The following is a 57671-nucleotide window of genomic DNA, read 5'->3' as shown; positions in this document are numbered from 1 at the left end:
TAAAAATATTTAAAAGAGGAATATATATAAATATGTTGAATAATATAATAGAGAGATAAAGGGGGGATAAATAATGTTTTTCTTTAATAATATTAGTGGAACAGGAGTAGTAGTTTACCCAGGTTCTAATGTAGAGTTTTATGAAATAGTAGACACTAATGAGTACAAGATATCTATAAATAAAAGAACTTATAAAGTTAGCGAAGAAGTTTATAATGATGTAAAAAATAGATATGAAAAATAATATAAATACTTAAAAAAAGACTTAAGAAAATTCTTAAGTCTTTTTTTATTAAAATAAAAATCATATATTATAAAGAATAAAATAGTACAAACAGAATAATTGAAAACTACTAATACATATGGGATAATTAAATGATAAAAAGCGATCTAAAGGAGTAAAATATAATGATAAATATAAGATGTGAACTAGAAAAAGATTATAATATAGTAGAAAATGTAGTAAAGGGAAGTTTTAAAAATGAAGAGTTTAGTGATAAAGATGAGCATAACTTAGTTAATAGATTAAGAAATAGTAAAGAATCTGTAAAAGAATTAGCTCTATTAGCCGAAGTAAATGAAGAAATAGTAGGTTATTCTTTGCTTACTAAAATAAAAATAAAAAACAAAAACGAATCTAGAGAATCTTTAGCATTAGCTCCAGTTTCAGTACTACCAGAGTATCAAAAGAAAGGTGTAGGAAGCACACTAATAAATAAGGCTATAGAAAAAGCTAAAAATCTAGGATATACATCTATAGTAGTATTAGGACATCCTAACTACTATTTAAAGTTTGGATTTATAAATGCTAGTGAATTTGATATAAAACCACCATTTGAAGTTCCAGATGATGTTTTTAAAGTTTTAGTATTAGATGAAGAGAAATTTAAAGGTACAAGCGGAGTAGTAGAGTATTCAAGTGTTTTCTTTGAATAGTAGTATCAAATTAATTTAAAATAATAACTAAGAAAATTCAAAGATAATTATAAAAGACGGTGTCATATTTCACGACACCGTCTTTTGACTATTTTTTCTTATTAAATTTATTATTTGTAGATTTTTTATGTTCATACTTATCTACTTTTTTATTTTTACTTACTTTTTCTTCTTTTTTAGCTTCATTTTCTTTAGATTTTTTTCTAGCTTCTTTTTTCATCTTATCAAAATCAATTTCTACAAACTTGCCATTTTTTAACTCAACAGCTTTCATATCTATTTTAAAATCTCTTCTATAATCTCTTATAGTAGATAAATTTTGATTAGTTATTATAGATATTGCAGTTCCTTTTCTATTTCCTCTAGCACTTCTACCACATCTATGTATATATTCATTTTTACTAGGTGGGAAGTCTAAGTTAAATACATGACTAACCTCGACTATATCTAATCCTCTAGCAGAAAGATCAGAAGATACTAAAATACGAACTTTACCACTTCTAAAAGCACTAAGTGCATTTTTTCTATCTTCTTTAGTCATTTTACCAGATATACAAACAGCTTTATAGCTATGGTAATTAAGTTTTTCAGTTATAACCTCTATACTATCTTCATCATTGACAAACACGATAGCTCTACTTGGATTAGCAGAAGCTAGGGATTTTCTAAGTAATGTAAATTTTTCTCTTCTATCTCCATATAAATACATATGATTTATATTAGGATTTATTATTAATGTATCTTTAGTTTTAATCATTTTCATATCTTTCATTAAGTAATCACACATACTTATAGTATTTTCATTTAAACTAGCTGAAAATCCTAAAAGTTGTCTATCTCTTAATGTAGTCTTTATTATATTTTCAACAACTTCTTCATTTTTACCACTAAGTAAACTATCAACTTCATCAAGTATTATAGTTTTTATAGTATGTGCTTTAAGTTTTTTTTGCTTAATTAAGTCTAAAACTCTACCACAAGTACCAACTACTATATGAGGTTTTATAGTTTTTATATTTTTTATTTGCTTTTGAATATTTACTTCACCTATTATAGAAAAAGCAGTAACATTCATATTAGAATTCTTTGACAAAATTTTGGCTTGTTCAGTTATTTGCATAACTAATTCGTGAGTAGGTGCAAGTATTAACACTTGTGTTTCTCTTTTCGTAGTGTCTATTTTTTCAAACATAGGAAGTAAGTAAGCTAAAGTTTTTCCACTACCCGTTTGAGCGCTTACTAATAAGTCTTTATTATCTAATATATCTTTTATAGTTAAAGATTGAACTTCTGTTGGAGAAGTTATATTTTGTTCTTTAAGTCCTTTTATTAGGTTTTCATTTAAGTCTAATTTTTCAAATGTGTTCATTTTTAACTCCTTTACATATCTTGTAAATTACATTATACACGTATTATATATATTTTTATACAGTATGAGGTAAATTATTTAAGCTTAGGAATAAATTTAGGTAATATAATATTCAAAATTAGTATAGACTGTGGTCTTACACCATAGTTTATAATTATTTTGAGGTGATAAATATGAAACTTTTAACAGGTCAAGTTAGTAAAATTTTTAATATAAGCAAAGATACTTTAAGATATTATGACAAGATGGGACTCTTAAAGCCAGATATAAATAAGTCAAATGGATATAGATATTACTCACAAGAACATATTGATCAGTTAAATTTAATCCTAGCTACTAAGGACCTAGATATATCTTTAGCTGATATAAAAGAAACTATAGAAAGTGAAGAACTGTATAAATATAAAGAATTAGTAAATAAGCAAGAAAAACTAATAGAAGAAAAGATAGAGTCCTTAAAAAGAAAACAAAAACAATTAAAAAAATGGAACGAAATATTAGATATTGTAATAAATTTTGAAAATGAATATGACTTTAATAATATTAAAGTATACAGAGATACATACAGTTTTTATTTAATAAATTTAGATAAAATATTAGAAAAAGACTTTAATAAAGAGTATATAGGGTGCATAGATGAAGTATTAGAATGTATGAATGAAGAATGTTACTACACTATGTACAATTTGAATAATGGCAAAGGTATAGAAGAAGATGAAAGTAATATTCTTATAAAAGAAGATGAGAAAAATATTAGTATAATAAAAAAGTATATGGATAAGAACTTAAATTTAATACATAGAGAAATTAGTGGAGATTTTATTTGTGTAAAATTTTATGGGAATTCTGATGAACTAAATGATTATTTACTAAGGCTTAGTAAACACTTTAACAAAAAAGAAAATAATGAGGTATTTATAAAGTGTGGCTTTTATATACCTAAAAAGAATAACGATGAAAAATATTTTGTAGAAATTTTATTAAAAGTCTAAATCATAGTTGATTATATAGTAGAACCACACATTAGAATAAATTCATCAATAGATCTTAGGAGGTATATATTTTGAATCTAATTAAAAATAAAGTATTTTTAACAATACTTATAACAGATATAATACAGCAAATGGCTATATGGATAAGAAATATAGCTATAATGTTTTTTATAATGGATATAACAAATAGTGATCCATTAGCAATATCATCACTTAATTTTATAGAGTTTTTACCAATGTTTTTACTTACTTTTATAGGAGGAATAATAGCTGATAAGTATAATCCTAAAAAACTAATGATATGTGGAGATTTATTTAGTTTTATATCATTTATAATACTAGGCTTAGCGATATCTAAAGGATATATAATAGCTATATTTTTAGCAGTATTAGTTTCTGCTAGTGTTACACAATTTTCATATCCTGCATCACAAAAATATTTTAAGGAATATATAGATGAAGAATATATAGAAAATGCAGTTGGAATAAATCAACTTTTAAGCTCTGGATTTTTTGTTATAGGACCATTTATAGGATCTTACTTTTACTTTAATTTTGGAATAGGTAAAACATTAATAATATTATCAGGATTGTTTTTAGTATCCATTTTATTATTATTAACATTACCTAATAAGAGTTTTGAAAAAATAGAGAGTAGCGGTATACGTGAAGATATTAAGTTAACTTTTAAATATTTAAATGAAAAAGAGATACTAAAGTTGTTATCTAAAATATTTTTAATAGTAGCCTTTGCTATGGGAATAGCTAATAACCTAGATATATTCTTAGTAACGGAGAGGTTAGGCCTTAGCAAAGAGTTTTATCAGTTCTTTTCAGGGATAGCAGGAGTGGGAGTAATAGTTGGGGGTGGACTATATTTAGTCATATCTAAATATATGAATATGAAAATATTATATAGTCTTATAGGAGTGTTTGCTATAACAGTATTTTTTGAAGGATATTCAATAAACCCAGTATTTACTATGAGCCTTCAATTTATAGATAATATACTTGGTGGAATACTTAGTGGATATGTAATGGCGCTTATAACTAAAGTCACAGACCAAGAATATTTAGGTAAAATAAATGGATTAACATCAACACTTATGACATTAGGTATAATGGGAGGGACTCTTATATCAGGAATTATTATGAAATATTCATCTATAGTAGTTGCCTTTTTAGTAGCAAGTATATCATTTTTAATAAGTTTTATAATACTTTATAAAGGGGTTAACAAAGGATTATTAAAATAATAGGTTAGTGTTTAAAAGTAAATTAGAGTTATACATATAAAAATGAGCTATTTTAAATAGCTCATTTTTTAGTTAAATTAAAAATATTTTTCAGAATATAATTTTAAATCAAATATAGTTTTAACTATTTTAAGCTATATCCGTTAGTAGTTTTTTCTATAACACCATCTTTAAGCATTTTTCCAATAAGTATTTTAGATATATGAGAAGGATCTTTTATAACTAACTTGTCTTTAGAGTAAAATAAAGATGCTTTTAGATTTAAAATTTCATTTTCAATATCTTTTTTAGATAAAGTATTTTTAGTTTTAAAAGCTTTCATAACAGCTTTGTAAGATTTATTATAAAGTAAGTCTAGTAAATCATTAGGTTTATTTCTTTCTTTTATAATTCCCCAAGTATAAATAATTATTGTTGCAATTGCAAATAATAATATGTATATAATAATATCCATTATCTACCATCCTTTTTTAAAGAAATAAATTTATTATCTTTAAGTATAGTAAAATATGTAATCAATCTTTCATATAATGGCTCACAGTCTTTTCCAAATGAAGCTTTAACATATTTAGATATATCGTATATAGAACTTTCACCATCTATATTTTTCCATACACAGCTTCCTAGTTTGTCTAACTTTATGGAACTACTTTTTGGGACTTTAAATAAATTTTGAGCAATCTTATCAAATAATCCTTTTCTCGTGATTTCTAATGTAACTATCCCAAAGTTATCCTCAGACCAAGTTATTTTTGAGTTTTTGATAGGAATAAAGTCTAAGTAATTTTTATCATTTTTTTTCATAATACCACTCCTACAAATTTAGAATAAGCAACTTATTTATAATTAAAGAAATAAGTAGGAGAAAATTTCTCCTACTTAAGTATATGTTTATAGATTTTTTATATTCTATGATGTTTTACTCCTTTTATCTTTATAGGAGATAGTAAACTTAAATAGTGTAATTATTAGTATGATAAATGCTATAATAGAACCTATTTGACTTAAATTAACAGAAGTAGAAAGGTTTATAGTATCAGCAAGTGTTGATTCTCCAACATTTATTATTGCAAATATAGCAAGTAATACCCCAATTAGACCTTCACCTGCTATTAGACCTGAAGTATATAATATACCTCTATCAATTTGTTCTTTTCTATCATCTTCAGATACTTTCTTTCTCTTTTCAAAGAATAATCTAATAATACCACCAACCATTACGCCAGCACTTAAATGTATTGGAAGATATAGTCCAACTGCAAATGGTAGTACAGGTATTCCTATTATTTCAACAGCAACAGCTATTCCTGCACCAGCAAATATTAAAGTCCAAGGAAGATTTCCCTCCATAACACCTTCAACAACTAGTTTCATAAGAGTAGCTTGTGGTGCTGGTATTTCTTTTGAACCAAATCCCCAAGCTGCATTTAGTAAGTATAATACTGCACCTATAGTTATAGCAGAAATTAATACACCTATAAGCTCTCCATATTGTTGTTTCTTAGGAGTTGCACCAACAATATAACCTGTTTTTAAGTCCTGAGAAGCATCTCCAGCAATTGCAGCTATAATACATATTACAGAACCTATAGCTATAGCACCCATCATACCATCTTGGCCAACAAGTCCTGTTGATTTTAATACTATAGTACTTATTAAAAGTGTAGCAATAGCCATACCAGAAACTGGGTTATTACTACTTCCAACTATACCAACAAGTCTTGAAGATACTGTTGCAAAGAAGAAACCAAATACAGCAACTAAAAGTGCTCCAACTAAATTAACTGGAATAGAAGGAACTAGCCATATGGCTATAACTACTAATAAAGATCCAAATAAAACAACCTTCATAGACATATCTTGATCAGTTCTAAGTGAACTTTCAGATTTATCTAAATTAGAATAATCCTTCATAGCTTTTCTAAATGTATCTATTATAAGAGGCAGTGATTTTATTAAACTAATAATACCTCCACAAGCAACAGCTCCTGCACCAATATATCTTATGTAATTATCCCATATATCCCAAAATCCTAGTTCAGTTATAGGAACTGTAGCAGGATAAAGTGTCATATTGGCACCAAATAATGATATTAGTGGAATTAATGCTATCCAACCAACTATAGCACCAGCAAACATATATCCAGATATCTTAAATCCACATATATATCCAACTCCAAGTAATGCAGGTAATACGTCTATACCAAAGGCTCCATTATGATACCCAGGTATTTCCCATTCAATTTCTGTTGGGAATAGTTTTAAACCATCACCTATAAATTTGTATAAACCAGCTATACCAAGACCAGCAAATACTATAGATGCTTTAGATCCACCTTCTTCTCCAGCAAGTAAAACTTCTGCACAAGCAGTACCTTCTGGATAAGGTAATACACCATGTTCTTTTACAATAAGTGCTTTTCTTAGAGGTATCATAAATAATACTCCAAGTATACCACCACATAAAGCTATGATTGCAATTTTAATTAAGCTTGGACTTCCAAGTCCCCAATCTTTCATCCATATAAACATAGCAGGTAATGTAAATATAGCACCAGCGGCCAAAGATTCTCCAGCTGAACCTATTGTTTGCACTATATTATTTTCTAGTATAGAATCTCTTTTCAATATAACCCTTAAAACTCCCATTGATATAACAGCAGCAGGGATTGATGCACTAACTGTCATACCAACTCTAAGACCTAGATAAGCATTTGCAGCACCAAATATTACAGCTAATAAGCCCCCAAGAACTATTGATGTAACAGTAAACTCAGGAACTATTTTATTAGCAGGAATAAATGGCTTAAAATTGTTTTGATTATCCATAAATATTCCCCCTTTTGAGCCATACATTAATAACTCATTTTAATATTAATTTTTTATAATTCATATAAATTTATAAATATGTTATGCAATACTTTTATCATAAGTAAGGTTGGGATTAGGAAAAGATATCTATAGTAGAGTATATACATTTAGAAAATTTATATGAATAAAATTAAAACTATATAGATTAAATTTAAGTAGTTAAAACCTAAAGAAATATTACAATTTGATGATTCCTAAATTTTTCCACATGCTATTTTATAAGAATTCTAATTAAAATTATTGACAAGGTATTAATGCTAAAATATAATAATGATTATCAATATGAAATGAAAAGGAGAATTAATATGCGATTAGTTTATTCATTAATTTTTATAGTGGCTTTAGCGCTAATTTTTACATCTAGCATAAGAAAACATTCGAGGTTATTTTATTTAATAGCTTCAATAATAGCCACATCAACAGTAATTTATGAAATGTTTAGATTAACCTCAGATATAAAATTACAAGGATTTATAGGTGAATTTGAAAAAGCATCTATGAAGGGGAATTTTTCAATAGCATTTTTTATATTAGTAATGTTTGCAGGAGCACTTAACCCAAGGTGGAAAATAACGAAAAAATTGTTAGGAATAAGAGCAGAGGCTTCGATTTTAGGATCTATACTAATATTTCCTCATTGTATAATGTATTTAGTACGTTTTATAGTGAAATTACTTAATTATAAGCCTATAACTACACTTTATATTATATATTTAATTGTTGGTTTAATAGCATTTATAATAATGATTCCATTGTTTATAACGTCTCTCAAAAAAGTAAGAGTTAAAATGCAGTATTTAGAGTGGAAAAAGTTACAAAGATGGGCTTATCCATTTTATGTATTAGTTTATGTACATATAGTACTTTCAATTTTAAATGATGATAAAGTTGATATATTAAAATTAAGTATATATAGTATATTATTTATTGGATACTTTGTATTGAAATTGATAAAGGCCTTAAAAAATAATAAAATTTTATTAAAAAAATAGATACTTTTCAAATAAAATTAAAGTAATAATAGATGTTAAGTATTTTTTATAAGTTATTATTAGATAGATTATTAAAAAGTTCAAAAAAATATGTATTATAATACTTTCTAGTATGTTTACTAGGAAGTATTTTTAGTTTTAAAAAAGTTAATAGGGGTATATGATTTATACATAGGTAGATTTTATGTTAAATTATAAGGATTAGAAATTTTAGGAGGTACAGATGATAAAATTAATTGCATCTGATATGGATGGAACCTTATTAAATTCAAAGAAAAAGATAAACAACGAATTTTATACGATATTAAAACAATTAAAAGAAGATAATATAATATTTACAGCGATAAGTGGAAGAGATATATTTTCTCTAAAGAAAGTATTTAAAGATATAGATGAAGATATTGTATTTGCAGCAAACAATGGAAACTATATAGAATATAAAGGTAAAGTTATTTTTGAGAACTATATACAAAAAGATAAGTTAAAAAATATAGCAATAGTTGTAAGAAAATTTTTTAAGCACAATACACTTTATTGTGGAAAAGATATTATATACAGCGAAAGTAAAGTTGCTAAGTTCATAGGGATTCTATGGGGGCTTAATATAAAATATACTAAAGATATTATGAAAATAAAGGATAATATTATAAAAGTTACGGTTTTTGGAAAACCAAGTGATATTAATAAAAATCGCGAGAAACTTAAAATTTTAAATAATGAGTTTATGGTAACTATATCTGGGAGATTTTCTATTGATATATGTAGATATGGTGGAAATAAGAAAAATGGAATAGAAATAATTAAAAATAAATTTAATATAAAATATGATGAAACTATGGTATTTGGCGATAATATGAATGATTTAGAAATGATGGCATCTGCATATTATAGTTTTGCAATGGAGAATGCTAAAGATAAAGTAAAGTCTAATGCAAGATTCATAGCTAAATCTAATGATGACAACGGAGTAGTTGAAGCCATAAAAGAAGTGGCTTTAGTTAATGAAAAGGCTAAATTGTAAATAAAAAAGGTGTTATCTCAGCAAATAATAGAGATAACACCTTTTATTATGATATGTAATATTTATTTACTAAGGAGCTTTTGTTTTTAAGCATAAGTTTAAATCTAATATCAAAAAAGCTTATTACAGCTATACTAGATAATATGGATATACAAGAAGATATCAATATAGCTCTTTTTGAAATATCAATTAAAATCATATTATTTATAAATGCAACTTCAGATACAAAGATAGACATTGTAAAACCAACACCTGCAATTAATGATACCAAAAATACAGACAACCAACTTATACTAGAAGGCTTTTCAGAAATTCTAAAAGTACAACCAATAAAACTAAAAAGCACTATTCCTAAAGGTTTCCCTAAACAAAGTCCTAAAATTATACCATAGACTAAAGAATTCGTATCAGAAGTACCTATACTGGAAGTAATAGAAATACCTGTATTAGCAAATGCGAAAAGTGGTATTATAAATAAACTATTAAAAGGAACTAAAATCCTTTGAAGTTGTTCTAAGGTATTGTATCCATTATTATTACGTGAAGGAATTGTGAGAGCTAATAATATCCCACTTATTGTACAGTGAACTCCACTTAAATAAATGAAATACCACAAAAACAAACCAGATACAAGGTAATAATATATGCTGTAAATATTAAATACTTTATTTGCTATAATAAGCAAAAGTACAATTGAAAGTGCTATAGATAAATAGATTAAATTTATATCCAATGAGTAAACTACACCTATAGCTAGTATAGAAATCAAATCATCCACGACTGCTAGGGAAAGTAAAAATACTTTAAGTGATGGATTAAGTTTTTTAGAAAATAGTAAAAATATACCTACTGCAAAGGCTATGTCTGTAGATATAGGTATACAAAATCCACTTAAAAAAGCAGTGTTTTTATTTAAATATATAAATATAGCTGCGGGAACAATAACACCGCCGATAGAAGCTATAACTGGAAAAGATGCCTTTTTAAAAGAGCATAAATTTCCATAAAGTATTTCGTGTTTTATCTCAAGACCTGCTACTAGAAAAAAAATAGCCATTAAAAAATCATTTACAAACATATGAAATGAAAAATTATTTACTATACAAATATCTTTAAATATAAACTCATAAATACTTCTTAAAGGAGTATTGTACATAAAAAGAGCACACATAGTAGCTAAAATTAAAAGTAAACTTGTTAGTACTTCTAATTTTAAAGACTTTTTATAGGTTCTTAATAATCTCAATATATCACCAACTAACTTTAAATTTTTAAACAAGCATATAATAAATCTATGAATAGTGATACATAAATATGAGTCTATAATATTATTAAGTTATCAATATTATCATGAATAATATAAACCTAAAATATAAAAAATTAAATTTTATTTATGTTGAATTATACAACTATTTATTGTAAAATTAAATTTGTCAGTTAGTCATGGATAAGTCAAAAAGACTAGACAAAAGACTAGACAGAAAACTATAATAAACCGTATAAATATTAAAAATACTAGATAGTTTAAAGTTATCTAGGACTTGTTCGAGAACTCCAAGTATAAAAAACTAGGGATTTATATAGTGGCAGTATATAGACGTATCCTAGATACGCTTTTTTAATGCACTAAATAAAAGCGTATAGTTCTCCATTAAATGTTTATGGAGGAGATTAAAATGAAAAAAAGAAAAGTAATAATTGATTGTGATCCAGGAATTGACGATTCATTAGCAATACTTCTAGCATTAAATTCACCAGAATTAGAAGTATTAGGGATTACCGTATGTAGTGGAAATGTACCTGCAAACTTAGGAGCAAAAAATGCTCTAAAAGCACTTCAAATGTGTTCTTCGCTAGATGTACCTGTATATATAGGAGAAGAGCTACCTTTAAAAAAAGAACTTATAACAGCACAAGATACTCATGGAGAAGATGGTATAGGAGAAAATTTTTATGAAGAAGTTGATGCTAAAATTTTACATGGTGGAGTAGACTTTATAATAGATACTTTAAATAGAAATAAAGACGTATCTATTATAGCATTAGGTCCGCTTACCAATATAGCTAAAGCATTAATTAAAGATAAGAAAGCCTTCGATAACTTAGATGAGTTTGTTTCCATGGGAGGAACTTACAAAAGTCATGGGAACTGTTCACCAGTAGCAGAATTTAATTATTGGGTAGATCCACATGCTGCTGAATATGTTTATAAAAACTTACCTAAAAAAATTCATATGATAGGACTTGATGTAACTAGAAAAATAGTATTAACACCAAATATTATTGAATTTATAAACAAACTAGATAAAGATGTATCTAAATATATAACAGAAATAACTAGATTTTATATAGATTTTCATTGGAATCAAGAAGGCATAATAGGTTGTGTAATAAATGATCCATTAGCAGTCGCATATTTTATAGACAGAAATCTATGCAACGGATTTGATTCTTACGTTGAAATAGTAGAAGAAGGAAAAGCCATAGGTCAAACTATAGTAGATGCATATGATTTTTATAAAAAGAAACATAATGCACATATACTGACAGAAGTAGATGCAAAAGCTTTTATGAAGATGTTTATAAAAAATATATTTAAGGATAAAGGTAATATTATAGACTCTATAAAAGGAGTGATATAATATGGAAAAGAAATTAAACGTTAGAAACTTAACTTTAATAAGCTTTGGAATAGCTTTAAATGTAGTAGGAGCATTTATAGCCTATTCTTTAAGACTTCCTATATATATGGACTCTATAGGAACAATATTTATAGCCTGTTTACTTGGACCTAAATATGCCGTAATAACAGGTCTATGTGGAAGCTTAGTAAGTGGAATGACTTTTGATATATATTCAATATACTTTGCTCCTGTTCAAATAAGTACAGGGTATTTAGCTGGTTTGATGTATAAAAAAGGATTCTTAAAAGGTATAAAAACTCCTCTTGGAGTGTTTATATTCACATTACCAACATCTATAATAAGTGCCATGATAAGTGCATTTTTATTTGGAGGTATAACATCATCGGGTTCATCATATATTGTTCAAGTACTAAGTGTAATTGGAGTTCCAGATGTATTAAGTGTATTTATAACACAAATATTTACAGATTATGCTGATAAATTTGTGGCAGTACTATTAATAGGGGGTTGTGTTAATGCACTTCCTAGAAATGTAAAATCACAAATATTATTAAATAGATAAAATTCATAATAACTAATTTTTATAAATTTAAATTAAACATAGATTGGAATATATCAAATTAGGTATTATATTATGTATAATACCTAATTTATTATAAAGGAGAAAAAATGGACAGATATAGTGAAATAACTAATAAAAACCAAAGAGAAATAGTACTACTTAAAAGTTTTCCATGCGTATGGGGAAAATGTAGTTTCTGTGATTATATATTAGATAACTCAAAATCAGAAGAGGAAATAAATAAATTAAATTTTAAAGTACTTGAAAATATAACAGGAAAATACAAAGTTTTAGAAGTTATAAACTCAGGAAGTTGTTTTGAACTTCCGAAAGCTACACTTGATAAAATAAAAGATATAATAAAAGACAAAAATATTGAAAAACTATTTTTAGAAAGTCATTGGTCATATAAAAATAAAATACAAGATATGAGAGAATATTTTGAAATACCTATAACTTTTAAAATAGGTGTAGAAAGTTTTGATTATGACTTTAGAAATAATTTTCTAAATAAAAATGCTAAATTTAAAAGTGTAGAAGAACTTAAAACTTATTTTGATTCTCCATGCATGATGGTAGGTATAAAAGGTCAGACAAAAGAAATGATAGATAAAGATATGGATATAGTTTTAAATAATTTTGATCATGCTACTATAAATGTTTTTGTAAATAATACATCAGATATTAAAAGAGATGATGAGATAGTTAATTGGTTTGTAGATAAATATAAAGACTTACTAGATAAAAATCCTAATATAGAAGTATTATATAATAATACTGATTTTGGAGTAGGAGAATAAAAAGCTAGCTTAAATTTTTAAGCTAGCTTTTTAAATGTAGATTTGTCTTATAATTTTTATGATGAGTAACACTCTGAAGAATTTATACTATTAACTTTTTTATGATAGTCAATAAATAACGGTATAGATGCTGCAAGCCAAGCCATAGGACCTGCTAAACAAATACCAGTATAACCAATAGCTAAAGGTAATGTAAATGCAACAATAGTTCTGGCAAGTAATTCGTAAACACCAGCCATCATAGGCACGAAAGTATATCCCATACCCTGAAGTGCATTTCTGTATATAAATATTAAGCTAAGAGGTATAAAGAAGAAAGAAACTGTAGTTAGATATTTAGTAGCGTATGATATTACATTTGGATCTGAATTTGATACAAATAGCTTAACAAAATATTCACCAAGTGTCATAAGTATAATTCCACCAATAACACCAATAGCTATATTTATTAATGTACACTTTTTAACTCCCTCTTTAATTCGTTCGATATTATTAGCACCAAGATTTTGAGCACAATAAGTTGCCATAGTAACACCAAATGTTACACTTGGCTGCATAACAAGTTGTTCAACCCTAGAAGCAGCAGTATATGCAGCAACAATAGTTGATCCAAATGAATTAACAGCACCCTGAAGTATTACTGCTCCGACAGCAGTTATTGAAAATTGAAGAGCCATTGGGATTCCTATATTTAAGTGTTTCTTATAAAAGTCTAAGTTGAAGCTAAAATGTCTTTTTTCAAGTCTTAATATAGGAAATTTTTTAGCAGTATAAATTAAGCATAGTATACCTGAAACTCCTTGGGAAATAACAGTAGCATAAGCAGCTCCTTTAACTCCCATAGAGAATTTAACTATAAACATCAAATCTAGTATTATATTTAAAATGGATGCAACAATTAAGAAATATAAAGGAGTTTTACTATCTCCAAGTGCACGAAGTATACTTGCAATTATATTATAGAAAAATGTAACAAATATACCTCCGTATATAATTATTATATATGAATAAGCTTCATCTATTATATCATGTGGAGTTTTCATTAAATTTAAAAGTGGTTTAGTAAAAAATATACTTAAAATAGTAATTATAATAGTCATAATTACAGACAGTACAATTGCACTACCTACGGCTTTTTTAACACCTTCTTCATCATTTGCTCCAAACCTTTGTGAAACTAATACGGAAAAACCAGATGCAAGGCCTAATATAAATCCTATTATTAAAAAAATCATAGAACTTGTTGATCCAACAGCTGCTAGAGCTTTAACACCTAAAAATCTTCCAACAATTATTGTATCTACCATACTATAGAATTGTTGAAAAATATTTCCTATAAGTAATGGTATAGAAAAATATAAAATTAATTTTACTGGATTACCAGTAGTCATATCTTTAGTCATAAACATTCCCCCCTTTTATGTAAGACATATCCATCAGCATATACTAACATTATTTAAAACCATATACAATAGATTATAAAAAAGTTATTAAAAATGATACTATATTTTTATTATATTACAATAGTATTTAATTTATTGTTACAGAACAATTCTATAAAACTTACATTTAAATAAAAATCATTAAGTATATATTTTTTTAATTAATTTTGAAAATAGGTTGACATGAAGTGTACATAAAGTGTATATATATAATATATACACTTTATGTACACTAAATATTAAGTAAGGAAGAGAGGTGTAAAATTGAATATAAATATAAGTAATACATCAACAATACCCTTGTATGAACAAATAAAAAGCCAGATACAAAATCAGATATTAGACTCAACATTAAAGCCAGGGGAAGGTCTCCCATCTATAAGAAATTTCGCAAAAGAATTAAAGGTTAGCATAATAACCATAAAAAGAGCCTATGAAGAACTTGAGAAAGAAGGATTTATAGAGACTGTTACAGGGCGAGGAACTTTTGTATCAACAAAAAATACAGATCGATTAAGAGAAATAGCTTTATATGAAATAGAAAATAAATTAGAGGATATTATAAGGCAAGTAAAATCAGTAGGTATAACATTAGAAGAAGGACTAGAAATATTTAAAAGTATATATGAAGAAATATAAGGAGGTATATTATGAATGCAATAGAGATTAGAAATTTGAAGAAAAATTTAGATACATTTAATTTATGTATAGATAATTTAGATATAAAAAAGGGATATATAACAGGGTTTATAGGTCCAAATGGATCAGGAAAAACTACCACAATAAAATTAATTATGAATATGATATTTAAAGATAGTGGTAGTATAAAAATATTTGGAAAAGAATATAAAAAAAATGATATAAATACAAAAGAATTAATAGGTTATATTGGTGATGTTCCTGGTTACTTAAATGAATCTAAACTTAAGGATATAAAAAAGTCAGTATCTTTTTTTTATAAGAATTGGGATGAATCATTGTATAGAAGATATATACAAAAATTTAAATTAGATGAAAATAAAATATATAAGAAACTTTCAAAGGGACAACAGAAAAAGTTTGAATTAACAATGGCGCTGTCTCATCATCCAAAACTTATAATAATGGATGAACCAACAGCAAATTTAGACCCTTTAGTCAGAAATGAATTTTTAGATATACTTCAAGAACATATAGAAAAAGAAGAAGCTACTGTATTTTATTCTACTCATATAACATCTGATTTAGATAAAGTCTCAGACTATTTAGTATTTATATATGATGGGAAAATAATACTAAGCGGAGATAAAGATAGCATATTAGAAAGACATAGTATGATAAGAGGTGGGAAAAATTTATTAGACAATGAAACTAAAAGAGCATTAGTAGCATTTAATGAAAATTCATTTGGATTTGAAGGATTAACATCAAATGTAAAACATGCATACGAAATATTTGGGGAAGAAGTTGTTTATGACAAAGTTAATTTAGAAGATATACTAATGTATTATACTAGGGGGTATTAATATGAATAATATAATGAATCTTACTAAAATGAGTTTAATAAATTTTAAAGCAATACTTAAGCAAGTTGGTATAATAATTATAATGTGGTTATTTGTATCAGCAATCAATCCTTCATTTATAGGTGCTTTATCTTCAATGATTACAATTGTTGGTGTACCACAGCTTATGTCTTATGAAGATGTAAGTGGTATAGATAATTTGATAGGAGTAATTCCTGTAAAAAGAAGTGAGTACGTTATATCGAGATATGTAATTGGTATTATAACAATGATATCATCAATGCTTATAGTAAGTGTTATATACCATATAATAGAAGTTGATATAAATTTAGATTTACTATTAACTACAGTAATATTATCATCTACATTAATTATTAGTATGTTAATTCCAACAATGATTAAATATGGTGCAATAAAGGGAAAATTCATAACTATGGCTATAACTTTAGCTACAATATTTTGTTCAATGCCAATTGTAGATATACTTCAAAATCCTTCAAAACAGCTAAAAAATATAATAGACTATATAAATAATATAAATCCTTTAATAGTATCAATAATTATAAGTATTTTAACTATTTTAATATCTATGATAATATCCATAAAGATATATGATAAAAAAGAGTTCAAATAATTTGAATTAATAAAAAGAGCCTGTATTAAATTTCTAAATAAGGGCTCTTTTTATATTATTATATTTACTACAATTATAGTTTTTTTCATATTTTAGTTGACTGTATATATTAATTCATTATTTGTAGAAACGCTCCATTATTCAAATTCTCTTATATTATTGAAAGATATAGTTGAGATTAATAAGAAAAAAGGAGCATATAAAAAAACATATATTCAAAGTGAATTAATAGTATGATATATTATATAAGTATTAAAAATATACAAACATATTTTAAATTAAATTTGATTTTTAGCATAACAAAGATTTGACGAATTAGTATAGAAAGGACATAAATATGCAAGCTATAAGAATAAAACCAGAAGAGTTTAGATTAGAAAATTTTATAAATTATTATAAGGATAATTGTGATGAATTATTATATGATTATCCAGATTATGTATCAAGAGTATGTTTGATAGATAGAGACTATATGGATGTAATAACTTTTGATGAAGATTATGAAGATATAAATGATGCAAGTGATTATGCTAATTTATTGTTAGGAGAAGAGTATGCACTCCATTTTGCTATAGGTAAGACTAATGAAGATTTAGATAAGGTAGAATTTTTAGATGGAAAGATATATAATTTAAGAAGTTATGGTGATGATGAGTATGAGGATTATAATATAAGAGACATTGGGGACTTTAGACTAGATTTAAATAACCTAGTAGGTTTAACACTTGACTTTGACTATGAAGACAAAGAAATCGTAATATCAAACGTAAACTTTGAACATGGAGGTGAATTAGCTACACCTAGGATAATAGAAGTAGAAGATAGTGGAGACTTAGAAAAAGTAATCGTTAATTTTATAGAAAGATTTATAATAAAAGAATAATTCACTATACCATAAATTTTTATAAAGTTTTAAGGTTTATTTAAGATTTAATTAAGTTGCAGTTTATATACTTTATTATGCATATATATTAATATATATACATAATAGGAGGGAAACATATGGAATCAAGATTTGAAGGTGGATTACTAGGACTTATTGGAGTTAATATATTAGCTTGGTTAATAACTGCTTTTACGTTAGGATTAGCCACACCGTGGGCTATGTGCATAAAATATAGATGGGAAGCCGAAAATACGGTAATAGAAGGAAGAAGGCTCGAATTTAAAGGTACTGGATCTAGCTTATTTTTTAACTATATAAAATGGCTAGTATTAACTATAATAACTCTTGGTATATATGGTTTTTGGTTATATATAAAATTATTACAATGGAAAACTGAAAATACTGTATTTAAAGATTAATAAAAGTTATATAAGACCGTCTTACAGTAAGTTTTGTTATTAGCTAGACTTATTTTAAGATGGTCTTTTTGTATTTTTGGATACTATTTAAATAATTTAAGATTTATTTAATGTTGGGTTTATTATTTTTTAAGATATAGTATATATAATATGTTTATAATATTAAATGAAACGGACATGGAGGAAATTGAGAATGAAGAAAATAATAGTATTTTTAATGTTGGCAACTATATTGACAGGATGTAGTATGGATATAAAAATCCATAAGTTTAATAGCTATAAAGATGCTAAAGATATAATAGAAAGAGGTTGGATTCCTGAAAATATCCCAACTAATGCTACCAATATACAAGAAGTTCATAACTTAGATTCCAATAAAGCAAATGGAAGATTTATAATACCAAAAGATGAAACAGATAAATTTATACAAACATTAGAAAAGGTAGATAAAAAAAGTGTACTAGATGATAAGTTTATAGAAACTAAATGGTTTAATGAAAAAGATATAAAAGAAAAAATCAAAAATAATAAGCTTACTGTAGGGACAAAAGACGATAATATATATGCAGTAAGTAAAAATGGCGATGTTTACTACTGGGCTAAGTAGCTATGTAAAGTATGGCTTTAAATTAATTCTTAGAAAATAAATCAATATGAAACTTTTTATATAATAATATTAATACTAAAAAGATGTGCAAAATATAATTATTTTACACATCTTTTTTATATTCATTTTAATATAGTAGTAATTACTATAAAAACTAAGTTTACAGATAAACAATTATATGCTGTTCATCTGTTGCCATAAATACTAGTAAATCTAATTATTATAGATATTTTCTACAATAACTATTGTTTAAAAATAGACTCATAGTTATAATAAACATATATTTTAAATTAAGGAGCAAAACTATGAAACAATTTTTATCAAAAGACAAATTATCAATACATACATCACCATTATGTGATGTTCTTATAAAAAGTAGTGGCTATGAAAGTTTAGACAAAAACATAGCTGAAAGTAATATCGAATTTGAACCTCAAAAAACTTATGAAATAGCATCTAGTAACTTCTTTGATTTTAATCAACATTTGTATGAAGATATAAATCATATGAATTCTATAAGTGCAGGTATATATTGTGAAATGGCATTAATAACATTTAGAATATTTATATGGGGATCAAAAGGTGAGGGATTTGAAATATTTAAGCATGTTTTAAGAGGCGAAGAAATAGATAGGTTAAAAAGCAAAGAAGATATAAAGGAGTATATCGTAAAACATTTAGAAGAATTAGAAAAAGGCATAATAGAAACTTATCAGTTAGATTGTATGAAAAGCTTTGAAGAGTTTGGTAAATCAATAGAAACTAGACAAATATTATTAACATCAATATTAAAAAATTTAAGCATAGAAAATAACTTAAAAGACTTTAGAAAATAAAACCCATTTAATGGGTTTTTTTATTTACATTACATATATTATTTTTAACTTAAATTTAAAAAACTTAACATAATAGGATTTAATCAACTTTTATTTAACATAGATTTAACATTAAGTGCAATAAATTAACATTTGCTTAACACATTATGACAATTTTTTTGATAGAATAAGTTTGTAATAATAAAAGAATAAAATTATTTAATTTTAAAAACATTAAAGTTTTAAGGAGGAAGAAATATAGTGGAAATAGCAATAAACCTGATGGGGGGACTAGGTCTTTTTCTATACGGTATGAATTTGATGGCTGATGGCCTTCAAAAGTCAGCAGGAGAAAAACTAAAAAAGATAGTTGAACTTCTAACTAGTAATGTACTAATGGGGGTTATAGTTGGAGCTTTAGTTACAGCTATAATACAAAGTTCAAGTGCTACGACAGTTATGGTAGTTGGATTTGTTAATGCGGGTATAATGACACTACCTCAAGCAATAGGTGTAATAATGGGAGCCAATATAGGAACAACTATAACTGCTCAATTAGTATCACTAGATTTAGTTGGGTTAGCGCCAATGGCATTAGGCGTAGGTATAATACTTTACTTATTTAGTTCTAAGCCAAAGGTTAAAACAATAGCTGAAATATTTATAGGATTTGGTATATTATTTACAGGTATGGATTTTATGAAGGAAGCTGTTGCACCTTTAAAAGAGTTTTCAGGATTTACTAATGCATTAGTATCATTTGGACATAATCCGATACTTGGTATACTTCTTGGATTTGGTATAACTGCAATAGTTCAAAGTTCTAGTGCTTCAATGGGTATGTTACTTGCACTTGCATCTGAAGGAATATTACCATTATCATCTGCTTTACCAATATTATATGGTGAAAATATCGGGACTTGCGTTACTTCATTAATATCAAGTATAGGTGCTAGTAAGAACGCTAAAAGAGCTGCTACAATGCATTTAACATTTAATGTAATAGGGACATTGGTATTTATGTTATTACTAAGTAAGCCAATAACAATGGTAGTTACACACTTAGATCCAAATGATGTGAGTAGACAAATAGCTAATGCACATACTTTATTTAATATAACTAACGTTATACTACTATTACCTTTTTCTAAGTTAATAGTAAAACTTACTATGAAGTTAGTTCCAGAGAAAGAAGATGAAATAGAAGAGAGAAAAACTGTTAAATTCTTAGATGAAAGAATATTAGAAACACCATCTATAGCTTTATCAAATACTATTAAAGAGACTTTAAGAATGGGTGAAAAAGCTAAGAAAGCTCTGATTTGTTCAATGGAAGGTGTGCTTGAAATGTCAGATGCTAAAATAAAAAAGGCATTTAATGAAGAAATAAAGATAAATGAATTACAAAAAGCTATACTAAGTTTCTTACTAAAGCTATCTAAAACAACTTTAAATGATGATTCAAGAGAAGGTGTTGACTATCTATTCAATACTGTAAATGATATAGAAAGAATAGGAGATCATGCTGAAAATATAGCTGAATTATCAGAAATAATATTAACTAAAGAATTAAAATTATCTGATGAATGTAAAGGTGAGTTAACTGAAATATACAACAAAGTATTAAGCACATATACTTATGCACTTGAATCTTTAGAATCTAATAATGTGGATTTAGCATTAAGAGTTGTCAAAATGGAAGAACAAGTTGATATAATGGAAAAAGTATGTCGTCAAAATCATATGAAAAGATTAGATGAGAGTGTATGCACAATAGATAATGGAGTTGTTTATTTAGATATAGTAAGTAATTTAGAGAGAATATCTGACCATTCAGTAAATATAGCTCAACAAGTTATAAAAGCAAACAGTAATAAAGTAGCATAAGTCAAAAGAGTTATCTCAAGTATGAGATAACTCTTTTTTTATCTTATAAATGCAAGAGCTATAAGCATTACTCCTGATAACCAAGACAAATTAATATGGCTAATCTTATTAATATGACAACCTACTATACAACCAAATAGTAAAGATAAAAATCCAATAATTAAAGATAATAATAAAACTTCTGCATAATTAATATATCCTAAACTGCTTCCAAATCCAACTGCTAAACTATCTAAAGAAAGAGCTATTGCAAGATAAAAAGCTTCTTTAGGTGTAAGCATTTTAGATTTATCATAATCTGCTTTAGTTTCATCCGCATAAATTTCAAGTACAAACTTAAAATCAAATAATTTAAATGTTAGAGGAGCTTGATTATTATATATTTTATCTATATAGCTTTTAATTATACATTCAAATAATCTAAATATGCCAAGCCCTAATAACAATAAAAAGCTTAATAAGGATGCTATATTGGCTGATAGTAAATCTTTAAACAAAGATCCCAAAAATAAAGAAATACCTAAAGTAATTGTAGATACTAATGTTATTATAGATGCCGATTTAAAAGGAATTTTAATTTTATTTGTACCATAAGCAACACTAGCTACAAATGTATCTAATGAAAGTGATAGCACCAAGAGAAGAGATTGTAGCATTGGATGACACCCCCAAAATATTTAACTAATATTAAGATATTAATTAATTCGTATTTTGTTAACTATAAAATATTATAAATGTATAATTTATTTTGATTAAATTAAATAAGGTTGTAAATAGTTAGATTTTAGTGGTAAAATATAAATACTAAAATATTAAGAGGAGTTATATAAATGAAGTGCAATAAAAAAATAATATCATTAATTATAATATCATTAATGTCATTAGGTATTGTGGCTTGCGATAAAAATGATATACAAAAAGATCAAGAAAAGGCAGTATCTAATGTTGAAGAAAAATCAGACGAATCAATAAAAGAGATAGATAATATGCTATCTGAAATAAAAAACAAATATAAAGACTCTGTAGAAGAAATTGAAGATAAGGTTTCTATAGATAAGTCAAATAATACTAATCTAGATCAAAAGAAGATATCTAATTATACTAACAAAATATTGAGTTTAGATGATATGAAATTAAGAGACATAGAAAATAAACTTACATCAATTGATGAACTTGCTAACATAGGAGATGACAAATTAAAAACTTTGATAGGTAAATACAAAAATAATTTATCTGAAAATTTAGATGATTTTATAAAAGATATTAATTTAAGTAATTATTTAGATAAAGAAAAAGAATTACAAAGTGATATTAACTCTATACAATCTAAAATAGAAAATACTAAAGAAAACCTAACAAATGTAGCGAATGATAAAGTAAATAAAATTTCTGATAGCATAAGTAATATAATCAACTAATTTGATACAAATTATTTCATATAATATAAATTTAACAATATATGGTATAATACATATATAGTTTTTTATAATATATGGAGATGATAAAAATGCATAAAGAAATTACAAACCCAATGGCTGATATTTTTAAATATCTAGCAATATCTATACTATTTATGTTTATAGGGTTTGCATTTGGGCAAGCTTTTATTCCTATAAGTGTTGTTCAAGTAGCAAATTTAATATTACCATTTTTAATAATAGGTTTACTTATAATGGCAATATTATCTAAGAAAAGTATAATACCTAGAAGTTTTTCTATGAACTATGTTTACTTATTTACATTTATAGATGGTATACTTTTATATCCACTATTATCTTTTTACTTACAAAGTTTAGGAACATCTATAGTAATTAATGCTTTACTTGGAACTTGTATATTATTTGGTATACTAGCCTTTATATCTTATAGAAAGAAAGCTGGGCATTACCTAGGTATAGGATCTATATTATTTGCAGGTCTTATATCACTTTTACTTCTATGTATAATAAATATATTTATAGGTTCACAGACATTAAATATATTATATAGTGTTCTGGGTATATTAATATTCTCAGGATATATATTATATGATATAAGTCTAATAAAATATGACATAGAATCAGGAAACATAATAAGTAAGAATGATTTATCTATACATGTATTAAATCTTTATCTAGATTTTGTAAATATCTTACTAGATTTATTAAATTTAATATATGAATTCAAAGATTAATAAATAAAAAGACTAGATTATACTAATTAGTATAATCTAGTCTTTTTATTTATCCTTAAATCCTTATATATTTGCAATAATTTAATTCTAAATAACCTTCATATAATTATTAAATATAGGAATACTATTATTATATAACTCAGGAGGAAACTATGGGAAAATATAAATTAGACTATTTCGCTAAATATTATTTCTTTGAAGAAGAAGACTTTCTAAAAGAGGAAGAGGGAGAGTATATATTAAATAGAATAAAGGAAAGCAATAGATTTGATTATAAGGGATATTCTTATAAATATACTAAATATAATAATATATCTAAGGGTTGTACTCAAAAAAATGTAGATGTGGAAATTCCTAAGGAAAGTATAGATATAATATTAAACGGAGATAGAGTACACCTTGATTTAATATACAAATTTTACACAAAGAAATTAGAGGATCATATTAGAATAACTACTAGAATAAGTGAAAAAACAAAAGAGGTTTCTTGTCTTTTATATATAGATTATATTCAGGCTAATGATTTTATAAAGGAATTAGAAAACATTAAAAAATTACAAGAATATAATATGAAAAGCTAAAGTAAAAGCACCTATTCCAATGAATTGTAATAGGTGCTTTTACTTTTATATATTTTATATTGACAAATAAGATAAAAAACTATTGACAAAGTATTTTTATAGGAGTATATTGTAGTTAATAAATTATTAGCACTCAACTCAATAGAGTGCTAATAAGAAAATTCTAAATAAAATAAATAATTAAGATTTTACTGAAAATAATATATATTATGATAGTGGAGGGATACATATGGATATAGAAAGAATGACTGTAAGGGTACAAAAAGCTTTAAATGAAGCTTATAATATAGGTGTTAAAAACCATAATCAACAAATAGATGTTATACACTTATTAAGTGCATTAGTCAATCAAGAAGATGGACTTATACCTAATATATTAGAAAAAATGGGTGTATCAGTAGATTCAGTAAAAAATAGTATAGATATGGAACTGAGCAAATTACCTCAAATTCATGGAGAAGGTATAAGTTCACAAGGTGTTACAGCTACAAGAAGAATAAATGAAATTTTAATAAAAGCAGAAGAAATATCTAAAGAATTTAAAGATTCTTATATAAGTGTAGAACATGTAATGCTTGCTATGATAGATATGGAAGGTAATACACCAGTAGGAAAAGTATTAAGACAATACAATATAAATAAAAGTAATTTCTTAGAAGTACTATCACAAGTTCGTGGAAGTCAAAGAGTAGAAACTCAAGATCCTGAAGGCACTTATGAAGCACTAACTAGATATGGAACTAATTTAGTAGATTTAGCTAAGAAAAATAAATTAGATCCAGTTATAGGTCGTGACGAAGAAATAAGAAGAGTTATAAGAATATTATCAAGAAGAACTAAAAATAATCCAGTACTTATAGGTGAACCTGGTGTTGGTAAAACTGCAATAGTTGAAGGATTAGCAGAAAGAATAGTTCGTGGAGATGTACCAGAAGGACTTAAGGATAAAGTTATTTATGCACTAGATATGGGTTCATTAATAGCAGGTGCAAAATATAGAGGGGAATTTGAAGAAAGATTAAAAGCAGTACTTAAAGAAGTTCAATCTTCAGAAGGAAAAATAATACTATTTATAGATGAGATACACACAATAGTAGGTGCTGGTAAAACTGATGGAGCAATGGATGCTGGTAACCTAATAAAACCAATGTTAGCTCGTGGAGAACTTAATTGTATAGGTGCTACTACATTTGATGAATATAGACAATATATAGAAAAAGATAAAGCACTTGAAAGACGTTTCCAACCAGTTATAGCAGAGGAACCAAGTGTATCAGATACTATATCTATACTTCGTGGGCTTAAAGAAAGATTTGAAATACATCATGGTATAAGAATACATGATAACGCAATAGTAGCTGCTGCTAAATTATCAGATAGATATATACAAGATAGATACCTTCCTGATAAAGCAATAGACTTAATAGATGAAGCTGGTGCTATGATTAGAAGTGAGATAGATTCTTTACCAACAGAACTAGACACTGTAAGAAGAAGAATATTTACGCTTGAAACTGAAAAAGAAGCACTTCTTAAGGAAAATGATGAAAAAAGTAAAAATAGATTAGAAAATCTAGGAAAAGAGTTAGCAGAGTTAAAATCTAAGAATGATGAAATGACTGCTAAATATGAAAATGAGAAAAAACAAATACTTGATATAAGAAATTTAAAAGAGGAATTAGATAAGGCTAAAGGCGATGTTGAAAGATATGAAAGAGAATATGACTTTAACAAAGCAGCAGAATTAAAATATGGTATAATACCAAAGTTAGAAGAACAAATACAAAATCATGAAGAAAAAATGGCATCAAGTTATGAAAATGCATTATTAAAAGAAGAAGTAACAGAAAATGAAATATCTCAAATAGTAGCTAAATGGACTGGCATACCTGTAACTAAATTAGTAGAAGGTGAAAGAGAAAAGCTTCTTAAGTTAGAAGATGATCTTCACAAAAGAGTTATAGGACAAGATGAAGCAGTAACAGCAGTATCTAATGCAGTAATAAGAGCTCGTGCAGGACTTAAAGATGAGAAAAAACCAATAGGTTCATTCATATTCTTAGGGCCAACAGGAGTTGGTAAAACAGAGCTTGCTAAAACTTTAGCTAACAACTTATTTGATAGTGAAGACAACATTATAAGAATAGATATGAGTGAGTACATGGAAAAACATGCAGTATCTAGACTTATAGGACCTCCTCCAGGTTATGTAGGATATGAAGAAGGAGGTCAATTAACAGAAGCTGTTAGAAGACACCCATACTCTGTAATACTATTTGATGAAATAGAAAAAGCACATGAAGATGTATTTAATATATTCCTTCAGATATTAGATGATGGTAGACTTACTGATAATAAAGGTAAAACAGTAGACTTTAAAAATACACTTATAATAATGACATCAAACATAGGTAGTCATCATCTATTAGAAGCTGGTGAAAACATAGATGAATTTACAAAAGATATGGTTATGAATGAAATGAAACATAGATTTAAGCCAGAATTCTTAAATAGAGTTGATGATATAATAATGTTTAAGCCACTTAGTTTAGAAGGAATCAAAAAAATAATAGATATATTTGTAGATGCATTAAGAAAAAGACTTAGTGAAAAAAATATAGATATAAAAATAACTGATGGTGCTAAAGAAGTTATGGCAAAAGAAGGGTACGATCCAGTATATGGTGCTAGACCACTTAAGAGATATATATCAAATACATTAGAAACAAAAATAGCTAGAAAAATAATCTCTGGAGAAGTTTATAGCGGATGTACTGTAGTTATAGATGCCGATGGAGAAAATATAGAGGTATCTACTAAAAACTAGTTAAATAAAATTGAAACCGCAAAAATAAAAGACTTAATAAGTTATAACTTATTAAGTCTTTTATTTTTATGTAAATGATAGTTTTAACCAATAGTTAAAAAATTTAATCAGAAGTTAATTATACGTCCATTGTTAACATACAAAACTTAATTTATACTATAAATATAACACATAAAAGGAGTAAATTAATGGAGAAAATAAAAATAGGGGAAAATATTAAGTTATTAAGAAGAAAGAAAAATATTACTCAAGAACAATTAGCAAGTATTATTGGAGTATCAATACCAGCAGTATCTAAGTGGGAAAAGGGTGTAAGTTTTCCGGATATAACATATCTTCCTGTACTAGCAAATTACTTTGAAGTAAGTATTGATGATTTGTTAAATTATAGAAAAGAACTTGATGAAAATGATATCGCAAAAATAATTAAAGAGTGTGAAGAATTAATATCTATAAATTCAATAGAAGAGTCTATTAAACTATGTGAAAGTTATATGAAAAATTATCCATCTAATTACAAACTTAAATTTAAACTAACTCATATTTATTCTCTTGCTATGATAAAAGAAACAGATTTAAATAAAGAAGATATAACAAATAGAATAATAGAAATTTTAGAAGATATAGTAGATAATACAAATGATATAGAGTTAAAAGAATATTCTCTTATGCAATTAAGCAGTAACTATATGATAGTAGATAAAAATGATAAGGCTGAAGAAGTTTTAAAAAAAATATACAAACCAAATTGCAATCCAGATGTAATGCTACCTCTTATATATATGCAACAGGATAAAATAAATGAAGCAAGAAAACTTATGCAACAAAATTTAAATACTTCAATTGGAGAAGCTATAACGTCTTGCATGGGACTAGCCATTTCTTACTATAGTTACAAAGATGATATGGACGAGAATAGTATAGATTACTCTAAAGCTAGTATGTATTATCAATTAGCTATCGATATTGACAAGTTAGTATATGATGGAAATCAAATGGGTTCATTTTTAAATTCAAACTTAGCATATATTAATTTAAAAAAAGGAGATATAAAAGCTTCATTAATGTACTTAAATAGATTGGTAGATAGTTTAGAATATTTGGGTACAGATATACCTAGGCAACTTAATCAAATAGCATACTTTGACAATCTTGATGATATAAAGAAAGAGGAGTCAGTAAATGTAGATGTACTACAAATACTAATAGATTCACTAAATACAACATTTATCAATTTAAAAGGAAATAAAGAGTTTGAAGATATAATATCTAGAATAGTAAATTTAAGAAAATTAGTTAATAAAGATAATAAATAATATAATATTTATTGTATACAAGTTAATATTAAATGCCTTTGAAAAGAAAGTAAATTATAACTAATAAGTAATAATGGTACATAGGAGGAATAAATGGAAAATATTAATTTAAACATCAATATCCTAGAATTTATATTTGGTTTTATAGCTCTATTATTAATCCTTTTCTCTATAGAACTATACTTTAAGATAAAGAAAGATAAGACAATAAAAAAAGATATATTAAAAAAATATGGTAAAGAATTAGATATAGAAGATATTAACTATAAAATGGATAGTGTCTCTAGTTACTTTAAAAATATTAATGAAAAAGAATTTATAGATGATATAACATGGAATGATTTAAGCATGGATGACATATACAAAAAAATAAATAATACTCAAAGTACATCAGGAAGAGAAGTTTTATATAATATTCTAAGAATACCTTTATACGAAAAAGAAGAACTTATAAAAAGAGACAACTTAATAGAATATTTTATGAAAAATCCAGATAAAAGATTTGAAGTACAATATATATTAGCAAAATTAGGAATAAGCAATGATTTATATACTACAAATTGTTTAATTAATAAAAGTGATAATAGCAAAAGTAGGTTACTAAGGTATACTATATTATCATACATACCAATAATAAGCTTAACACTAATATTTTTTAATAGGTATTTTATACTACTTTTAATAGCATCTGCTACATACAATGTATTTATAAGTCAAAGAAATGAAAGATACAATTATAATGTAGACGGTTTTACATATATGATATCTTTAATAAATGCAACTAAAAAAATAACAAATTTAAATATAAATGAAATAAATGATAACTTAAAAGATATATCAAGAAACTTAGATAATATTAAACATATTAGAAAAAAATCGCTAGGCGCAGATAGTAATGCAATGATGGATGATATGAAAATATTTAGTGAATATATGAACTTAATATTTTTAAAAGAGCTTAAGAGATATGAAAAAGTCAAAAGTACTGTTATAAAAAATGCAGATGACTTTAAAGCTATATATGATTATGTAGGGACTATAGATGCTCTTATAGCAATTGCGTCATTTAGAGATAGTCTAGATTATTATTCTAAACCAAATCTTGAAATTAGCACAAGTAAATACAATAACCATATAAATTTTGTTGATATATATCATCCACTTATAAAAAAACCTGTATCTAACTCTGCTAACTTTGATAAAAATGTGTTAATCACAGGTTCAAACGCGTCAGGAAAATCAACTTTTATAAAGACTATAGCAATAAATGCAATACTTGCTCAAACTATATATACAACTACTTCAAGGGAGTACAACTCATCATATTTTAACATATATACATCAATGGCTTTAAAGGACGATATATTTAGCAATGAAAGTTATTATATAGTAGAAATAAAATCTCTAAAGAGGATAATAGACAACTCTAAGAAAGATATACCATGCTTATGCTTTGTAGATGAAATATTAAGAGGAACTAATACCATAGAGCGTATAGCTTCTTCTTGTGAAGTACTATCAGCTCTTTATAAAAGTAACACTTTGTGCTTTGCGGCAACTCACGATATAGAACTTACTCATATACTTGAAGATAAATTTGAAAATTGTCACTTTGAAGAAACTATAACAAATAAAGATATAAAATTTGACTATAAATTGCATAAGGGAAGATCAGAAACCAGAAATGCTATAAGACTTCTTGAATTTATGGGCTATGATAAAAATATTGTAATTAAAGCAGATGAAAAAGCTAAGAACTTTTTATTAAGTGGAAAGTGGTAAATAATATTATAGTTATACACGAAAAAATAAACATAGCAAAGCTATAACTTTGCTATGTTATTTAATTTGTCAAAATCTAATATACTAATTTTACCTCTACTTGAAATAAGTATACCTTTATTCTTAAAATCAGTAAGTATACGACTTACAACCTCCCTACTAGTTCCAAGCTCCTGTGCTATTTTTTCCTGAGTTAAATATAAGTACTTGCTGCTATTATCTTTTTGAGAAATTAATAATAAATATTTTGCTATTCTAATATCTACACTTTCAAAAGCTAATTCCTCTAATACTTTTAATACATTGTTAAATTTAGTATAAAGATTTTCAAATATATACTTTTGAAATTCTAATGTATTATAAATATACTTATTAAATATAGAACTTGGTATAAAAGTAATAACTGTTGGTTCTATAACTTCTGCAAATGCTGGAAAATGTTTATTAGTTAGCATACAAGACATAGAAAGATAACAAGTATCACCCTTCTCTAATTTATAAAGTGTCACCTCTCTACCTTTATCCGATAATTTATACACTCTTATAGATCCGCTTATTATAAGAGAGAAACCTAAGCAAGAAGAGCTTTCATATATTAATGTATAATCACTATCAAATTCTCTAATTATTAAAGAATTTTTTATAATTGATTTAGTTTCTTCATCTAATGTATTTAAAAATGGATATATATATATTAATTCATTCCAATGATTCATTAAATACCTCCAAGTAAATTTACTCATATTAAAAATATATCAAATTTATATATAATATACTACTATAAGTTAATTATACTTAATCTTAATACAGATAAAAAATAGTTTTTAGTGCATAAAGTAAATATTAAGATAGATTAATATTAGTTTGATAATTCCTGTAAAAAACAAAATTCAATTATTAAAATTATATTTTAAGTTATCATATATGAAAAAAATATTCTCATAAAAAACAAAATAAGGAGATAATTGTAGATAGAAGCACTTATATTTTGATTATGGCATTTTTAGTAGGCGTTAAACTTATATATGAGATAATACTTTAATAATATAACAAAATTAAATTACTATATTTAATACATATTTGTATTATTATAAACTTTTGCAAAATAAAAGGTGCCTAAATTTATTTGAATTTAGGCACCCTTTACTTTAATGATAGTCCTTATCTATTATTATTTTACATTTATAATGAGGATGTATTTTTTTAACTTCATCTTTTATATATTTTATTATTTCGTCATCAGATGTATCTTTATCATGGGAAGTTACCACATCAAATACTAAAGTTTTTACATCATCATTACCAATAATTCTAAAATCATGCATAGATTTAATATCTTTATGTTTTTTTAATATCTCATTAAGCTCATTTCTTGTTTTAACTATTTCACTATCTTTCATACATATAGGATCCATGTGAATAACTAAATGGATATTAAGTTCCTTAGATATATCATATTCGGCATTATCTATAATATTATGTATGGTCATAATATCTATAGTAGCAGGAATTTCAACATGTACAGATGCTATACGTCTTCCAACACCATAGTTATGAATTATTAAGTCGTGTACTCCTGATATATAATCGTAAGATAATAATTTTTCATTTATAGCTTTAACTAAATGTGGATCTGGAGCTTCTCCAAGTAAAGGACTTATAGTTTCCTTGACTAACGTAAATCCTGCATAGATTATAGCTAGAGAAACTAAAACACCTATATAACCATCTATCGGAAAAGATATATACTTTGATGCTAGATAAGATAATACAACACAACTTGAAGTAAATACATCACCAAGTGCATCTGCTGCAGATGCTTTAAGTGCAGATGAGTCAATTTTTTGCCCAATATACTTATTAAATCTACTTAGCCAAAGTTTTATTGCAATTGATATAATTAATAATATAAATGGTACAAATTCAAATACTACAACTTCTGGGTTTAGTATTCTTTGTATAGAAGTTTTCGTAAAGCTTACACCAACAAACATAACCATAAATGCAACTATTAAGGCTGATATATACTCTATTCGTCCATGCCCAAAGGGATGCTCTTTATCTGGAGGCATACTAGCTAACTTAAATCCTACTATAGTTATAATAGAAGATGCCATATCAGAGAAATTGTTAAAAGCATCAGCTGTTATTGCTATACTAGCTGTTATAAATCCTACTGAAAATTTAATTATAAACAGTAGTAAATTTAAAACTATACCAACAATCCCAGCTAAGTAACCATATCTATTCCTAACACTTTCATTATTAATATCCTCACTATTTTTAATGAAAGATTTAACTAAAAAATTAGAAATCATAAAATACTCCTTCCTTAATCTAATTCTTAATATAATTGTTTGCAAATTACAATTATATAGTCTAATGTAATATTGATTAGTAAATGGTAAATAGCTACAATAATTTATTCCCAAAATTTACAGTAATAATCATATATTCATAATTATACATAATAACTCTCTATTTATAAACCAAATATTAATATATAAATTATTAATTTAGTATAATTAAAAATAAATCAATATTGTAAACTATTTATCGGTTTTTATTAAATAGTATGTACTTTTTAATGAATTTGATAAAAAATATATTGACCCTTTTGTTACACAAGAGTTTATAATTTTAAAAGAAAGAAAGTGAAAAGGAGTGATATTATGATAAGTGAGTTTTTAAAATATGCAATCCCTTCTGCCTTCGCTATGCTTGTATCGGCATTATACACTATAATAGATGGAATTTTTGTTGGGCAAGGTGTAGGAGATAACGCGTTAGCAGCAGTCAATATAGTACTGCCATTTACAGTAATGTTAGTTGGTATAGCTAATATGATGGCTGTAGGGGGAGGAGCTTTAATCTCTAAAAATATAGGAGCTAAAAATATTGAAAAAGCAGTAAATATATTTAGACAGGTATGTAAATTCTTACTTATAGTAACTGTATTTATAAGTTTAGTATGTGTTATATTTGCAAAGCCTATAGTAAAAATGCTAGGAGCGACGGAAGCTCTTGAAACATTGGCAGTTGACTATTTAAAATACTATGCAATATTTTGTATTCCTAACCTAGTAGGATTAGCACTTAACAGTTTCGTAAGAAATGACGGAAAACCAAAATTAGCAATGTATTCCATAATAGCAGGTGCTATAACTAATATAATATTAGATTATGTATTCATATTCCCATTTGGACTTGGAATAAAAGGTGCAGCTATAGCAACAGGACTTGGACAGATAGTAACAGTAGCTATAATGCTTCCTCATTTTATACAGAAAAAAGGTTGTTTAACTTTTGGGAAAGTAAAAATAGAAAAAGAAGTTATAAGTGATTTATTAAAGATAGGGTTTCCTTCTTTCTTATCTCAAATAAGTTTCTCTTTTATAGTGCTTGTTCATAATTTGACATTAGTAAATGTTATGGGAGAAATAGGAGTATCGGCATATAGTATATTAAATTATATTGGAACTAATATATATATGGTACTATTTGGATTGACATTAGGAGCACAACCTCTTATTAGTTATAACTTTGGGAGAAAAGATAAAGATAAGGTGTTAAAATATTACAAAATTAATTCTATGGCATCTATAGTTACAACAGCTGTATTTGTAGTAATATGTTATGTATTTGGAAAACAAATAATAGGAATTTTTACAAATGATAAACAAATATTAGAAATAGCATATTTTGCTGTTAAGCTAGGAACTTTAAGTTATTTCATGGTTGGGTTAAATATAGGAACAATAGTGTTTTACCAAGCTATAGAAATGCCAAAGTTATCTACTTTAATATGTTTATTTAGATCTGTTATATTCTTACCGATATCTTTATTTGTACTATCTAAAGTATTCGGTGCAGATGGTATATGGGCAGGTACATTAGTATCTGAATCATTAACATTTATAGCAATAAACTTAATAGCTAATATAAAAACTTCAACAACTAAATCAATAAATAAACTTGTAGAAACTGCACAGTAAAAAGTAAAGCTATGAACAATAGAGTAAAATCTTTATTGTTCATAGCTTTTTATTATTTTTGTAAATTAAAAATGTATAGTTTATTTTAATGTTAATTTTATTTTTGAAACTGTTCTTTTATTAGATTTATTTTATAAAAGCATGTTATCTCTTTAAGTATATGGTCATTTAGCATATACTATAAAAAGATATAAATTTAGAGGTGATTAAATGGAAAAATACTTTTCAATAGGAGAAATGGCTAAATTAAATAATATATCCATAGAAACATTAAGACATTACGATCGATATAATTTATTAAACCCAGATTATATAAATGAAAAAACAGGATATAGATATTATTCTATAAAAAGTTTTATGAAGCTTGATATTATAAAAAAATGTAAAGCAATAGGTCTATCCTTAGATGAAATAAAGGATGTAATGAATGACTATGATTCATTAGGATCTATACTAAAAACACTTGAAAAACAAAAGGATCTTGTAAACAAAAAGCTACATGAGTTAAATACTATAAAGGAAAGTATAGAACACCTTGAAAATGATATAAAAGACTCGCTTGCTATTGGACTTAATAATGTATTCATAAAATATAATGAAGAAAGAAAAATGATAAAATATAATTACTCTGGAAGGTATACAGAAGAATTTGAAATGAATCTTAGAAAAAGTCTAGTAGAAATAGAAGAAATGTATAATACATTTAATTATCAAATAGTTTTTTCAACATCTTACAATGACTTAATAAATAAAGATAAATTAACTTATACAAGAACTATGATAAAAACAGAAGATGTATTAAATACAGATGAGAGAATAATAATCCTACCTAAAGGAAACTACCTTACAATGTATTTTGATGATACCTTTTATGATATTAAAAAATACTATAATTTAATAATAAACTATATAAAGGAAAAAAATGTAAAAGTTATTGGAGATTTCCATGAAATATATATAATAACAAGAGCAAATAGTAGTGGTGAAATAAAAGCACTAGCACAAATAGAGATACTTATTGAAAATAATATTTAGGGAATAGTTAAAAGGATATATCTTTTTAATAAATTATATTTATGGTATAATAAAAATTTAGTAAAAGATAAAAATAACTATATACAACATAGGAGGCAACAGATGGCTAATACATTTTATATAGTAAGACATGGACAAACCAATTGGAACATATTAGGTAAAACGCAAGGGCATGGAAACTCTGATTTAACAGCTAAGGGAGAAGAACAAGCAATTTGTCTTGGTGAAGCTTTAAAAGAGTACCCAATAGATTACATATACAGTAGTGATTTAGGAAGGGCGCTACAAACTGCTAATCTTATAGGAGAAAAAATAGGTGTTAAGGTAAAAGAAACACCTGCACTTAGAGAAATGGGATTTGGTGTTTGGGAAGGTCTTTTAATAGATGAAATTAAAAAAGATTATTTAGAAACTTATAATACTTGGAGAAATGAACCTCATCTAGTAAATATAGAAGGTGGAGAAACTCTTCATTTAATAAAGGATAGATTAGAAGTATTTATAAAAGAATTAAATGAGAAATATAATGACAAACATATATTATTAGTCAGTCATTCTGTAACTGTTAGAGTATTACTATTATCATTTTTAAACTCAGGTATGGAAAATATATACAGAATAAAGCAAGATAATACGGCTTTAAACATAGTAGAATATAGAGATTATGGCCCAGTAATAATAAAAATGAATGATACTAATCATATAAAAAACAATGAAAAGATAAACAACTCTGCATTAGAATAGGAGATATTTATGTCAAAAGTAATAGTAGTTGGTGGTGGTCCATCAGGTATGATGGCAGCTATTACAGCTTCAAAAAATAATAATGAAGTTATACTTATAGAAAGAAATGAAGAATTAGGAAAAAAGCTTAGAGTCACGGGCGGAGGAAGATGTAATCTTACTAATTATAGAGATATAGAAGATTTCTTTGATAAGATAGTAACTAACAAAAAATTTTTATATAGTAGTTTTTATACATTTACTAATCATAGCTTATTGGGGTATTTTAAAAGTAATGGATTAGAATATATAATAGAAGATTTTAATGATCATAAGGTATATACTAAATCAGGTAGATCAGAAGAAGTTATAGATATCCTAAAAAATGACTTAAAAGATAACAGTGTTAAAGTTATATATAATAAACAAGTTATAGATATAATAGTAGAAAATGATGCAGTTTCTGGTGTAATACTTAATGATGGTCAAAATATAAAGGGAGATAAGGTTATAATATCAACTGGAGGGAAAAGCTACCCTCATACAGGTTCGGATGGATCAATGTATGATATATTAGTTAAACATAATCACACATTGAAAAAAATATATCCAGCACTTACTCCACTTACTATAAAGGAGCATTGGATAAAAAATTTACAAGGTGTATCTATACAAAATGTAGAAATATCTTGTAAGATAAGAAATAAAAAGATATATCAAGTGGGAGATATATTATTTGCACACTTTGGCCTAACAGGTCCTTGTGTACTTAAACTATCTTCTTATATAAATAAATATGTAGAAGATAACTTAATAGAACTTAACATAGACTTCTTGCCAAATACTAGTTCAGATGAAATATCTAAAATAATAAGAGAGAATCCTAATAAAAATATAATAAATAATTTAAGAAGATTACTTCCACAAAACTTTTTAAAAGAAGTGCTTAAGATTCTTAATTTAACTGATAAAAAAGCAAATGAATTAACAAAAACAGATGAAGAGAAAATAATAAGCTATATAAAATCTATGAAACTTACTTGTAATGGTACTAAAGGAATAAAAACATCGCAAGTAACAAGTGGTGGAATATCAGTTAAAGAGATAAACTCTTCAACTATGGAATCAAAAATAATAAAAAATTTATATCTTACAGGGGAATTAATAGATATAGATGCAGAAACAGGGGGCTATAATTTACAAATAGCCTTTTCAACGGGATATTTAGCGGGAATAAGTGTATAGGTGATTAATATGAAAACATTAGCGATAAGAGGTGCAACAACGGTTGTTTCTAATACTAAAGCAGATATACTTGATGAAACTGCAAAGTTAGTACAAACTATAATAATAGAAAATGCATTAGATATTGATGATATAATAAGTATGTGTTTTACAATGACAAATGACTTAGATAAAGTATATCCATCAGTAGCAGTTAGGGATATATTAGATATAACAGATATTCCTATGCTTAACTTTGAAGAAAAATATATAGATGGAAGTCTTAAAATGTGCATAAGAATTATGATGCATGTAAATACAGACAAATCTAAAAAAGATATAAAACATATATATTTAAACAATGCTAAAGACTTAAGAAAAGATCTAATAACAAATATATACAAATAAATTTTATTAGATAATAGATAAAAAGTTAGGAGAAACAATTATGAGAAATTTAGTAATAGCAGTAGATGGTCCTGCAGGAGCAGGTAAAAGTACAATAGCTAAAATAATAGCAAATAGGTTAAATATAAACTATATAGATACAGGTGCAATGTACAGAGCAATAACTTACAAGTGTTTAAAAAATAATATAGATATAAATAACGAAGAAGAAGTAGTTAAGCTAGCCAAGGACACAGATATAGATTTTAGAGATAATAATATATATATAGATGGAAATATATTAAAAGAAGAAATAAGAACTATGGAAGTTAGTAATAATGTGTCTAATGTAGCTAAAATAAAAGAAGTTAGATATTTAATGGTAGATGTTCAAAGAGAAATAGGAAAAAGAAATTCTGTTATATTAGATGGAAGAGATATAGGTTCATATGTATTCCCTAATGCAGATTATAAATTCTATCTAGTAGCAACTCCAGAAGAAAGAGGTCAAAGACGTTTCAAGGAATTAAAAGAAAAAGGATATGAAACAACTCTTGAAGAAATAATTAAAGATATAATTAAGAGAGATGAAATAGATTCAAATCGAGAATTTGCGCCACTTGTTAAGGCTGATGATGCTATAGAAATAGATACAACTGGAAAAACTATAGATGATGTTGTTGAAAGTGTAATATCTAAAATAAATTTATAATAAGTTTAGTTTTGAAGGGAGATAGATGTGAGTTTTTATAATTTTGCAACAAAAGTTCTTTTAATGTTTTCAAAAACATTTTATAAATTTGAAGTAATAGGAAAAGAGAATATTCCAAATGAAGGAAATATAATAATAGCTTGTAATCATAAATCAAACTTAGATCCTATATTTATAGCATCAGCAATACAAAATAGAGAAATAGCAGCTATTGCTAAGAAGGAATTATTTAAATCAAAACCGCTGGCATTTATTTTAAATAAATTAAATGTTATACCGATAAATAGAGATAAGCCTGACGTGTCAACCATAAAAAATATTTTAAGATCTATAAAAGATGGGTATATATTAGGTATATTCCCAGAAGGAACAAGAGTTAAAGAACCAGGATTTGGACAGGCCAAAGGTGGGCTTACAGTATTTGCCGTAAAAGGAAAGGCTGATGTTGTTCCTATATCTATAATAAGTAATTATAAGTTTTTTAATAGAGTTACAGTATATATAGATAAGCCTATATCATTTAAAGAATACTATGGTAAAAAGCTTACTACTGAGGATAATGAAAGATTAGCTCAAAATGTATTAGAAGTTATTAAAGAAAATTATTATATACATTCAAAATAATTATTTTAATATAGGGAGAATGATATGAACGTAAAAATAGCTAAAGAAGCAGGATTTTGTTTTGGTGTAAAAAGAGCTATGAAAATGGCTTGGAATGAATTAGAAAAAAATAGTGGTGGCATATATGCACTAGGTCCACTTATACATAATAAACAAGCAGTTAAAAAGTATGAAAATAAAGGACTTTTAACTATTGATGATATAAACTCTGTTCCAAATTCAAAACATATGATAATAAGATCTCATGGAGTAAGTGAAGATGTATATATAGAAGCGAGAGAAAAAGATATAAGCATAATAGATACAACTTGCCCGTTTGTAAAAAAGATTCATAGAAAAGCTAAATCTTACTATGATAAAGGGTATCAGATAATAGTTATAGGAGACTATAAACATCCAGAAGTCATCGGTATAAATGGATGGTGTAAAAATAATGCTATAATAATAAAAACACTAGATTATGCAAAAAATTTAGAATTTGATAAAACTAAGAAACATTGTGTAGTAGCTCAAACTACAATAAATATAGAATTATATAAAGAGATAACAGATTACTTAGAATCTATTTTAGATAATGTAGTATTAAATAATACTATATGCTCAGCTACAAAAGTAAGACAAGAAGCTGCTAGAGAATTATCAAATGAAGTAGATTGTGTAGTTGTAATAGGTGGAAAACATAGTTCAAACACTCAAAAACTAGTTAATATATGCAAAGAGTATGTAGATACATATGCAATAGAAACAAAGGAAGAATTAGATATAGATACATTAAAAAAATATGAAAATATTGGAATAACAGCTGGTGCATCAACACCAGATTGGATAATAGAAGATGTTGTTACATTTATAAAATCATTATAAGAAGTAAATTACTACTCAAAGCTTAGATTAAATATCTAAGCTTTTTATTTGTATAAAAATAATAATATGGATTTAATGCTTATAATATAGTAAACTAAAACAAAAAAGTAACATACAATTGTTAATTATAGAATAATTTATATAAGTAATAGTTATTTAAATAACGATATTTATAATAATATATAGATAACTATAGCTAAATAAGATAATACTAATATTAATAATTATGTTTTTTTATATAAAGCTTTGGGTATATATATAGTATGTTAAAAATATATCAATATGGAGGTATAAATAATGAAAGTTATAGTTGTAGGATGCACTCATGCAGGAACAGCTGCAGTTATTAATATAAAAGAAAAATATCCAGAAAGTGAAATAGTAGTATATGAAAAAAATGATAATATATCATTTTTATCATGTGGTATAGCATTAAGTATTTCAAAAGTTGTAACTGAGCCAGAAAAGCTTTTTTATAACTCTCCTAAAGGTTTAGAAGATTTAGGAATCAAAGCAAATATGAAACATAAAGTTTTAGATATAGATTTTATTAATAAAAAAGTTAAGGTAAAAAACTTAATGGATAATGAAATATTAGAGGACACTTACGATAAGTTAATATTAACACTAGGCTCATGGCCAATAGTCCCTAGATTTGAAGGAGGAGAGTTAGAAAATATAGTATTATGCAAAAACTACGACCATGCAAAAACTATAATAAATAAAAGTAAAGATGCAAAAAATGTAGTTGTAATAGGTGCGGGTTATATAGGTGTAGAACTAGCTGAAGCCTTCAAAATTCAAGGCAAAAATACTATATTAATAGATGCAGAAGATAGGATAATGTCTAAATATTTAGATTCTGAATTTACAGATATAGCAGAAAAAACTTTTACAGAAAAAGGTGTAAGGTTAGAGCTAGGTCAAAAGGTCGAAAAATTTGAAGGTAAAGATGGTAAGGTAAGTAAGGTTATAACAAATAAAAGCAAATTTGAAGCAGACTTAGTTGTACTTTGTATTGGGTTTAAACCTAATACTCACTTACTTAAAGATAAAATAGATATGTTACCTAATGGAGCTATAATGATAGATGAGTATATGAGAACAAGTGCTAAAGATGTTTTTGCAGCAGGAGATTGTTGCGTAGTTAAATATAATCCAGCTAAAGATACTAGATATATACCACTTGCTACGAATGCAGTTAGAATGGGAACTTTAATAGCTAAAAACTTAGTTGAACCAAAATTAAAATATCTCGGAACACAAGGAACTTCAGGAATAAAGATATATGATTTATCAATAGCATCAACCGGACTTACAGAAGAAATGGCAAATAAAACAACTAAATTTAATGTAGGCTCAGTGATAGTTAAAGATAATTATAGACCTGAATTTATGCCAACATTTGAGGAAGTAATCTTAAAATTGGTATTTGATAAAGATAATCATAAAATTTTAGGTGGCCAAATTATATCTAAAGTAGATTTAACTCAATTTATGAACACATTATCTGTAGTTATACAAAATGAAATGACTTTGGAAGAATTGGCTGTAACAGACTTTTTCTTCCAACCTCACTTTAATAAACCTTGGAGTTTGTTAAATATAGCTGCACTTGAAGCTATAAAATAGAAATTAGAATAAGTATTATAAAAATATAATAGTATATAATATATAAAAAGACATGAATTAAACTTCATGTCTTTTTATATATTTAGAAGAAAAATTCAAGGATGGTATATAAATGAACTTAAAATCCATAAAACTTAAATTATTTAATATAGGCAAAACTATAACTAATAGCTATATAAAAGATAATAATATAAAGGGGAAAATTATTAGATATGGTAATAATAAAAGACAATATTATAAGGTATACACTCCTTATAGCAGTAATTTAAAGTCAACTATATTTTTTATACATGGTGGAGGTTGGTGGCATGGAAATCCATCACTTTATAGTGGTGTAGGGAAATTTTTTTATAAATTAGGATATCAAACTGTATTATGTGGATATAGGCTAGTTCCTTTTCATAGATATCCAACTCAGATAGATGATGTATTTAAAGCTTTAAAACACTATATAGAATGTAATAAAGAAATAAATAGTATAGTAATTGCAGGATATTCGGCAGGTGGAGAATTAGCTTCTCGTTTAGTGTTCGACCATGATAGACAGTTAAAATATAATATTAATAAAGATTTATTAAAGGGTTTTATATCATTGTCTGGAGTGCTTGATTTTTCAAAATGTACTTCTATATACTCTAAAATATTGGTGAACAATTATGTATATAAAAGTAATATTAAAAAAGCAAATCCTATAAGCCTTTTAAACAAAGAAGTTAATTTACCTATACTGTGTATTCATGGAGAAAGTGATTCTTTAATTAATGTTAATACTTCTATATCTTTTATTAAAAAAGTAAATAATCTAGATGAAAATACTATACTTAAAACAATAAAAAGAGCAGAACACGAAGATACAATAGATATAGTAAGAGGAGATGGAAATAAATATTCTGAATATATATTAAGATTTATAAAGGAAATAGATGATATAAAGAAAATAGATATATAGATACATTTTTATGAATAATGATTATAGTAAGTGTTTTAAAAGTAAAGGAGTAACCATGAATAAAATTGAAAATAATTACTACATAGATAATATAAAGTTTGTACTCATATTCTTTGTAGTATTTGGTCATCTAATAGAACGATATATGGAAGGAAATTATATTTTAATGGGTATATATATATTTATATATACTTTTCATATGCCTTTATTTATATTTATATCAGGGCTACTTTCGAAAAATATAAACAAAAGCAGAAAGTTTCTTTTAAGAAAGTTACTTATACCGTATATTGTATTAAATATAATTTGGTATTCCTTGGCATATCTATATACAAAGGAAACTTACATACCAGTTATATATCCGGGATGGACCTTATGGTTTTTATTAAGCCTATTTTTTTGGAGGATATCTCTTAAATATTTAATAAAGATTAAATATATACTTCCTATAAGTTTTATACTTGGTATTTTTATTGGGCTTGTTCCTAATGGTTCAATGTTATCTTTTTCAAGAACAATAGTATATTTGCCCTTTTTCTTATTAGGATATTATACTAATATAAATACATTAAATAAGTTATATAATAGTATAAATATATGGATTAGCATTTTTGGAATAAGTATGTTTATAGCATTAGCTTTATTTATATCCGAAAATAATATTATAAGCTATAGCTTTTTATATGGTTCATACTCTTATTTAGAACTTGGAATGAATATATTTAAGGGTAGTGTATATAGGGTTATTTTATATTTATGTAGTATAATACTTTCTACATTTATATTAACTGTGATACCTAATAAAAAGACCTTTTACACTTCAATGGGAAAGTCGACTATGTATGTGTATGTTTACCATATATACGTAATATTAATAATATTTTATTTAGTACCTGCTTGGAATAAAAATATTTTGACTATGTGGATTATACTTGCAAGCCCTATATTTGTAACATATATATTATCTAAAAAAGTTTTTGCAAGAGTATACGATAAATTCTTTAATAGCATATTTAAGTTAATAAAGTAACAAATACACTCATAAAAGCAACAGCTTAAAGCTGTAGCTTTTTATTTTTGATATCCTTATATTATAGTTTCTTTATATAAATTATAGATGTTAAAGGTATATACAAGTCGTAATTCTTATTGGATGCTTTATCTATATGTTTTCTATTTAAAACAACTTCTATAGGAGTTACTCTTATGATTTCACCGTATAGTTTTTCTTTAGATAGATATGAGTATATTTCAACATATTCATTTAAAAAATCTAAAGCATATTCATACATAGTGTCAACTCCTTAAAATATATTTACTATAAATATATTAAATATATAAACAGATTGTTACATATATTATGAAATTATTTATTAATTTATATAGCTAATAAATTATCATATCTAAGTAAAAGGATTAAAAGTGACTTATGTAGAATAAGAAATAATCTTAAAATAAATCTATTGAAAAACTACGATAAAATATATGGGTATAAATGTAAACTTAGATAAAATCAGTATTAAAACTGGTGCAACAGCAATACTTCCTCATGAGAGCAATATATTTAAAGAAAAACTGTTGACTTAATCTTATTTAATAAATAATTTTGGAAAGAGTAGAGGGTTCATGCAAGTAGAAAAACTTGGAATCATTGAAACACTAATAATACTTACAAATACTTTAAGTGTAGTAACTTGAATTATAGCTTTAGTAAAATATATGATAAAGCAAAATGAAGATTTGAATAATTATTTAGATATAAAATAATAATACAAAAGCTACATTAATTTACATATTTATATGTTAATATATACTTATATACAGCAAGGGAGATGATAATATGAAATGGATTAAACCTATAAAAGAATATAAGCCATTTAATGAACAAGAAAGTAAAGATAAGGAAATAATACTAAAAGCTATAAATGATTTTGACGATGTGTTAACTAGAAATAATGAAATAGCTCATCTAACATCTTCTACATTTGTAGTAAATAAATCACGTGATAAAGTTTTAATGGTACATCACAATATCTATAATACTTGGTCATGGATGGGAGGACATAATGATGGAGATGATGACTTTTTAAGGGTGGCTATAAAAGAACTAGAAGAAGAAACAGGTGTTAAAAATCCAAGGATAATAGGAAATGATATATTTTCTATAGACATATTAGAAGTTAAAAGCCACATCAAAAGAGGAAAATATGTAGCCCCTCATCTTCATTTATCTATAGCATATTTAGTGGAAGCTGATGAAAATGAAGAATTAATAGTTAAAGAAGATGAAAATAGTGGGGTTATGTGGATACCTATAAATAAATTAGATAAATACGTAAAAAATGAGCCTCATATGTTAAGACTATACAATAAATTTATAGATAAAATGAATACCAAATGATAAAGAGGATGAAATTTTATGAAAAATTTAGACGGTTATATTAATATCATAAAAAGATTGCCAAATAAAGAAAAATACACTAGAGAAGATTTGTTAACAGAAGGCTTACTGCTAGATAGGGATAAAAATCTAGAAATATACTATATTCCAATAAGTGAAAAAATAAGTATTTGCACTAGAGTGTTTATAGTTGGTATAACACCAGGATTTGAGCAGATGAGTACATATATATCTAACTTTAAAAATGGATTAGAAAATTCTTATAACATATATAACAGACAAAGTAATTGCAAAATCTCTTCACCATTTAGCAAAAGTTTGACTAAAAATATTATATACATGTTAGATGAAGTTAAATTAAATGAAGCTTTAAACATAAAAAGTTGTGAAGAATTATTTAATTCTAATAGTCATTTGTTATACACAGATGCTCTTATTCCTTATCCTGTTTTTGTAAATGGCAAAAATTATACAGGCCATACTCCAAAGCTTATGAAAAATAAGCTACTGATGAAATACATTAATAACAACTTTAAAAATAAATTAGAAGATTTAAAAGGGGTTTTAATAATACCTATGGGAAAAGCAGTAGAAGAAGTTTTGATACATTTAGCAGATGAAAAAATATTAGATAGAGATCAAATACTAATAGGATTTCCTCACCCATCAGGTGCTAATGCTCATAGATTAATCCAATTAAAAGAGAATAAAGATAATATGATTAAAATAATAAAAAAGCATAACTTTAACTTATAATATTAGGGGGATAACATGGGAGTATGTAAAAATGAGATGAAAAAACTTATTAGAGGAGAAGTGGAAGCTGTATATATAACATCAGAGATAGAGTTACATGATACTACAGCTATTTCTGTTCAAGTATGGAATTATGATAAAGAAAAAGATATAATATCATATACCACATTAACTAAATCAAATATGAGTAAACCATACCTTATAAAAATAAAAAATGGAACTGAATTTGTAGATAAAAAGTATGTAGGTGAGAGTTTAACAGATGATGCGAAACTTACATTAACGACTAAAGAGAATGCATATAAACTTTTAGAAAGTTTAAAATAGATAAAATATCCTACATATATCTTGGTTAAAGATATATGTAGGATATTTTAATATAAAAATTAAATGTATGTATATTTAATCATAAATAAAAGGAATAATATAACATAGGTGATAAAATGTATATACTTAATCTAGATACTAGAGATAAATATGATAATTTTACTGAAGGATTTTACAATAAAAATAATTCTTATATTATACTAAGTGATCCTAAGCAATTAAATCTACTTAAAAATATATTAGAGATAGATGAAATTACTTTTAATGATTGCCTTAAATTTGATGAAAATATAAAATTAGATTTATTTGATAATTATGATTTTCTTAGCATAAATACCTTTGAAATAATGAATAATGATATATACGTAGAAGAAATAAATATATACTTATCAGAAAATTTTGTATTAGTTATATGCAATGAAGAAAATTTTATATTCGAATTTGTAAAAAATATAATAACTAATAATATTAAATTAAATAATACTTCTAATATAGTTATTTTATTTAATATTAATTATTTAATACTTAAAAATATAATAATGCATCAATTTGAAATACTAGAAAAGATAGAAGATATCATATTAAAATTAGAAGATGATATACTTGAAAATGCAATAGATGAACATGTAATAAAAATAAATCATATAAGAGGCATAACTAGATCTATCGTAAAAAATACAAGACCCCTTTTATATATAGGTGATAGAATATTAAAGGAAAATATAAGGTACTTGAAATACTCTGATATAAGGAAGCAAAATCTCGAAAACTTTCAAAGTATAGACTTTGGTATAGAGAAACTTTATTCATTTTCTTTATCCACTAGAGAACTAGCAGATAAGCTTCTTGATATTTATTCTTCTCAAGTAGCAGAAAAAACTAATAGCTTGATAACAAAACTTACTTTACTTACAGCAATATCATCGCCATTGACTATTATAACAGGTATATATGGGATGAACTTTAGATTTATGCCAGAACTTGACTTTGTATATGCTTATCCAATAGTTATAACTGTTATGATTATAATAGTTATAATAGGCATTCTAATATTCAAACTAAAAAATCTACTTTGATTATATCTCTTAATTTAATATTTTAATACTACAAATACTGGAATATAATGGTTAAAACTATTTTTTAATTGAAAATGATTTATTAATATATTTTTTAGAGGGTTTAAACCCTCTTTTTTATTTTATATTAGATTAACTTAATTATTTTAAGTCGTCTCATTTGATCAAATGGCATTTTAGTTTATTTAATTAAGTTAAAATACTTAAAAATTAATATTGTTAAGAAAGCTTTATTCTTTATAAGAAGTAGTGTAAAATTACAATTATAAATAAATTCACAGTAGGAGGTAATATGGAAAAATTATACTATACAAATCAATATATAAAAGAATTCGTCGCAGAAATAGAGGAAATATTAGAAGTAAATGGAAAATATCATATAGTATTAGATAAAACAGCATTTTTCCCTGGTGGTGGTGGACAGTTTTGCGATTTAGGAAAGATAGATGTTCATGATGTTTTAGATGTATATGAAAAAGACAATAAGGTATACCATGTAGTGGAAAAAAAAACTATAAAAATACATAAAGTAAAATGTTTTATAGATTGGGAAAGAAGAGAAGATGGAATGCATCAACATTTTGCACAGCATATATTATCAGGATGCTTTTATACTTTATTTAAAAAAAATACAACTGCTTTTCATTTAGGTAGTGAGATAAGTACTGTCGATATAAAAGGTCCTCTTACTATTGATGAAATAAGAGAAGTTGAAAGAATGGCAAATGATATAATAAGTGAAAATATAGAGGTAGAAACATTGATTCCATCTAAAAAAGATTTAAAAAAGATATGGATAAGAAGAGATTTACCAGATACTTCAGAAGAAATAAGAATTGTTAAAATAGGTGATTTAGACTCTAATGCTTGTTGTGGTGTTCACCCAAAGTCTACACTAGATGTTAGAATGATAAAGATAAGAAGATGGGAAAAAAATAAGGATTCTATAAGAATCGAATTTTTAGCAGGAAAAAGAGCTATAAACAGCTCTCTAAAAAGAGATATTTATTTAACGGATATTTGTAGATATTTAAGTTCAACTGAAGAAGAAGCTATAAATGGTGTTAAAAAACTTCACGATAAACTTGAAGATGCCCTTTATGAAAAAAGGAAGATTGAAGATGTTATTGTTAATTTTGAAATAAAAGAGATGATAAATAATTCAGATAAGGTAAATGATATATCTATTATAAAAAAGATATACATAGATAAGGATATCAAGTATATATCTAAAATAGCATCTAAAATAACTGAGTCAGAAAATGTTATATCTTTAGTTGGAGTTAAAAATGATGATAGAGTTAATTTAGTTTTTGCTAGTTCTAAAAATATAAATAATATTAGTATGAACAATATCTTAAGAGATACAATGACACTGCTTGATGGAAGAGGAGGAGGAAGTACATTCTTAGCCCAAGGTGGTGGTAAAAATAACGGTAACTTAGAAGTAGCTATTGATTATGCTTTTGATAAAATAAAAAAAGAGTTGATTTAGTTGTTAAAGGTAAGTGTAGATTTCTATAAGTGCTATACTTACCTTATTATGTATGTTTTGGATTCTAAAATATATATTTTTAATTATATAACTTACTTTAGTTTACATAATTAAATTATTTTAAAACCTTTTTCTATTTAAATGATTAAAATTAAGTAAAAATACTTAGATTAGATTATAAGTGCATATTATTTATTCTAGATATAAATCAACATAATTTTTATAACTCTCTCTTAAAATCTAATTTAAACATTCGAATTTAGAATAAAACTTATAGAATTTTTATAAAATAATTTACAAATTAAGTCGAGATTATTATTAGACATTTTCAGAATAAAGGAGAATTTATGTTTATAAAAAATAGAGAAAATATAAATTTATATATTGAAGAATATGGGGAAGGTAAGAATTGTATATATATACATGGTGGTCCTGGGTCTTGGAGTGAAGATTTTAAAATTTATTGTAAGGACGAGTTTAGTAAATTTTGTAATATGATATATTTAGACCAAAGAGGGTGCGGACGTTCTGATGGAAACTTGGATGATGACTATTCTATAAACAGTTTAGTTGATGATATTGAGGATATACGTAAAAATCTTAAATTAAATAAACTTATTTTAATAGCACATTCTTTCGGTGGGATAATAGCAGTAAATTATGCATATAAATATAAAGAGCATGTTGAAGCTTTAATATTAACTAATTGCACTTTGAATTTAAATGATTCTTTACAAAGTCAAGTAGAGTATGGATGTAAGTTATTAAATATAGATATTGATATATATAAATATGACGAACTTATAACTAAGTGGACTTTGGTTGCCAATAAACTGATCAGAGATGATTTGTATTATAAATTACAGTATATGAATTATTCTAATTATAAAAATATTGAAATAATAGATAAAAATATGGTTAATGAAAATTTAGCTAAAAAAGCATTTTTTAATGAAGACTATTTTTACGACTATACAAACCTAACTAGAAGCTTAAATGTAAAAACACTTATAATCTGTGGTGATGAAGATTATTCTATTGGAATTGATCATTATAAAGATTTTAATTTTAAAAACAAGACCGTAAAAATATTAAAAAGTAAACACAATCCATATGTAGAAAATACAAAAGAATATATTTCTGTTGTTAGGGAGTTTTTAGAAAGTATTTAATAGTTTACTGAACATAAATTTTATTAAATAATAGTGATGTTAGAAAAGATATTAGTTTTGAACTAACATCACTATTATTTTGTTTTAAAAATTTGATATATAATTTAAATTTGGCATAATTGATGTATCATACATACTTAAGTTTACATAATTAAATTATTTTAAATGTTTTTCTGTGTTTTATAAATAAAACAACTTCAAAATATTAAAAAACTTCCTTAATTCAATTTAAAGGTTATAATTTTTATTAACATATTTACTGTTGAATAAATTTAAATATCGCCTTAAAAACGAATATAAAAAGTTAGTTTTATTATTATTTCATTTTAGAATATTTATCATCATCCTAACTTGAATAAATTTTCAGAGATTTTTTCGCTAGCTTCAACATCCATATTTTTAAGTGCGTGAGCGTAAATATTTAATGTTGTATTTATATTAGAATGACCCACTCTTTCTGATATAACTTTTATAGGTACTTTTGAATTTATAAGTAAAGTTACATGTGAATGTCTTAAATCATGAAATCTTATATGTTCTAAATTATTCTCGCATAAAAATTTACTAAACTTTTTGCTAAGGACATCTTGGGCTATAGGTTGTCCATTTTTATCATAGAATAACAAGTTAAAAGGATTTTTTATGCCTTTTAATTTAGCTTCTAATTGTTTTTTCTTATGTTCTTTTAGTAAAGATATAACCTCTATAGGAACTGATATTGTTCTTTCTGAACTTTCAGTTTTAGGTTCTTTAAGTATAACTTTGCCTTCATTTCTTACAGTTATTTTATCTATTGTTATAGTATTTTCATTAAAATCTATATTATCCCAAGTTAGCCCTAGTATTTCAGATATTCTAAGTCCTAATCCTGAAGCTAGATATATAGGTAGTTTTAAAGGTGTATTTTCACAAGTTTTAAGTAATTTTACCATATTATCTTTATCATATATATTATTTTTAAACTTTCTAATTCTTGGAGTTTCTACACAATCTACAATATTTTCTCTTATAAGTCTTAATCTATAAGCCTTTTTCATAGCTAAATTTAATATATTTATGTGTATCTTTATAGTTTGAGGGCTAAGAATTCCAACTAAATCATCTACGTAATTTTGTATATGTATAGGTTTTAAATCTTCTAACTTATGATTTCCTAGCTTAGGTATTATATACTTTTTGCATATTCTTAGATAACAATTATATGTAGTTATAGATAAATTTATCTTATGTTTTTCTAAAAAATCCAACAAAAAATTACCGAATTTTATAGAGTTTGGTGTAGCTAATTCATCGTTTAAAATGGATTCTTTTAATTCTATTAACTTCTTAGATGCATCTCTTTTTTTATCAAATGAACCCATATTTTTCTGTATCTTTTTTCCACTTTCAACATCTTTATATTCTAAATAAACTATATAGTTTTTGCTTCTTTTTCTTATAAATGCAAAGCTCATTCAATTCCTCCATATTATTACAATTATATATATATATTATATCATAAAAGAAAAAATAAAAACATTTAAAGTTCTGACATACAACTGACATAATATGTTATGTATTGCTATAATATGTTGAAAATACTTCACTTTATTTTTTTGGCATAAAACTATATATTTTATGTTTATAAAGAACAGTTAATGCATAAATCTCATAAGTTATATAAAAGTCTTTTGATTCTATATTGTTTTTTTATAATCAAAATTAAATTTCATCAAAGGGGAGTTAAAAATGTACAACTCTAAAATGAATGTTTTAGAAACAAAACGATGTATACTTAGACCTATAACTTTAAAAGATGCTCCAGATTTACATGAGTGTTATAAGCAAGAAATAGTCGTAAAATATCTCCCATTTAAAGCACATCAGAATATTTATGAAACTAGAGAATTTATAAAAAATTTCTTTTTAAAAAAGTATAATGAGAACAAACTAGCCCATTACGCAATAGTATTAAAATCAAACAAAAAAGTTATAGGTAATATAGGTTTTAACAATATCTCTAAAGATAATAAAAAGGGAGAAATCGGAATATGCATAAACCCATCTTATTGGGGGTATGATTTATCAACCGAATTAGCTAGAGAGATCGTAAAATATGGATTTAAAAAATTAAAACTTGAGGAAATTATAGCTATAACTTATGAAGACAATAATTATTCAATAAAATCATTAGAAAACTTAAATTTTGAATATATAAAAACCTATTACAAAACATTTCATTCATCTAATAAAAAAGTAAAATGTAATTTATATAAAATATCACGAAAAAATTACTTAATGAGTAAATATAAATAAAATTTAACATCTATAATAAGGAGATGAAATTTTTATGAAAGATTTGAATGATAATTGGATAGATGATCATTTAAAGTATGCTATATCTAGTACATTAGGTGTAGAAAATTTTAATGTTACAAAAAATGAACTAAAGTTATTAGAAAAATTAGACTTATCAGATAAAAATATATCAAGTTTAAAAGGGATAGAGCATGCAGTCAATTTAAAACATCTCAATTTATGTAGAAACGAGATAAGGGATGCTTCTTTACTTTCTAAGTTAGTTAATTTAAATACATTAGAGTTATCAGAAAATAAAATTGAAGATGTTAGCTTTTTGAGTGATTTGGTAAATTTAAAATCTATAGGATTAGATAGTAACAATATATCCGAAATAAGCAATTTAGCTAATCTTACAGAGTTACAGATATTAAATATTTCAAATAATCAAATTCAAGATTTAACTTTTTTAGATTCTATTAGATCTGATAATATTAAAATTATAGCTAGCGATCAGTATATAATGCTAAATCCTGTAACTGTTTATAAAGGTCAAGACTATATTTTTAATAGTCCAATTCATTTTAGTGATGAAACTATAGTGTTATTAGACAATGTCCAGGTAAGAGGTAACTATAATTCGATTAAAACAGATAAAAGACCTTCTATATTATATTCAATTTCTAAAGTAATGATAAAAAATATCCTTTCTAATTGTTTGTTAAAGGCTGATTTTTATCATGAAATTCCATTTTCAAAATCTACTATATTAAGTGGTACAATAATCCAACAAATAAATTTAAAGATAAAAAATGTTTTAAGTGTTTTTGAGCCTGACAATATAGTTAAAATAAGTTCATTATCAAGAATATCTGGAAATTTATTTGTAGTAAATAAAGAAGCAGGTACTAATACTAAAAGTATACCATTAAAAGAAAAAACTATTACCATTATAGATAGTAATGGTAATAAAGCTTATTCATTAACCAATGAAAATGGATCATATGAGTTTAAGAATTTAAAAAAAGGAAGATATACATTACTTTTTCCATTTTTAAATGGCTATGAGTACACAACACCATCTTTAGTTATATGTAATTTATCACAAAAAGGAGAAATAATCATAGATTCTAGGGTATATAAAAAATAAAAGCGGTATTTACATACCGCTTTAACTTTCTAAAACTTTAAATCCTTCTCCTAATACCTCATGAACATTACTAACTATTATAAATGCATTGGGATCTTTCAATTTAACCAATCTTTTTAAGTGAACTTCTTGATTTCTAGGAACCACTACTAAAAGTACTTCTTTTTTATCATCAGTATATCCACCTCTACCATTTAATATAGTAACACCTCTAGATAAATCATTAGTTATAACTTCTTTTAAGCTCTCCGCTTCTTTAGATATTATAAGGAAAGCTTTAGAGTAATCAAATCCTTCCATTATTGCATCTGCTACCTTGACCATTGTATAGAGTGCTATAGCAGAATAAAGAGCAATTTCAATATTTTTACTAGCAATTCCTGAAGATATAACTACAAAAGCATCTAAACATACCATAAATTGTGTAGGCTTAATACCTTTAAACCTTTTGCTAAGTATAAGTGCAATTAAATCAGTACCACCAGTAGAAGCATCTGCTCTAAACATTATACCTATACCTATACCTAGTAGTATAGCACCTGATATAGCTGATAATAATAAATCATTTGTCACAATTAGGTCAGAAATTGGAGCCATTAAATTTACTATAATAGAAAACATAACTGTACCTATTAAGGTTTTTATAGAATTTTTTCCTCCAAGTATTTTAAATGAAAATATAACTAGAGGAACACCTATAGCTAACATTATAAAAGATACTGACATGCCCGTAACCTTACTTAATACTACAGAAAGGCCGCTAAGTCCTCCAGGTGCTATTGTGTGTGGCTTTAAGAACATATTAATACCTATACTCATAGATATACACCCTAATATTAATCCAAAAGCTTCTACAAGTAACTTAGAATTTTCCTTTTTCATTTTTACCCCCATTATATTAAATTGTCAAATTTTATCACATTTATATATTATAACAGTAAATACATAGTATATAAAGTATAATAATTATATAGTAAAATAAATTTCGTTTATTATTGATATCAAAGGGTATAATATAAATAAATTTATATAATTTAAATGATATATTTTTATTAATTTCTAGTATATTTTGTAAAATTTAATTGATTATATACACAATAAAAGTATATAATATATATAAATTTAATAATTGAAAGGAAATGATTATATGAAGGTTACTTTACCACAAACAGCGGTAGATACGCTAAAAGACATATTAAAAGATAATCAAGACAGACCTCATAATATAAGAGTATACTTTGCAGGTATAGGCTGAGGTGGTCCATCATTTGGAATTGCTCTGGATGAGCAAAAGGCTGACGATTTACAATACGATGTAGATGGATTACATTTTATAATGAGTAAAGATGACTATACTAAGTATGGAGATATAGTTATAGAAGATACAGGATACGGTTTCAAAGTTATACCTGAAAATATGAAAGATGATAATGGATGCGGTGGAGGATGCTCTGGTTGCGGACATTAATATCTAAAAAGAGTATTAGCAAATGCTAATACTCTTTATTTTTTACTAAAATTAATGTATTATTAATAGATAATAAAGTATAAAGCAAGGAGCAACTTATGAGAAGAAGAAAAGTAAAGGGTGCAGATATAAAATTATTAAGCCATGAAAATTATGTACTAAAAGATAACATAGAACAATTTAAAGGAAAATGGAATAAAAGATTCGAAAATAATAATCCTATACATGTAGAATTTGGTACAGGTAGAGGAAAATTCTTAACCACTTTAGCTAAAGAAAACCCTAATATAAACTACATAGCTTTTGAAATAAAAGAAGAAGTTCTATTAAAGGCTGTGGAAAAGGCTATAGAAAATAACTTAGATAATATTTTGTTTGCATGGGCAAATGTAGCTAATATATTAGATTATTTTGAAAAAGAAGAACTATCTAGAATTTATATAAATTTCTGTGACCCTTGGCCAAAGAAAAGATGGGCAAAGAGAAGACTAACACATAAAAACTTTTTAAATATGTATAATGAAATTTTAAATGCTGATGGTGAGATACATTTTAAAACTGATAATGAAAATTTATTTGAATTTAGTTTAAATGAAATCACTGATAACAACTGGAAATTAAAAAATATATCTCTAGACTTAGCAAATAGTGAATTTGAAAATGTAACAACAGAATATGAAGATAAATTTATGTCTTATGGAATGAAAATATTTAGATGTGAAGCTAAAAAAAATAAGAGGTGATATCACCTCTTATTTTTTAAAATATTCCGTTTTTTCTTCTCATAGTATATAATCCCAAACATACAACTAACAAATATAGTATATATAAGATAATTCTTGTTGACTGTAACTCAGTATTTGAATGATGAGGTAGCACTGAAAGTATTGCAGATATTCCTATAAGTAGTGGATTTATAACGATTTGCTTATCGCTTCTTAAAACCATGATTTTTCCAATCCAAACAATAGATAAAATTAAAAATAAAATCTTTAATATAAATTCTATAGTGTCTAACATATTCAAAACTCCCCTTAACTCAGTGGATTTATTTTATAGTATTTCCACATAAAGTATATTTAGTCATTAGCTTATGATATTAATGGTTATGTACTAATTTTTAATATACATAAATTTAATTATAATACTATTTGGTATAAAAATAAACATATTAAATAATAATTAATATAACTAAATTAATTAAAGGAGTTTAAAATGTGTATATATAATCATAATCTTAATAATAATAACGAAAATATATTAAAGGAAAATGAACTTATTATACTAAAAAAAATATACAAATGTATAGATATAGGAGATATTAATGAAGCTAAAAAACTAACTAATGATTTAATACAACTTCAAGATAATCTATATAATATAAAAATATTAACTACAGCTTATAATTTAATTAAGTAATTTATATAATATAGAGATATTCAAATAATAAATAGCATATTTATTATATATAGATATCTGGGGGGGATATTATGAATTTACGATTTATAAATTGGTATACTCAAGCCCTTGGAGCCATATTTGGAATAATGGCATGTGTATATGCATATTTAAAAGGATTTATATGTACATATAGTAATATTTCTGTGTTTTTTGATACTATGAATTTCTTTGAAATAGTATCTAGTTATCTCTTATTACCTTTATGCATAACGACTTTTATATTATCTATAATAAAGGCATATGGCACTAACAAAGAACATTTAAATAATAATTTAGATAAATTAAATCTGATCTTTATTTCATTAAATGTCATTATAGGTTTTATTGGAGCTAGGATATATTTTTTAATCCCTGCTTTGTTTATATTATTTAATGTTTTTATGGAGAATGTATTTAAAGAATATAAGGAGATTGATAGTGATGATGAGTGTACTATAAATAATTGTCTGTTAAGCAGTAATGACATGGATTTAATTTTAATGAATACAAAAAAGGAGATAGCATTAGAACTTTTACTGAAAAATGCTGATATAGAGTTTATTGTTGATATTACAGGTTTATCTAAAGAAGAAATAATAGATATCGGTGAAAACTTAAATTAAGAATAAAAGATACTAATTTATTAAATTAGTATCTTTTATTGTTTATATAAAATGATATAGATTCATAATTTAGTGCAAAAACTTAAATGAGATTAAATCTGTTTACAAAGTTATTTTTTATGATATAATATTAGTACCTGGTAATAATATAAGGGGGTAAAAATACATGGAAATAAATGAAATAAAAGAACTTTTAAAGACCATAGATAATACAAGTTTAGAATATGTAAAATTAGAAAACTCTGAACTAAAACTAGAAGTATCGAAAAAAAATAGTTCTTTAAAAAATAATATTAAAAATAAAAAAGACACTTTAAAAAATAGCGAAGAAATAGAATTAGAAAGTATAAATCACGAAAATATTAGCGAATATGAAAACTCTCAAAATAAAGATAATTTATATATAGTAAAAGCTCCTTTAGTGGGAACATTTTATCCATCGCCAAGTCCTAATGAAAAAAGTTTTGTAAATATTGGCGATATAGTTAAAGAAGGAGATAAGCTATGTATATTAGAAGCAATGAAGCTTATGAATGAAATAAATAGTGAAATAGAAGGTGAAATAGTAGAAATATTGGTTGAAAGTGAAGAATTAGTAGAGTACAATCAACCTTTATTTAAAATTAGGCCATTATAAGGAGGTATATTATGATTAAAAAGATATTAGTTGCTAATAGAGGAGATATAGCTGTTAGAATAATTAGAACTTGCAAAGAACTAAACATAAAAACAGTTGCAATATACTCTAAAGCAGATAGTGAGTGTTTACATAGATATCTGGCTGATGAATCCATATGTATTGGACCTAATAATATCTCAAAAAGTTATAATAATATAGACAATATAATATATTTAGCTCTTAAACTTGAATGTGATGCTATACATCCTGGATTTGGATTCTTATCAGAAAATCATGAATTTGCTAGAAAATGTGAAGAAAATAATATTATTTTTATCGGACCAAGTAAAAAACAAATGGTTTTAATGAGTGATAAATCTAGAGCTCGTGAAACTGTTATTAGT

Annotated in this window: 62 protein-coding genes and 1 riboswitch (1 of these 63 cut by a window edge); of the genes, 49 read left to right on the top strand and 13 right to left on the bottom strand. The window is 25.3% G+C overall.

From position 1 onward, the window contains the following. Window positions 1-73 precede the first annotated feature (73 nt). Both I2H23_RS04400 and I2H23_RS04395 read left to right on the top strand, forming a co-directional pair. Window positions 74-244: a hypothetical protein gene (locus I2H23_RS04400; protein ID WP_166505459.1), complete on the top strand. Its 171-nt coding sequence runs from the start codon at window positions 74-76 to the stop codon at window positions 242-244. A gap of 164 nt (window positions 245-408) precedes the next feature. Then, window positions 409-936, top strand: a complete 528-nt coding sequence (locus I2H23_RS04395; protein ID WP_195581123.1) for a GNAT family N-acetyltransferase — start codon at window positions 409-411, stop codon at window positions 934-936. Between the two features lie 88 nt (window positions 937-1024). Here I2H23_RS04395 and I2H23_RS04390 read toward each other — a convergent pair whose 3' ends face one another. Then, complete coding sequence (locus tag I2H23_RS04390) at window positions 1025-2305, bottom strand: DEAD/DEAH box helicase (protein WP_092925754.1); 1281 nt, start codon at window positions 2303-2305, stop codon at window positions 1025-1027. Window positions 2306-2478: 173 nt separating this feature from the next. Between I2H23_RS04390 and I2H23_RS15230 the strand changes: the two genes are divergently transcribed. Then, window positions 2479-3297, top strand: coding sequence for a MerR family transcriptional regulator (locus tag I2H23_RS15230; RefSeq protein WP_207741688.1), 819 nt, complete (start codon window positions 2479-2481; stop codon window positions 3295-3297). 71 nt (window positions 3298-3368) lie between these two features. Then, window positions 3369-4553 carry an MFS transporter gene (locus I2H23_RS04380; protein ID WP_195581122.1) on the top strand — a complete coding sequence of 395 codons (1185 nt, stop codon included), beginning with the start codon at window positions 3369-3371 and terminating at the stop codon, window positions 4551-4553. 124 nt (window positions 4554-4677) lie between these two features. Here the strand turns inward: I2H23_RS04380 and I2H23_RS04375 are convergent, their stop codons facing one another. The 3 genes from I2H23_RS04375 to I2H23_RS04365 form a co-directional block, all read right to left on the bottom strand. Next, the gene (locus I2H23_RS04375) at window positions 4678-5007 is read right to left on the bottom strand and encodes a hypothetical protein (RefSeq protein ID WP_092925758.1); all 330 of its coding nucleotides are present in this window, start codon (window positions 5005-5007) and stop codon (window positions 4678-4680) included. Next, window positions 5007-5357 carry a PqqD family protein gene (locus I2H23_RS04370; protein ID WP_092925760.1) on the bottom strand — a complete coding sequence of 117 codons (351 nt, stop codon included), beginning with the start codon at window positions 5355-5357 and terminating at the stop codon, window positions 5007-5009. The genes I2H23_RS04375 and I2H23_RS04370 overlap by 1 nt, the downstream gene beginning before the upstream one ends. Before the next feature lie 105 nt (window positions 5358-5462). After that, complete coding sequence (locus I2H23_RS04365; protein ID WP_195581121.1) at window positions 5463-7382, bottom strand: OPT family oligopeptide transporter; 1920 nt, start codon at window positions 7380-7382, stop codon at window positions 5463-5465. Window positions 7383-7729: 347 nt separating this feature from the next. Here I2H23_RS04365 and I2H23_RS04360 point away from each other — a divergent pair, with 347 nt between their 5' ends. Continuing rightward, on the top strand, window positions 7730-8416 hold the full coding sequence (locus I2H23_RS04360) for a ferric reductase-like transmembrane domain-containing protein (RefSeq protein ID WP_195581120.1): 687 nt from the start codon (window positions 7730-7732) through the stop codon (window positions 8414-8416). Between the two features lie 223 nt (window positions 8417-8639). After that, window positions 8640-9437: an HAD family hydrolase gene (locus tag I2H23_RS04355; RefSeq protein WP_092925766.1), complete on the top strand. Its 798-nt coding sequence runs from the start codon at window positions 8640-8642 to the stop codon at window positions 9435-9437. Between the two features lie 46 nt (window positions 9438-9483). Here the strand turns inward: I2H23_RS04355 and nhaA are convergent, their stop codons facing one another. After that, a complete protein-coding gene (gene nhaA / locus I2H23_RS04350) occupies window positions 9484-10683 on the bottom strand; it encodes a Na+/H+ antiporter NhaA (protein ID WP_243248186.1) in 1200 nt (399 codons plus the stop codon). 288 nt (window positions 10684-10971) lie between these two features. Then, window positions 10972-11015: riboswitch (PreQ1 riboswitch) on the top strand. A gap of 98 nt (window positions 11016-11113) precedes the next feature. On the opposite strand from nhaA, the gene I2H23_RS04345 reads away from it, so the two are divergent. The 3 genes from I2H23_RS04345 (at window position 11114) to I2H23_RS04335 (ending at window position 13444) form a co-directional block, all read left to right on the top strand. Beyond that, window positions 11114-12079, top strand: a complete 966-nt coding sequence (locus tag I2H23_RS04345; protein WP_092925768.1) for a nucleoside hydrolase — start codon at window positions 11114-11116, stop codon at window positions 12077-12079. 1 nt (window position 12080) lies between these two features. Further along, entirely contained in the window at window positions 12081-12644 is a 564-nt protein-coding gene (locus tag I2H23_RS04340; protein ID WP_092925770.1) for an ECF transporter S component, read from the top strand. Window positions 12645-12751: 107 nt separating this feature from the next. Continuing rightward, window positions 12752-13444, top strand: coding sequence for a radical SAM protein (locus tag I2H23_RS04335; protein ID WP_092925772.1), 693 nt, complete (start codon window positions 12752-12754; stop codon window positions 13442-13444). A gap of 56 nt (window positions 13445-13500) precedes the next feature. Here I2H23_RS04335 and I2H23_RS04330 read toward each other — a convergent pair whose 3' ends face one another. After that, window positions 13501-14847, bottom strand: a complete 1347-nt coding sequence (locus I2H23_RS04330) for an MATE family efflux transporter (protein ID WP_092925774.1) — start codon at window positions 14845-14847, stop codon at window positions 13501-13503. Between the two features lie 303 nt (window positions 14848-15150). Between I2H23_RS04330 and I2H23_RS04325 the strand changes: the two genes are divergently transcribed. From I2H23_RS04325 to I2H23_RS04290, 8 genes are all read left to right on the top strand, one after another. Continuing rightward, on the top strand, window positions 15151-15525 hold the full coding sequence (locus tag I2H23_RS04325; protein WP_092925776.1) for a GntR family transcriptional regulator: 375 nt from the start codon (window positions 15151-15153) through the stop codon (window positions 15523-15525). A gap of 11 nt (window positions 15526-15536) precedes the next feature. Continuing rightward, complete coding sequence (locus I2H23_RS04320; protein ID WP_195237766.1) at window positions 15537-16391, top strand: ABC transporter ATP-binding protein; 855 nt, start codon at window positions 15537-15539, stop codon at window positions 16389-16391. A gap of 1 nt (window position 16392) precedes the next feature. Further along, complete coding sequence (locus I2H23_RS04315) at window positions 16393-17025, top strand: ABC-2 transporter permease (RefSeq protein WP_166505409.1); 633 nt, start codon at window positions 16393-16395, stop codon at window positions 17023-17025. A 337-nt stretch (window positions 17026-17362) separates the two neighbouring features. Beyond that, a complete protein-coding gene (locus I2H23_RS04310) occupies window positions 17363-17908 on the top strand; it encodes a hypothetical protein (protein WP_195581119.1) in 546 nt (181 codons plus the stop codon). A gap of 119 nt (window positions 17909-18027) precedes the next feature. After that, a complete protein-coding gene (locus I2H23_RS04305; protein WP_092925782.1) occupies window positions 18028-18330 on the top strand; it encodes a DUF898 family protein in 303 nt (100 codons plus the stop codon). A 193-nt stretch (window positions 18331-18523) separates the two neighbouring features. Next, the gene (locus I2H23_RS04300; protein ID WP_166505408.1) at window positions 18524-18937 is read left to right on the top strand and encodes a membrane lipoprotein lipid attachment site-containing protein; all 414 of its coding nucleotides are present in this window, start codon (window positions 18524-18526) and stop codon (window positions 18935-18937) included. A gap of 305 nt (window positions 18938-19242) precedes the next feature. Next, complete coding sequence (locus I2H23_RS04295) at window positions 19243-19773, top strand: hypothetical protein (protein WP_092925786.1); 531 nt, start codon at window positions 19243-19245, stop codon at window positions 19771-19773. 240 nt (window positions 19774-20013) lie between these two features. Further along, entirely contained in the window at window positions 20014-21639 is a 1626-nt protein-coding gene (locus I2H23_RS04290; protein ID WP_092925788.1) for a Na/Pi cotransporter family protein, read from the top strand. 38 nt (window positions 21640-21677) lie between these two features. Here the strand turns inward: I2H23_RS04290 and ytaF are convergent, their stop codons facing one another. Continuing rightward, window positions 21678-22295 carry a sporulation membrane protein YtaF gene (gene ytaF / locus I2H23_RS04285; protein WP_092925790.1) on the bottom strand — a complete coding sequence of 206 codons (618 nt, stop codon included), beginning with the start codon at window positions 22293-22295 and terminating at the stop codon, window positions 21678-21680. Between the two features lie 174 nt (window positions 22296-22469). Here ytaF and I2H23_RS04280 point away from each other — a divergent pair, with 174 nt between their 5' ends. The 6 genes from I2H23_RS04280 to I2H23_RS04255 all read left to right on the top strand — a co-directional run bounded on the left by I2H23_RS04280 (window position 22470) and on the right by I2H23_RS04255 (window position 30318). Beyond that, window positions 22470-23057, top strand: coding sequence for a hypothetical protein (locus I2H23_RS04280; protein ID WP_092925792.1), 588 nt, complete (start codon window positions 22470-22472; stop codon window positions 23055-23057). An 89-nt stretch (window positions 23058-23146) separates the two neighbouring features. Continuing rightward, entirely contained in the window at window positions 23147-23812 is a 666-nt protein-coding gene (locus tag I2H23_RS04275) for a Bax inhibitor-1/YccA family protein (protein ID WP_092925794.1), read from the top strand. Window positions 23813-23964: 152 nt separating this feature from the next. Next, window positions 23965-24393, top strand: coding sequence for a hypothetical protein (locus tag I2H23_RS04270; RefSeq protein ID WP_092925796.1), 429 nt, complete (start codon window positions 23965-23967; stop codon window positions 24391-24393). A 229-nt stretch (window positions 24394-24622) separates the two neighbouring features. Then, the gene (gene clpB, locus I2H23_RS04265) at window positions 24623-27220 is read left to right on the top strand and encodes an ATP-dependent chaperone ClpB (RefSeq protein WP_092925798.1); all 2598 of its coding nucleotides are present in this window, start codon (window positions 24623-24625) and stop codon (window positions 27218-27220) included. A 188-nt stretch (window positions 27221-27408) separates the two neighbouring features. Beyond that, the gene (locus tag I2H23_RS04260; RefSeq protein ID WP_195581118.1) at window positions 27409-28536 is read left to right on the top strand and encodes a helix-turn-helix domain-containing protein; all 1128 of its coding nucleotides are present in this window, start codon (window positions 27409-27411) and stop codon (window positions 28534-28536) included. Between the two features lie 93 nt (window positions 28537-28629). Continuing rightward, window positions 28630-30318: a MutS-related protein gene (locus tag I2H23_RS04255; RefSeq protein ID WP_195581117.1), complete on the top strand. Its 1689-nt coding sequence runs from the start codon at window positions 28630-28632 to the stop codon at window positions 30316-30318. A gap of 41 nt (window positions 30319-30359) precedes the next feature. Here the strand turns inward: I2H23_RS04255 and I2H23_RS04250 are convergent, their stop codons facing one another. Together I2H23_RS04250 and I2H23_RS04245 are read right to left on the bottom strand one after the other, a co-directional pair. Next, window positions 30360-31034 carry a Crp/Fnr family transcriptional regulator gene (locus I2H23_RS04250; protein ID WP_176698678.1) on the bottom strand — a complete coding sequence of 225 codons (675 nt, stop codon included), beginning with the start codon at window positions 31032-31034 and terminating at the stop codon, window positions 30360-30362. A 432-nt stretch (window positions 31035-31466) separates the two neighbouring features. Next, window positions 31467-32636, bottom strand: a complete 1170-nt coding sequence (locus tag I2H23_RS04245; protein ID WP_092925806.1) for a cation diffusion facilitator family transporter — start codon at window positions 32634-32636, stop codon at window positions 31467-31469. A gap of 354 nt (window positions 32637-32990) precedes the next feature. Between I2H23_RS04245 and I2H23_RS04240 the strand changes: the two genes are divergently transcribed. The 11 genes from I2H23_RS04240 to I2H23_RS04190 all read left to right on the top strand — a co-directional run bounded on the left by I2H23_RS04240 (window position 32991) and on the right by I2H23_RS04190 (window position 43493). Continuing rightward, on the top strand, window positions 32991-34313 hold the full coding sequence (locus tag I2H23_RS04240) for an MATE family efflux transporter (protein WP_092925808.1): 1323 nt from the start codon (window positions 32991-32993) through the stop codon (window positions 34311-34313). A gap of 210 nt (window positions 34314-34523) precedes the next feature. After that, window positions 34524-35348: a MerR family transcriptional regulator gene (locus I2H23_RS04235; protein ID WP_092925810.1), complete on the top strand. Its 825-nt coding sequence runs from the start codon at window positions 34524-34526 to the stop codon at window positions 35346-35348. Between the two features lie 102 nt (window positions 35349-35450). After that, window positions 35451-36092, top strand: coding sequence for a histidine phosphatase family protein (locus I2H23_RS04230; protein ID WP_092925812.1), 642 nt, complete (start codon window positions 35451-35453; stop codon window positions 36090-36092). 9 nt (window positions 36093-36101) lie between these two features. Next, window positions 36102-37316: an NAD(P)/FAD-dependent oxidoreductase gene (locus I2H23_RS04225; RefSeq protein ID WP_092925813.1), complete on the top strand. Its 1215-nt coding sequence runs from the start codon at window positions 36102-36104 to the stop codon at window positions 37314-37316. 9 nt (window positions 37317-37325) lie between these two features. Next, complete coding sequence (aroH, locus tag I2H23_RS04220) at window positions 37326-37703, top strand: chorismate mutase (RefSeq protein ID WP_092925815.1); 378 nt, start codon at window positions 37326-37328, stop codon at window positions 37701-37703. Window positions 37704-37743: 40 nt separating this feature from the next. Beyond that, window positions 37744-38394, top strand: coding sequence for a (d)CMP kinase (gene cmk, locus I2H23_RS04215; RefSeq protein WP_092925817.1), 651 nt, complete (start codon window positions 37744-37746; stop codon window positions 38392-38394). Between the two features lie 27 nt (window positions 38395-38421). Beyond that, complete coding sequence (locus I2H23_RS04210; protein ID WP_240275826.1) at window positions 38422-39018, top strand: lysophospholipid acyltransferase family protein; 597 nt, start codon at window positions 38422-38424, stop codon at window positions 39016-39018. A 24-nt stretch (window positions 39019-39042) separates the two neighbouring features. After that, on the top strand, window positions 39043-39882 hold the full coding sequence (locus tag I2H23_RS04205) for a 4-hydroxy-3-methylbut-2-enyl diphosphate reductase (RefSeq protein WP_195581116.1): 840 nt from the start codon (window positions 39043-39045) through the stop codon (window positions 39880-39882). Window positions 39883-40179: 297 nt separating this feature from the next. After that, window positions 40180-41514 (top strand): FAD-dependent oxidoreductase, encoded by a 1335-nt coding sequence (locus I2H23_RS04200; RefSeq protein WP_092925821.1) that lies wholly within the window; start codon window positions 40180-40182, stop codon window positions 41512-41514. Between the two features lie 112 nt (window positions 41515-41626). After that, complete coding sequence (locus I2H23_RS04195; protein ID WP_092925823.1) at window positions 41627-42463, top strand: alpha/beta hydrolase; 837 nt, start codon at window positions 41627-41629, stop codon at window positions 42461-42463. 55 nt (window positions 42464-42518) lie between these two features. Then, the gene (locus tag I2H23_RS04190) at window positions 42519-43493 is read left to right on the top strand and encodes an acyltransferase family protein (RefSeq protein ID WP_176698679.1); all 975 of its coding nucleotides are present in this window, start codon (window positions 42519-42521) and stop codon (window positions 43491-43493) included. Between the two features lie 61 nt (window positions 43494-43554). On the opposite strand, the gene I2H23_RS04185 is transcribed toward I2H23_RS04190, so the two are convergent. Then, window positions 43555-43755, bottom strand: coding sequence for a hypothetical protein (locus I2H23_RS04185; protein ID WP_092925827.1), 201 nt, complete (start codon window positions 43753-43755; stop codon window positions 43555-43557). Window positions 43756-44059: 304 nt separating this feature from the next. Here I2H23_RS04185 and I2H23_RS15700 point away from each other — a divergent pair, with 304 nt between their 5' ends. The 7 genes from I2H23_RS15700 (at window position 44060) to I2H23_RS04150 (ending at window position 49690) form a co-directional block, all read left to right on the top strand. Then, window positions 44060-44161 carry a P1 family peptidase gene (locus I2H23_RS15700; RefSeq protein WP_202819474.1) on the top strand — a complete coding sequence of 34 codons (102 nt, stop codon included), beginning with the start codon at window positions 44060-44062 and terminating at the stop codon, window positions 44159-44161. A 142-nt stretch (window positions 44162-44303) separates the two neighbouring features. Further along, complete coding sequence (locus I2H23_RS04175) at window positions 44304-44864, top strand: NUDIX hydrolase (RefSeq protein WP_092925829.1); 561 nt, start codon at window positions 44304-44306, stop codon at window positions 44862-44864. A gap of 18 nt (window positions 44865-44882) precedes the next feature. Further along, window positions 44883-45620 (top strand): hypothetical protein, encoded by a 738-nt coding sequence (locus tag I2H23_RS04170; RefSeq protein WP_092925831.1) that lies wholly within the window; start codon window positions 44883-44885, stop codon window positions 45618-45620. Window positions 45621-45635: 15 nt separating this feature from the next. Next, on the top strand, window positions 45636-45947 hold the full coding sequence (locus tag I2H23_RS04165) for a hypothetical protein (protein ID WP_092925833.1): 312 nt from the start codon (window positions 45636-45638) through the stop codon (window positions 45945-45947). 116 nt (window positions 45948-46063) lie between these two features. Beyond that, window positions 46064-47023: a magnesium transporter CorA family protein gene (locus tag I2H23_RS04160; RefSeq protein ID WP_092925835.1), complete on the top strand. Its 960-nt coding sequence runs from the start codon at window positions 46064-46066 to the stop codon at window positions 47021-47023. A gap of 292 nt (window positions 47024-47315) precedes the next feature. Then, complete coding sequence (locus I2H23_RS04155; RefSeq protein WP_092925837.1) at window positions 47316-48518, top strand: alanyl-tRNA editing protein; 1203 nt, start codon at window positions 47316-47318, stop codon at window positions 48516-48518. Window positions 48519-48865: 347 nt separating this feature from the next. Next, window positions 48866-49690, top strand: coding sequence for an alpha/beta fold hydrolase (locus I2H23_RS04150; RefSeq protein WP_092925839.1), 825 nt, complete (start codon window positions 48866-48868; stop codon window positions 49688-49690). A gap of 341 nt (window positions 49691-50031) precedes the next feature. On the opposite strand, the gene I2H23_RS04145 is transcribed toward I2H23_RS04150, so the two are convergent. Beyond that, window positions 50032-51144, bottom strand: coding sequence for a tyrosine-type recombinase/integrase (locus I2H23_RS04145; protein ID WP_092925841.1), 1113 nt, complete (start codon window positions 51142-51144; stop codon window positions 50032-50034). 274 nt (window positions 51145-51418) lie between these two features. On the opposite strand from I2H23_RS04145, the gene I2H23_RS04140 reads away from it, so the two are divergent. Beyond that, entirely contained in the window at window positions 51419-51985 is a 567-nt protein-coding gene (locus tag I2H23_RS04140; RefSeq protein WP_092925843.1) for a GNAT family N-acetyltransferase, read from the top strand. A gap of 34 nt (window positions 51986-52019) precedes the next feature. Next, the gene (locus I2H23_RS04135) at window positions 52020-53117 is read left to right on the top strand and encodes a leucine-rich repeat domain-containing protein (RefSeq protein WP_092925845.1); all 1098 of its coding nucleotides are present in this window, start codon (window positions 52020-52022) and stop codon (window positions 53115-53117) included. A 21-nt stretch (window positions 53118-53138) separates the two neighbouring features. On the opposite strand, the gene I2H23_RS04130 is transcribed toward I2H23_RS04135, so the two are convergent. Beyond that, the gene (locus I2H23_RS04130; protein ID WP_092925847.1) at window positions 53139-53999 is read right to left on the bottom strand and encodes a YitT family protein; all 861 of its coding nucleotides are present in this window, start codon (window positions 53997-53999) and stop codon (window positions 53139-53141) included. Window positions 54000-54453: 454 nt separating this feature from the next. On the opposite strand from I2H23_RS04130, the gene I2H23_RS15440 reads away from it, so the two are divergent. Next, entirely contained in the window at window positions 54454-54585 is a 132-nt protein-coding gene (locus I2H23_RS15440; RefSeq protein WP_271892928.1) for a hypothetical protein, read from the top strand. 98 nt (window positions 54586-54683) lie between these two features. Next, entirely contained in the window at window positions 54684-55328 is a 645-nt protein-coding gene (trmB, locus tag I2H23_RS04120) for a tRNA (guanosine(46)-N7)-methyltransferase TrmB (RefSeq protein WP_092925851.1), read from the top strand. Window positions 55329-55344: 16 nt separating this feature from the next. On the opposite strand, the gene I2H23_RS04115 is transcribed toward trmB, so the two are convergent. Further along, entirely contained in the window at window positions 55345-55605 is a 261-nt protein-coding gene (locus tag I2H23_RS04115; RefSeq protein ID WP_092925853.1) for a hypothetical protein, read from the bottom strand. Between the two features lie 195 nt (window positions 55606-55800). Here I2H23_RS04115 and I2H23_RS04110 point away from each other — a divergent pair, with 195 nt between their 5' ends. The 4 genes from I2H23_RS04110 to accC all read left to right on the top strand — a co-directional run. Then, entirely contained in the window at window positions 55801-56004 is a 204-nt protein-coding gene (locus tag I2H23_RS04110) for a hypothetical protein (protein ID WP_092925855.1), read from the top strand. A gap of 71 nt (window positions 56005-56075) precedes the next feature. Further along, window positions 56076-56648 (top strand): hypothetical protein, encoded by a 573-nt coding sequence (locus I2H23_RS04105; RefSeq protein WP_092925857.1) that lies wholly within the window; start codon window positions 56076-56078, stop codon window positions 56646-56648. A 166-nt stretch (window positions 56649-56814) separates the two neighbouring features. Beyond that, window positions 56815-57285, top strand: coding sequence for an acetyl-CoA carboxylase biotin carboxyl carrier protein (gene accB / locus I2H23_RS04100; RefSeq protein ID WP_092925859.1), 471 nt, complete (start codon window positions 56815-56817; stop codon window positions 57283-57285). Between the two features lie 11 nt (window positions 57286-57296). After that, on the top strand, window positions 57297-57671 hold the 5' end (the start) of the coding sequence (accC, locus tag I2H23_RS04095) for an acetyl-CoA carboxylase biotin carboxylase subunit (protein ID WP_092925861.1). It continues 993 nt past the right edge of the window; only the first 375 of its 1368 coding nucleotides appear in the window; its start codon is at window positions 57297-57299; its stop codon lies beyond the right edge, outside the window.

Origin of the sequence: Romboutsia sp. BSD2780061687b_171204_C1 (genome assembly GCF_015560225.1) — a bacterium.
Lineage (GTDB): Bacteria > Bacillota > Clostridia > Peptostreptococcales > Peptostreptococcaceae > Romboutsia_C > Romboutsia_C hominis.
This window is presented reverse-complemented; position numbering and strand designations above follow the sequence as displayed.

Coding starts and splice junctions, on each gene's coding strand:
- I2H23_RS04400 (WP_166505459.1), top strand. CDS start 74: ATGTTTTTCTTTAATAATATTAGTGGAACAGGAGTAGTAGTTTACCCA.
- I2H23_RS04395 (WP_195581123.1), top strand. CDS start 409: ATGATAAATATAAGATGTGAACTAGAAAAAGATTATAATATAGTAGAA.
- I2H23_RS04390 (WP_092925754.1), bottom strand. CDS start 2,305: ATGAACACATTTGAAAAATTAGACTTAAATGAAAACCTAATAAAAGGA.
- I2H23_RS15230 (WP_207741688.1), top strand. CDS start 2,479: ATGAAACTTTTAACAGGTCAAGTTAGTAAAATTTTTAATATAAGCAAA.
- I2H23_RS04375 (WP_092925758.1), bottom strand. CDS start 5,007: ATGGATATTATTATATACATATTATTATTTGCAATTGCAACAATAATT.
- I2H23_RS04370 (WP_092925760.1), bottom strand. CDS start 5,357: ATGAAAAAAAATGATAAAAATTACTTAGACTTTATTCCTATCAAAAAC.
- I2H23_RS04365 (WP_195581121.1), bottom strand. CDS start 7,382: ATGGATAATCAAAACAATTTTAAGCCATTTATTCCTGCTAATAAAATA.
- I2H23_RS04360 (WP_195581120.1), top strand. CDS start 7,730: ATGCGATTAGTTTATTCATTAATTTTTATAGTGGCTTTAGCGCTAATT.
- I2H23_RS04355 (WP_092925766.1), top strand. CDS start 8,640: ATGATAAAATTAATTGCATCTGATATGGATGGAACCTTATTAAATTCA.
- I2H23_RS04345 (WP_092925768.1), top strand. CDS start 11,114: ATGAAAAAAAGAAAAGTAATAATTGATTGTGATCCAGGAATTGACGAT.
- I2H23_RS04340 (WP_092925770.1), top strand. CDS start 12,081: ATGGAAAAGAAATTAAACGTTAGAAACTTAACTTTAATAAGCTTTGGA.
- I2H23_RS04335 (WP_092925772.1), top strand. CDS start 12,752: ATGGACAGATATAGTGAAATAACTAATAAAAACCAAAGAGAAATAGTA.
- I2H23_RS04330 (WP_092925774.1), bottom strand. CDS start 14,847: ATGACTAAAGATATGACTACTGGTAATCCAGTAAAATTAATTTTATAT.
- I2H23_RS04320 (WP_195237766.1), top strand. CDS start 15,537: ATGAATGCAATAGAGATTAGAAATTTGAAGAAAAATTTAGATACATTT.
- I2H23_RS04315 (WP_166505409.1), top strand. CDS start 16,393: ATGAATAATATAATGAATCTTACTAAAATGAGTTTAATAAATTTTAAA.
- I2H23_RS04310 (WP_195581119.1), top strand. CDS start 17,363: ATGCAAGCTATAAGAATAAAACCAGAAGAGTTTAGATTAGAAAATTTT.
- I2H23_RS04305 (WP_092925782.1), top strand. CDS start 18,028: ATGGAATCAAGATTTGAAGGTGGATTACTAGGACTTATTGGAGTTAAT.
- I2H23_RS04300 (WP_166505408.1), top strand. CDS start 18,524: ATGAAGAAAATAATAGTATTTTTAATGTTGGCAACTATATTGACAGGA.
- I2H23_RS04295 (WP_092925786.1), top strand. CDS start 19,243: ATGAAACAATTTTTATCAAAAGACAAATTATCAATACATACATCACCA.
- ytaF (WP_092925790.1), bottom strand. CDS start 22,295: ATGCTACAATCTCTTCTCTTGGTGCTATCACTTTCATTAGATACATTT.
- I2H23_RS04280 (WP_092925792.1), top strand. CDS start 22,470: ATGAAGTGCAATAAAAAAATAATATCATTAATTATAATATCATTAATG.
- I2H23_RS04275 (WP_092925794.1), top strand. CDS start 23,147: ATGCATAAAGAAATTACAAACCCAATGGCTGATATTTTTAAATATCTA.
- I2H23_RS04270 (WP_092925796.1), top strand. CDS start 23,965: ATGGGAAAATATAAATTAGACTATTTCGCTAAATATTATTTCTTTGAA.
- clpB (WP_092925798.1), top strand. CDS start 24,623: ATGGATATAGAAAGAATGACTGTAAGGGTACAAAAAGCTTTAAATGAA.
- I2H23_RS04260 (WP_195581118.1), top strand. CDS start 27,409: ATGGAGAAAATAAAAATAGGGGAAAATATTAAGTTATTAAGAAGAAAG.
- I2H23_RS04255 (WP_195581117.1), top strand. CDS start 28,630: ATGGAAAATATTAATTTAAACATCAATATCCTAGAATTTATATTTGGT.
- I2H23_RS04250 (WP_176698678.1), bottom strand. CDS start 31,034: ATGAATCATTGGAATGAATTAATATATATATATCCATTTTTAAATACA.
- I2H23_RS04245 (WP_092925806.1), bottom strand. CDS start 32,636: ATGATTTCTAATTTTTTAGTTAAATCTTTCATTAAAAATAGTGAGGAT.
- I2H23_RS04240 (WP_092925808.1), top strand. CDS start 32,991: ATGATAAGTGAGTTTTTAAAATATGCAATCCCTTCTGCCTTCGCTATG.
- I2H23_RS04235 (WP_092925810.1), top strand. CDS start 34,524: ATGGAAAAATACTTTTCAATAGGAGAAATGGCTAAATTAAATAATATA.
- I2H23_RS04230 (WP_092925812.1), top strand. CDS start 35,451: ATGGCTAATACATTTTATATAGTAAGACATGGACAAACCAATTGGAAC.
- I2H23_RS04225 (WP_092925813.1), top strand. CDS start 36,102: ATGTCAAAAGTAATAGTAGTTGGTGGTGGTCCATCAGGTATGATGGCA.
- aroH (WP_092925815.1), top strand. CDS start 37,326: ATGAAAACATTAGCGATAAGAGGTGCAACAACGGTTGTTTCTAATACT.
- cmk (WP_092925817.1), top strand. CDS start 37,744: ATGAGAAATTTAGTAATAGCAGTAGATGGTCCTGCAGGAGCAGGTAAA.
- I2H23_RS04205 (WP_195581116.1), top strand. CDS start 39,043: ATGAACGTAAAAATAGCTAAAGAAGCAGGATTTTGTTTTGGTGTAAAA.
- I2H23_RS04200 (WP_092925821.1), top strand. CDS start 40,180: ATGAAAGTTATAGTTGTAGGATGCACTCATGCAGGAACAGCTGCAGTT.
- I2H23_RS04195 (WP_092925823.1), top strand. CDS start 41,627: ATGAACTTAAAATCCATAAAACTTAAATTATTTAATATAGGCAAAACT.
- I2H23_RS04190 (WP_176698679.1), top strand. CDS start 42,519: ATGAATAAAATTGAAAATAATTACTACATAGATAATATAAAGTTTGTA.
- I2H23_RS04185 (WP_092925827.1), bottom strand. CDS start 43,755: ATGTATGAATATGCTTTAGATTTTTTAAATGAATATGTTGAAATATAC.
- I2H23_RS04175 (WP_092925829.1), top strand. CDS start 44,304: ATGAAATGGATTAAACCTATAAAAGAATATAAGCCATTTAATGAACAA.
- I2H23_RS04170 (WP_092925831.1), top strand. CDS start 44,883: ATGAAAAATTTAGACGGTTATATTAATATCATAAAAAGATTGCCAAAT.
- I2H23_RS04165 (WP_092925833.1), top strand. CDS start 45,636: ATGGGAGTATGTAAAAATGAGATGAAAAAACTTATTAGAGGAGAAGTG.
- I2H23_RS04160 (WP_092925835.1), top strand. CDS start 46,064: ATGTATATACTTAATCTAGATACTAGAGATAAATATGATAATTTTACT.
- I2H23_RS04155 (WP_092925837.1), top strand. CDS start 47,316: ATGGAAAAATTATACTATACAAATCAATATATAAAAGAATTCGTCGCA.
- I2H23_RS04150 (WP_092925839.1), top strand. CDS start 48,866: ATGTTTATAAAAAATAGAGAAAATATAAATTTATATATTGAAGAATAT.
- I2H23_RS04145 (WP_092925841.1), bottom strand. CDS start 51,144: ATGAGCTTTGCATTTATAAGAAAAAGAAGCAAAAACTATATAGTTTAT.
- I2H23_RS04140 (WP_092925843.1), top strand. CDS start 51,419: ATGTACAACTCTAAAATGAATGTTTTAGAAACAAAACGATGTATACTT.
- I2H23_RS04135 (WP_092925845.1), top strand. CDS start 52,020: ATGAAAGATTTGAATGATAATTGGATAGATGATCATTTAAAGTATGCT.
- I2H23_RS04130 (WP_092925847.1), bottom strand. CDS start 53,999: ATGAAAAAGGAAAATTCTAAGTTACTTGTAGAAGCTTTTGGATTAATA.
- I2H23_RS15440 (WP_271892928.1), top strand. CDS start 54,454: ATGAGTAAAGATGACTATACTAAGTATGGAGATATAGTTATAGAAGAT.
- trmB (WP_092925851.1), top strand. CDS start 54,684: ATGAGAAGAAGAAAAGTAAAGGGTGCAGATATAAAATTATTAAGCCAT.
- I2H23_RS04115 (WP_092925853.1), bottom strand. CDS start 55,605: ATGTTAGACACTATAGAATTTATATTAAAGATTTTATTTTTAATTTTA.
- I2H23_RS04110 (WP_092925855.1), top strand. CDS start 55,801: ATGTGTATATATAATCATAATCTTAATAATAATAACGAAAATATATTA.
- I2H23_RS04105 (WP_092925857.1), top strand. CDS start 56,076: ATGAATTTACGATTTATAAATTGGTATACTCAAGCCCTTGGAGCCATA.
- accB (WP_092925859.1), top strand. CDS start 56,815: ATGGAAATAAATGAAATAAAAGAACTTTTAAAGACCATAGATAATACA.